At 62.8% G+C, this 54,768-nt stretch carries 59 protein-coding genes (1 of these 59 only partly in view); 22 read left to right on the plus strand and 37 right to left on the minus strand.

All coding sequences use genetic code 11. The annotated features are described in order from the left end of the window. Nucleotides 1–259: 259 nt before the first annotated feature. The 6 genes from C8K44_RS22585 to C8K44_RS22620 form a co-directional block, all read right to left on the minus strand. Complete coding sequence (locus tag C8K44_RS22585; protein WP_109578030.1) at nt 260–1,411, minus strand: DUF2333 family protein; 1,152 nt, start codon at nt 1,409–1,411, stop codon at nt 260–262. A gap of 13 nt (nt 1,412–1,424) precedes the next feature. Next, nucleotides 1,425–2,711 carry a DUF6638 family protein gene (locus C8K44_RS22590; protein ID WP_109578031.1) on the minus strand — a complete coding sequence of 429 codons (1,287 nt, stop codon included), beginning with the start codon at nt 2,709–2,711 and terminating at the stop codon, nt 1,425–1,427. 133 nt (nt 2,712–2,844) lie between these two features. After that, nucleotides 2,845–3,261 carry a DUF559 domain-containing protein gene (locus C8K44_RS22600; protein ID WP_109578032.1) on the minus strand — a complete coding sequence of 139 codons (417 nt, stop codon included), beginning with the start codon at nt 3,259–3,261 and terminating at the stop codon, nt 2,845–2,847. A 132-nt stretch (nt 3,262–3,393) separates the two neighbouring features. Further along, on the minus strand, nt 3,394–5,304 hold the full coding sequence (locus C8K44_RS22605) for an AAA family ATPase (protein ID WP_109578033.1): 1,911 nt from the start codon (nt 5,302–5,304) through the stop codon (nt 3,394–3,396). Between the two features lie 174 nt (nt 5,305–5,478). Then, a complete protein-coding gene (locus C8K44_RS22610) occupies nt 5,479–6,627 on the minus strand; it encodes a hypothetical protein (RefSeq protein ID WP_109578034.1) in 1,149 nt (382 codons plus the stop codon). Nucleotides 6,628–6,850: 223 nt separating this feature from the next. Next, nucleotides 6,851–7,939 (minus strand): hypothetical protein, encoded by a 1,089-nt coding sequence (locus C8K44_RS22620; protein ID WP_109578035.1) that lies wholly within the window; start codon nt 7,937–7,939, stop codon nt 6,851–6,853. Between the two features lie 202 nt (nt 7,940–8,141). On the opposite strand from C8K44_RS22620, the gene C8K44_RS22625 reads away from it, so the two are divergent. Next, a complete protein-coding gene (locus tag C8K44_RS22625; protein WP_109578100.1) occupies nt 8,142–9,374 on the plus strand; it encodes a GGDEF domain-containing protein in 1,233 nt (410 codons plus the stop codon). Here C8K44_RS22625 and C8K44_RS22630 read toward each other — a convergent pair. Continuing rightward, nucleotides 9,361–9,972: a thymidine kinase gene (locus C8K44_RS22630; RefSeq protein ID WP_109578036.1), complete on the minus strand. Its 612-nt coding sequence runs from the start codon at nt 9,970–9,972 to the stop codon at nt 9,361–9,363. The genes C8K44_RS22625 and C8K44_RS22630 overlap by 14 nt on opposite strands. 214 nt (nt 9,973–10,186) lie before the next feature. On the opposite strand from C8K44_RS22630, the gene choX reads away from it, so the two are divergent. The 3 genes from choX to choV all read left to right on the plus strand — a co-directional run bounded on the left by choX (nt 10,187) and on the right by choV (nt 13,346). Continuing rightward, nucleotides 10,187–11,122, plus strand: coding sequence for a choline ABC transporter substrate-binding protein (choX, locus tag C8K44_RS22635; protein ID WP_109578037.1), 936 nt, complete (start codon nt 10,187–10,189; stop codon nt 11,120–11,122). Between the two features lie 191 nt (nt 11,123–11,313). Further along, entirely contained in the window at nt 11,314–12,168 is an 855-nt protein-coding gene (gene choW / locus C8K44_RS22640) for a choline ABC transporter permease subunit (protein WP_109578038.1), read from the plus strand. After that, the gene (choV, locus tag C8K44_RS22645; RefSeq protein ID WP_109578039.1) at nt 12,165–13,346 is read left to right on the plus strand and encodes a choline ABC transporter ATP-binding protein; all 1,182 of its coding nucleotides are present in this window, start codon (nt 12,165–12,167) and stop codon (nt 13,344–13,346) included. The genes choW and choV overlap by 4 nt, the downstream gene beginning before the upstream one ends. A 57-nt stretch (nt 13,347–13,403) precedes the next feature. On the opposite strand, the gene C8K44_RS22650 is transcribed toward choV, so the two are convergent. Both C8K44_RS22650 and C8K44_RS22655 read right to left on the minus strand, forming a co-directional pair. Continuing rightward, nucleotides 13,404–13,640 (minus strand): YdcH family protein, encoded by a 237-nt coding sequence (locus C8K44_RS22650; RefSeq protein WP_109578040.1) that lies wholly within the window; start codon nt 13,638–13,640, stop codon nt 13,404–13,406. 95 nt (nt 13,641–13,735) lie between these two features. Further along, entirely contained in the window at nt 13,736–14,089 is a 354-nt protein-coding gene (locus tag C8K44_RS22655) for a DUF1428 family protein (protein WP_109578041.1), read from the minus strand. Nucleotides 14,090–14,292: 203 nt separating this feature from the next. Here C8K44_RS22655 and clpS point away from each other — a divergent pair, with 203 nt between their 5' ends. Beyond that, nucleotides 14,293–14,598, plus strand: coding sequence for an ATP-dependent Clp protease adapter ClpS (gene clpS / locus C8K44_RS22660; RefSeq protein WP_109578042.1), 306 nt, complete (start codon nt 14,293–14,295; stop codon nt 14,596–14,598). A 379-nt stretch (nt 14,599–14,977) separates the two neighbouring features. On the opposite strand, the gene C8K44_RS27780 is transcribed toward clpS, so the two are convergent. The 4 genes from C8K44_RS27780 to C8K44_RS22675 form a co-directional block, all read right to left on the minus strand. Continuing rightward, complete coding sequence (locus C8K44_RS27780) at nt 14,978–15,118, minus strand: hypothetical protein (protein WP_199227184.1); 141 nt, start codon at nt 15,116–15,118, stop codon at nt 14,978–14,980. Between the two features lie 30 nt (nt 15,119–15,148). Beyond that, on the minus strand, nt 15,149–15,403 hold the full coding sequence (locus tag C8K44_RS22665) for a hypothetical protein (protein WP_109578043.1): 255 nt from the start codon (nt 15,401–15,403) through the stop codon (nt 15,149–15,151). Next, the gene (locus tag C8K44_RS22670; RefSeq protein ID WP_109578044.1) at nt 15,400–15,666 is read right to left on the minus strand and encodes a hypothetical protein; all 267 of its coding nucleotides are present in this window, start codon (nt 15,664–15,666) and stop codon (nt 15,400–15,402) included. The genes C8K44_RS22665 and C8K44_RS22670 overlap by 4 nt, the downstream gene beginning before the upstream one ends. Before the next feature lie 127 nt (nt 15,667–15,793). Then, nucleotides 15,794–16,000 carry a cold-shock protein gene (locus C8K44_RS22675; protein ID WP_067959320.1) on the minus strand — a complete coding sequence of 69 codons (207 nt, stop codon included), beginning with the start codon at nt 15,998–16,000 and terminating at the stop codon, nt 15,794–15,796. Between the two features lie 344 nt (nt 16,001–16,344). On the opposite strand from C8K44_RS22675, the gene C8K44_RS27585 reads away from it, so the two are divergent. After that, nucleotides 16,345–16,515, plus strand: a complete 171-nt coding sequence (locus C8K44_RS27585; RefSeq protein WP_158282778.1) for a hypothetical protein — start codon at nt 16,345–16,347, stop codon at nt 16,513–16,515. Between the two features lie 61 nt (nt 16,516–16,576). On the opposite strand, the gene C8K44_RS22680 is transcribed toward C8K44_RS27585, so the two are convergent. Genes C8K44_RS22680 through C8K44_RS22695 form a run of 4 tightly spaced genes read right to left on the minus strand, consistent with a single transcriptional unit; the run spans nt 16,577 to nt 23,394 of the window. Beyond that, the gene (locus C8K44_RS22680; RefSeq protein WP_109578045.1) at nt 16,577–18,658 is read right to left on the minus strand and encodes a hypothetical protein; all 2,082 of its coding nucleotides are present in this window, start codon (nt 18,656–18,658) and stop codon (nt 16,577–16,579) included. A 1-nt stretch (nt 18,659) separates the two neighbouring features. After that, a complete protein-coding gene (locus C8K44_RS22685) occupies nt 18,660–21,479 on the minus strand; it encodes a DUF4159 domain-containing protein (RefSeq protein ID WP_109578046.1) in 2,820 nt (939 codons plus the stop codon). After that, on the minus strand, nt 21,476–22,390 hold the full coding sequence (locus tag C8K44_RS22690; RefSeq protein ID WP_109578047.1) for a DUF58 domain-containing protein: 915 nt from the start codon (nt 22,388–22,390) through the stop codon (nt 21,476–21,478). The genes C8K44_RS22685 and C8K44_RS22690 overlap by 4 nt, the downstream gene beginning before the upstream one ends. Further along, nucleotides 22,390–23,394, minus strand: coding sequence for a MoxR family ATPase (locus C8K44_RS22695; RefSeq protein ID WP_109578101.1), 1,005 nt, complete (start codon nt 23,392–23,394; stop codon nt 22,390–22,392). The genes C8K44_RS22690 and C8K44_RS22695 overlap by 1 nt, the downstream gene beginning before the upstream one ends. 319 nt (nt 23,395–23,713) lie before the next feature. On the opposite strand from C8K44_RS22695, the gene C8K44_RS22700 reads away from it, so the two are divergent. The 3 genes from C8K44_RS22700 to C8K44_RS22710 are packed head-to-tail and all read left to right on the plus strand — an operon-like array spanning nt 23,714 to nt 26,246. Next, nucleotides 23,714–24,358: a DUF1285 domain-containing protein gene (locus tag C8K44_RS22700; RefSeq protein ID WP_109578048.1), complete on the plus strand. Its 645-nt coding sequence runs from the start codon at nt 23,714–23,716 to the stop codon at nt 24,356–24,358. Next, nucleotides 24,358–24,990 carry a CoA pyrophosphatase gene (locus C8K44_RS22705; RefSeq protein WP_109578049.1) on the plus strand — a complete coding sequence of 211 codons (633 nt, stop codon included), beginning with the start codon at nt 24,358–24,360 and terminating at the stop codon, nt 24,988–24,990. The genes C8K44_RS22700 and C8K44_RS22705 overlap by 1 nt, the downstream gene beginning before the upstream one ends. Beyond that, nucleotides 24,987–26,246, plus strand: coding sequence for a CCA tRNA nucleotidyltransferase (locus C8K44_RS22710; protein WP_109578050.1), 1,260 nt, complete (start codon nt 24,987–24,989; stop codon nt 26,244–26,246). The genes C8K44_RS22705 and C8K44_RS22710 overlap by 4 nt, the downstream gene beginning before the upstream one ends. Nucleotides 26,247–26,260: 14 nt before the next feature. Here the strand turns inward: C8K44_RS22710 and C8K44_RS22715 are convergent, their stop codons facing one another. The 6 genes from C8K44_RS22715 to hemF all read right to left on the minus strand — a co-directional run bounded on the left by C8K44_RS22715 (nt 26,261) and on the right by hemF (nt 30,675). After that, entirely contained in the window at nt 26,261–26,446 is a 186-nt protein-coding gene (locus C8K44_RS22715; protein WP_109578051.1) for a DUF1059 domain-containing protein, read from the minus strand. 249 nt (nt 26,447–26,695) lie between these two features. Continuing rightward, entirely contained in the window at nt 26,696–26,956 is a 261-nt protein-coding gene (locus C8K44_RS22720; RefSeq protein WP_109578052.1) for a DUF1344 domain-containing protein, read from the minus strand. A 272-nt stretch (nt 26,957–27,228) separates the two neighbouring features. Next, nucleotides 27,229–29,064, minus strand: a complete 1,836-nt coding sequence (locus C8K44_RS22725) for a DEAD/DEAH box helicase (protein ID WP_109578053.1) — start codon at nt 29,062–29,064, stop codon at nt 27,229–27,231. Nucleotides 29,065–29,175: 111 nt separating this feature from the next. Further along, a complete protein-coding gene (locus C8K44_RS22730) occupies nt 29,176–29,448 on the minus strand; it encodes a helix-turn-helix domain-containing protein (protein WP_109578054.1) in 273 nt (90 codons plus the stop codon). Next, entirely contained in the window at nt 29,438–29,701 is a 264-nt protein-coding gene (locus C8K44_RS22735; protein WP_109578055.1) for a BrnT family toxin, read from the minus strand. The genes C8K44_RS22730 and C8K44_RS22735 overlap by 11 nt, the downstream gene beginning before the upstream one ends. A gap of 59 nt (nt 29,702–29,760) precedes the next feature. Next, nucleotides 29,761–30,675, minus strand: a complete 915-nt coding sequence (hemF, locus tag C8K44_RS22740; protein ID WP_109578056.1) for an oxygen-dependent coproporphyrinogen oxidase — start codon at nt 30,673–30,675, stop codon at nt 29,761–29,763. Between the two features lie 78 nt (nt 30,676–30,753). Here hemF and C8K44_RS22745 point away from each other — a divergent pair, with 78 nt between their 5' ends. Beyond that, nucleotides 30,754–31,011, plus strand: coding sequence for a hypothetical protein (locus C8K44_RS22745; protein ID WP_109578057.1), 258 nt, complete (start codon nt 30,754–30,756; stop codon nt 31,009–31,011). A gap of 205 nt (nt 31,012–31,216) precedes the next feature. Further along, complete coding sequence (locus C8K44_RS22750) at nt 31,217–31,627, plus strand: hypothetical protein (protein ID WP_245417592.1); 411 nt, start codon at nt 31,217–31,219, stop codon at nt 31,625–31,627. A 12-nt stretch (nt 31,628–31,639) separates the two neighbouring features. On the opposite strand, the gene soxR is transcribed toward C8K44_RS22750, so the two are convergent. After that, nucleotides 31,640–32,089: a redox-sensitive transcriptional activator SoxR gene (soxR, locus tag C8K44_RS22755; protein ID WP_109578058.1), complete on the minus strand. Its 450-nt coding sequence runs from the start codon at nt 32,087–32,089 to the stop codon at nt 31,640–31,642. A gap of 157 nt (nt 32,090–32,246) precedes the next feature. Continuing rightward, nucleotides 32,247–32,705, minus strand: coding sequence for a tRNA (cytidine(34)-2'-O)-methyltransferase (locus tag C8K44_RS22760; protein WP_109578059.1), 459 nt, complete (start codon nt 32,703–32,705; stop codon nt 32,247–32,249). Between the two features lie 307 nt (nt 32,706–33,012). Here C8K44_RS22760 and C8K44_RS22765 point away from each other — a divergent pair, with 307 nt between their 5' ends. The 8 genes from C8K44_RS22765 (at nt 33,013) to C8K44_RS22800 (ending at nt 42,751) form a co-directional block, all read left to right on the plus strand. After that, on the plus strand, nt 33,013–33,330 hold the full coding sequence (locus C8K44_RS22765; protein ID WP_109578060.1) for a hypothetical protein: 318 nt from the start codon (nt 33,013–33,015) through the stop codon (nt 33,328–33,330). A 157-nt stretch (nt 33,331–33,487) separates the two neighbouring features. After that, on the plus strand, nt 33,488–35,350 hold the full coding sequence (locus C8K44_RS22770; RefSeq protein ID WP_109578061.1) for an ABC transporter ATP-binding protein: 1,863 nt from the start codon (nt 33,488–33,490) through the stop codon (nt 35,348–35,350). 230 nt (nt 35,351–35,580) lie between these two features. Beyond that, complete coding sequence (locus C8K44_RS22775; RefSeq protein ID WP_109578062.1) at nt 35,581–37,461, plus strand: ABC transporter ATP-binding protein; 1,881 nt, start codon at nt 35,581–35,583, stop codon at nt 37,459–37,461. Continuing rightward, nucleotides 37,461–39,329, plus strand: coding sequence for an ABC transporter ATP-binding protein (locus C8K44_RS22780; RefSeq protein WP_109578063.1), 1,869 nt, complete (start codon nt 37,461–37,463; stop codon nt 39,327–39,329). Before C8K44_RS22775 ends, C8K44_RS22780 begins: the two co-directional genes overlap by 1 nt. 9 nt (nt 39,330–39,338) lie before the next feature. After that, a complete protein-coding gene (locus tag C8K44_RS22785) occupies nt 39,339–39,650 on the plus strand; it encodes a DUF6665 family protein (RefSeq protein WP_109578064.1) in 312 nt (103 codons plus the stop codon). Between the two features lie 323 nt (nt 39,651–39,973). Then, nucleotides 39,974–40,537, plus strand: coding sequence for a ubiquinol-cytochrome c reductase iron-sulfur subunit (petA, locus tag C8K44_RS22790; RefSeq protein WP_109578065.1), 564 nt, complete (start codon nt 39,974–39,976; stop codon nt 40,535–40,537). A 19-nt stretch (nt 40,538–40,556) separates the two neighbouring features. After that, the gene (locus C8K44_RS22795; RefSeq protein ID WP_109578066.1) at nt 40,557–41,858 is read left to right on the plus strand and encodes a cytochrome b/b6; all 1,302 of its coding nucleotides are present in this window, start codon (nt 40,557–40,559) and stop codon (nt 41,856–41,858) included. A gap of 29 nt (nt 41,859–41,887) precedes the next feature. Next, a complete protein-coding gene (locus tag C8K44_RS22800) occupies nt 41,888–42,751 on the plus strand; it encodes a cytochrome c1 (RefSeq protein ID WP_109578067.1) in 864 nt (287 codons plus the stop codon). A 50-nt stretch (nt 42,752–42,801) separates the two neighbouring features. Here C8K44_RS22800 and C8K44_RS22805 read toward each other — a convergent pair whose 3' ends face one another. After that, nucleotides 42,802–43,137 (minus strand): type II toxin-antitoxin system PemK/MazF family toxin, encoded by a 336-nt coding sequence (locus C8K44_RS22805; RefSeq protein WP_109578068.1) that lies wholly within the window; start codon nt 43,135–43,137, stop codon nt 42,802–42,804. Then, entirely contained in the window at nt 43,118–43,477 is a 360-nt protein-coding gene (locus tag C8K44_RS22810) for a hypothetical protein (protein ID WP_109578069.1), read from the minus strand. Before C8K44_RS22810 ends, C8K44_RS22805 begins: the two co-directional genes overlap by 20 nt. Before the next feature lie 137 nt (nt 43,478–43,614). Here C8K44_RS22810 and C8K44_RS22815 point away from each other — a divergent pair, with 137 nt between their 5' ends. Then, a complete protein-coding gene (locus C8K44_RS22815) occupies nt 43,615–44,160 on the plus strand; it encodes an adenine phosphoribosyltransferase (RefSeq protein ID WP_109578102.1) in 546 nt (181 codons plus the stop codon). 82 nt (nt 44,161–44,242) lie between these two features. On the opposite strand, the gene C8K44_RS22820 is transcribed toward C8K44_RS22815, so the two are convergent. From C8K44_RS22820 to C8K44_RS22860, 9 genes are all read right to left on the minus strand, one after another. Further along, nucleotides 44,243–44,845, minus strand: coding sequence for a dihydrofolate reductase family protein (locus C8K44_RS22820; protein ID WP_245417593.1), 603 nt, complete (start codon nt 44,843–44,845; stop codon nt 44,243–44,245). 634 nt (nt 44,846–45,479) lie between these two features. Beyond that, a complete protein-coding gene (locus tag C8K44_RS22825) occupies nt 45,480–45,938 on the minus strand; it encodes a MaoC family dehydratase (protein ID WP_109578071.1) in 459 nt (152 codons plus the stop codon). Then, nucleotides 45,935–46,414, minus strand: a complete 480-nt coding sequence (locus C8K44_RS22830) for a MaoC family dehydratase (protein ID WP_109578072.1) — start codon at nt 46,412–46,414, stop codon at nt 45,935–45,937. The genes C8K44_RS22825 and C8K44_RS22830 overlap by 4 nt, the downstream gene beginning before the upstream one ends. An 83-nt stretch (nt 46,415–46,497) precedes the next feature. Beyond that, entirely contained in the window at nt 46,498–47,472 is a 975-nt protein-coding gene (gene corA / locus C8K44_RS22835) for a magnesium/cobalt transporter CorA (protein WP_109578103.1), read from the minus strand. Between the two features lie 188 nt (nt 47,473–47,660). After that, nucleotides 47,661–48,455, minus strand: coding sequence for an APH(3')-II family aminoglycoside O-phosphotransferase (locus tag C8K44_RS22840; RefSeq protein ID WP_109578104.1), 795 nt, complete (start codon nt 48,453–48,455; stop codon nt 47,661–47,663). A gap of 347 nt (nt 48,456–48,802) precedes the next feature. After that, a complete protein-coding gene (gene ychF, locus C8K44_RS22845; protein WP_109578073.1) occupies nt 48,803–49,906 on the minus strand; it encodes a redox-regulated ATPase YchF in 1,104 nt (367 codons plus the stop codon). A gap of 73 nt (nt 49,907–49,979) precedes the next feature. Beyond that, nucleotides 49,980–50,522: a dihydrofolate reductase family protein gene (locus C8K44_RS22850; protein WP_109578074.1), complete on the minus strand. Its 543-nt coding sequence runs from the start codon at nt 50,520–50,522 to the stop codon at nt 49,980–49,982. Nucleotides 50,523–50,634: 112 nt separating this feature from the next. Beyond that, a complete protein-coding gene (gene pth, locus C8K44_RS22855) occupies nt 50,635–51,375 on the minus strand; it encodes an aminoacyl-tRNA hydrolase (protein ID WP_109578075.1) in 741 nt (246 codons plus the stop codon). A 25-nt stretch (nt 51,376–51,400) separates the two neighbouring features. Further along, nucleotides 51,401–52,018 carry a 50S ribosomal protein L25/general stress protein Ctc gene (locus C8K44_RS22860; protein WP_109578076.1) on the minus strand — a complete coding sequence of 206 codons (618 nt, stop codon included), beginning with the start codon at nt 52,016–52,018 and terminating at the stop codon, nt 51,401–51,403. A 267-nt stretch (nt 52,019–52,285) separates the two neighbouring features. Here C8K44_RS22860 and C8K44_RS22865 point away from each other — a divergent pair, with 267 nt between their 5' ends. Next, nucleotides 52,286–53,050 carry a sulfite exporter TauE/SafE family protein gene (locus C8K44_RS22865; RefSeq protein ID WP_109578077.1) on the plus strand — a complete coding sequence of 255 codons (765 nt, stop codon included), beginning with the start codon at nt 52,286–52,288 and terminating at the stop codon, nt 53,048–53,050. 140 nt (nt 53,051–53,190) lie between these two features. Next, entirely contained in the window at nt 53,191–54,417 is a 1,227-nt protein-coding gene (gene chrA, locus C8K44_RS22870) for a chromate efflux transporter (protein ID WP_348626352.1), read from the plus strand. A gap of 182 nt (nt 54,418–54,599) precedes the next feature. Here chrA and C8K44_RS22875 read toward each other — a convergent pair whose 3' ends face one another. After that, on the minus strand, nt 54,600–54,768 hold the end of the coding sequence (locus C8K44_RS22875) for a ribose-phosphate pyrophosphokinase (RefSeq protein ID WP_109578078.1). Its footprint extends 767 nt past the window's final position; the window shows 169 of its 936 coding nt (coding positions 768–936); its start codon lies off the right edge, out of view; it ends in the stop codon at nt 54,600–54,602.

A 54,768-nucleotide genomic window follows, 5' to 3' on the forward strand; every position in this document is an offset into this window, starting at 1 on the left:
TCGCTCGGAATGCCGATCTTGGCGCCGATCTCCTGGATCTGCTTCTTCTTCGCCGCACGGGCGATCTCGATGTCGGTCTTGAATTCGGCCATGACGGCTCCTCCGGAAATGATTGGCTGGATGGCGCCATGGCCACCATGTCGGCGCCATACAAGCGCGACATCGCTGTTGCCCGCCGTCTCAAAACAGCCGCCCAATGCACGGATTGCGACAGGGCGTGGTCGGCGAGGCTTGCGCGCCCGGATGGGCGCGCAGCGCCCTATCGGTCGAGTACGCCGCGGATTTCGACGATCTGCGAACGCGCCCGCAGCAGGTTGAAGCCCATCGTCGCCAGATGCGAGGGGAAGAGCGAGCTCGACTCGTTGCCGTTGGAGATGATCCAGGGCTGCATGTTGAGCGCGTCGCGCATCTGGGTCTGCATCGTATCCCACAACGTGGTCAGGTTGCGCTCGCGGATCACCGCCGAGAAGTCTTCGCGGGTCGCGCTCAGCATGCCGTAATAGGCATAGAGTTGGCCGTAGGCGAACCAGAAGCGGTCATCGGCGCGCGGATCGAACCAGCCGGCGTCGGACGCCTCGATCTGGCTACGCAGGATGTCCGACGTCGAGCCCATGTCGCCGGCGATGCGGTCGAGGAACTGGAGCAGGTTGTCGGCGCGGGCATCGAAGGTCGCCTGGCATTTTTCGAGGCTGGCGTTGAAGGCGTTCAGCTTCTGGATCGCCTCGCGGTAGACGCTTGGCGTCGGGCGCGTCGGGCCGCGCAGACCGATGTACCAGGCGTCTTCATCCCAGGCCAGCGCCGTGCGCGCATCCTGCAGGTTCTGGTCGATACGCGAGGTGCCGCGGGCGCGGCCCAGCGCATCGACAAGCTCGGTGGTGGTGCGGCGCAGCACCTGGTTGATGCCAAGCTGGAACGCGGCCTTGTTGTCCATGAAGGGCGTATTGCGCCACGGCACGCCGAAGAAGCCGATTTTCGACGCCAGCATGGAAGAAATCCAGGCGTTGCGGTTGACGTTGAAGTCGACGAGGTCGGCCGAGACGGCAGCGATTTCGGAGCGCTTGCAGCTTTGCGGCGCAGGTGCCGCCGCAGTGCCTGTCGCTGCGGCCGGCGCACCGATCGGATCACCCGCAAGTGCGTTCGCTGCCTGGGCGGTTTTCGAACCCGCCGCCACGCGAGCAGGGTAATCCGGGTCGAAATCCTTCCAGAACTGCGTGACGTAGAAGAAGTAGGCATAGAGGCCGACGATGGTGGCAACGATCAGCCCGACAACGGCCTTCAGAATCAGGCCGCGCTGGCCGTACCAGCGCCCCACCCACATGAACGGCCACAAGATGATGCCAATGACGAAGCCGATGCCACGCCCGATCAACTGGAATATCCGGGTGAAGAAATTCACGATCGGATCAAGCATTGGATGAATCCCCTCAGTCGGTCAGGCCGTAGAGCTGTGCGCGGAACGCTGCCTTGTCATTCAGATATGAGTTTTTCAGCGTGTCCACAACATTGGATCGCCAGGTCTCGTTGAGCTCTTGGTAGTCCTTGTAGAAACCTTGCTTGTTGAAGACGTAGCGCGACACCAAATCAGACGGCACGAATTCCGAAATCAGGCGGTTTGTCAGCCAGGCATCGGGATGGTCGGGCTTGGCGCGCACCACGAGGAAGCGGTGCAACGGGGCGACGTCCTCGAGCCGCAACTGGCCGAACTGCGCGATCTCGCGCTTAGCCGCATTGAGGAAGGGGAAAGTGCCGTCGCGGTTGATCGCATCGGCATGGCCATGGATCCATGTCTGCAGCCAGACCTTGTCGACTTCGCCGATGTTGCGCTTGGGTTCGGCCTGACGGATCAGTGCGCGCACCGCCATCTCGGCGCGATGTTCGAGATAGCCCGAACTTTCGATCCAGGAGGCGCGGGGCAGGTCTAGCCGGCCGGTCGAGGCAAGGAACTTGAACACCTTGTCGGCGTCCTTGATCGAGAGGTAGCTCACCTGCCAGGGCCGCGAGCGGCGGAAGCCTGGCGCTGCCGGATCGGAGATGACTGTCGTCACATCGGGATCGACGAAGACGTAGACGCCGCCGAAATGGCTGGTCCAGAACGCGTTGTGGCGGAAGATCACCTGGTCCGGCACGAGCGCGTTTTCGCGGATATCGCCGCAGACCTTGGCGAGATCGACCATGCGTTGAAGCATGGCGTCGTCGCGCCAGGCCTCGGGTTCCTGCTTCAGCTTGTCGACGAGCTTGCCGAGTTCGGCTGCCTTGCCGAGCACGTCCTCGGCCGACAGCACGCGGAATTCGACCTGGCTGATCGACAGAAGGTCCTCGATGTCCTCGACCTTGGACACGGAGTCCTCGATCTCGCCGTAGATCACGTCCTTGATCGTCAGCGCATCGATCGCGCGCTGGTTCTTGGACATGAATTCGTAGAGCAGCTGCGAGGTGTTGGAAAACGCGGTGTGCACCACCGGCAGGTCGATCTGCGACGGCGTCAGGATGATGAAGCGGCGGTTGACCTCGTTTGGGTCGAGATACTGGTAATCGCCGAGCTCTTCGGCAATCTCGGGCGAAAAGCCGGTGCGGTCGATCTGGAAACTCTTGAGTTTCGTCGGCTCCAGCCCGAACGCCCTCAGCGCCTTGTTGTAGCGCTCGATGAGATGCGGCTCGTCGATCGGCAGAAGCCGGCCGTAGATCAGTTCGTTGTCGCGAAGGAGGTCCATCAGAGTTGCCCCTCACCCTCACCCTCTCCCCGTGAAGGACGGGGAGAGGGGGGCGTCAGCGTTGCGGCCATCCTCCTTCTCCCCGTTGTTACGGGGAGAAGGTCCGGCAGGGGATGAGGGGCGGCGCGGACGCTCAATGTCGTTGTTCTCCATACCCGGCGGCAGCAAGGAAACGCAGATCAACTGCATCGACTTGTTTCTCAAGTCGACCTTCGAGGGCCGCCAGGATTGTGTCCATAACGCTCTCTCGTTCCTTCAGTGCATCGACGTTCCACAGCCGCAGAATCGACCAGTCCTCCGCGAGCATGTACTGGTCTCGAAATGGATCATGTTCGCTGCCAGCATGGTGGCTGCCGTCGAGCTCAACAACAAGCTTGGCTTCACGGCAGGCAAAGTCCGCATAATACGGGCCGATAGGAAGCTGCCTGTTGAACTTGTATCCGTTCAGCCTCCGGTCGCGAAGTTCTGTCCAAAGTGCCTGTTCAGCATCGTTGTCCGCTTTGCGCAGCGATCGCGCTCTGTTGGTCTTGGCAAGTTGTGGACCACGCATCAGGTTGCCCCTCACCCTTACCCTCTCCCCGTGAATGACGGAGAGAGGGGGGCTTCAACGTTGCCGCTTCGTCCTTCTCCGCGTCCTTCGCGGGGAGAAAGTGCCGGCAGGCGGATGAGGGGCAGCCGGAAGCTACGCATTCCACAACCCCTTCGCCTTCAGCTCTTCCATCTCCTTTTGCGCGCGTTCGCGCAGCCTTGCATCGCGCAGCAGCTTCGACACGGCAGCGTCGTCCGACTTGTCCGAATAGCGGAACTCGCTGTCGGCGTAGCGGTTGATTTCCTGCATCACCATGTCCATCGAGAACGGGCCGCGCAGTTCCTCGATCATCGCCTTCTTCTCGTCGTAGCCCTTGTGCATGAAGGTTTCCGGCTTCTCGAACCACTCGTCGGGCAGTTCGATGTCCATGGCGCGCATCTTGATGGCGTCGGTGACGTTCTTGATGGCGCGGCCGGTGAAGCGCGGCTCGGCTTCCTTGATCATGTGCAAATAGGTGCCGACGTCGGCCAACGTCTTGGGCGCGCCATTGTCCTTCATGAAACGCTCGAAGACCTTTTCCAGGCCTTCTTCCTGCGGCTTGGCATGCTCTTCATAAGCCTCGGTCACGGCGCGCTGGATTTCCTGCGCGGCGTAAAGCTGATGCTCTCCCAGCGGGATCTTGTGGTTCTTGCCGGCAAGCAGGACAAAGATGTCAATGTAGTCGTCGCGGGTCTGGGGGCCGTCGACCAGCCAGCGCGCGCCTGCGCGCTGGCGCAGCGCATCATCGACGTTTTCGGGATAGTTGGAAAACATGCCGAAGGAGCAGTTGCCGCGCACCACTGTGCCGGCACCGGCGAAGGCGTCCATCAGCACGCCGGTGATTTCCTGCTGGCCGGCGGAAGCCCGGTCGTCGGAGCGCTTGGCCGCCACCTGGTCGATGTCGTCGATGGTGCCGAAGCCGATGGCGCGGGGGTTGAGCACATTGTTGATGAACTGGCGGCAGTTCTGCCCCGACTTGCCCTGGTAGGAGGAGATCTGGTCGACGCCGAAATTCTCATAGGCGAAGGGATAGCCGGCGACCTGGCAGTAGTTGTTGACGAGGCCGGCGATCATCTGGATCAGCGTCGTCTTGCCGGTGCCCGGCGCGCCGTCGCCGATGAAGGTGAATAAAAAGCCGCCGAGTTCGACGAAGGGATTCATCTCGCGCTCGAAGTCGTAGGCCATGAGCATCTTGGCGAGCCTGACCGACTGGAACTTGGCGATGTGGTTGCCGACGACCTCCTCGGGCTTCTTGAAGGTCATCACCAGCGGCTTCGACTTCTTGCCAGGCGCTACGTCAAAACCGTCGAGCGTGAAGTCGTCGGCGTCGATGCGGATATGGGCATTCTCAAAGGCGCCGAGCCCGTCGAATCGGCCCTTGCGCTGGAGCAGGCCCTCGATCGTCACGCGGGCAAATGCGCGGGCGCGGGTCAAAAGGCCGGCGTCATCCTTCGCGCCAGCCAATGCCCGGTCGAGGCCAGAAACGATCGACTTCACCGCATCTTGCGGCGTGTCGAACAGGAAGTCGGGCTCGGCGACATCGTTGGGTGCTTCGCCGTCGCTGTCGATCAGCTGGGCGAGATAGGAGGCAAGCGAGAAAGCGGCGACATAGGCTGATGCTGAAAGCAGCTTCTTGAAATGCGAGGCCTCGTCGCCTTCCAGTGGTGCGCGCGCATTCTTCGCCTGCAGCGCCTCGAGATCGGTCGAGCGTGAAAAGACGTCGGAAACGGCAAGTGCCACAGCGATGCCGCGTCGGGCGCGGAACAAAAGCGTATGCTGGGGGATCGACATCAGCTGGTCGTCGGGGCGGACAGCGGTGACGGTCTTTTGCAGCTCGACCTCGCGCGTCTTGCGGATCGAACCGGTCGACACCGTCGATACGAAGCGGCGATTGGTGCCGGCAAGGGCCGTGCCCGACTGGCCGGACGAATCCTCCAGCACAACGATGCGGGTGATGAAGCTTTGCGCGGTTGCGCGGTGCTTTTCGATGTCGGCTTCGGAAATCGTGGTCAGGCCGGTGTCCATTGAACCCTCGCTCGTTCAGGGGAGCGTCGGCGCTGCCCCTCATCCCCTGCCGGACCTTCTCCCCGTGAAGACGGGGAGAAGGAGGCCGGCCGCAACGTCGACGTCTCCCTCTCCCCGTTGTTCACGGGGAGAGGGTAAGGGTGAGGGGCTGAGCAGCCCCAGGCAGATCGTGCGCTAAACATCCGAAATCACCTGTCCCTTCGACAGGATATGCACCTTGTAGCCGGCGAAAATCTTTTCGGCTTCGCCCGCCGCATACAGTGCCTGATAGGCTTCGTGCGGAATGAGCGCGTGCTTTTCGTAGTTCGACACGCCCTGGCGCGCGGCTTCGAGATCGTCGGTGTTGATGAAGAATTCCTCGCTCGCCGGTTCGCTCGACCACAGGCCCTTGCGTCCCGGCTTTTCGGCCTTCGAGTAAACCTCCTGGATGGTCCAGGTCAGCAGCCAGGCGTTGTCCGCCTTGCGCACCTTGGACAATACCTCGCTCACCGTCGAATTGTGGTCGGTGATGCCGGCCGAATAGAACGGCCCGAGCACCATGCGCCTCAGCTGCTTGGGGTGCAGTTCGGGAAAATCCTTGTCGAGATTGGTCGCAACCGTCAGCGGAGAGAGCGAATAGGCCGAGTTTTTCTCTGTAAAGTCATCGAAGCGATGGGCGAGGTCAGGGTTGAGCAACCCTTCGACAGGAAGCGGAATGTCGATCTTTTCGTTAAGCTTTCCGGTCTTGGTATCGACCAACTGGTCGACCATCGCCTCGGATGAATCCTCCACCGTCGCCATATAGATCAGCGGCAGGTTGGCCGTGCCGTCGAAGCTGCCCCAGTGGACGAGATAATAAGGCCGCATCGACTTCGGGTTGACCGACACCTTGGCTGTCTGCGCCAGGATGAAGGGGGAAAAGGTCACGCCATCCTTGACGTCTTCGAGGTAAAGCCGCTCGGCCATCGAGCGCTGCAGCGCCTCGGGGAATTCCTTGTGGCGCAGGATGAAGTCGGCCATCTCCTCGCGCAATTCGCCTGCAGGCGGGATGCTGGCAAGGCGCTGCGCGGCGCTGCGGCGGTCGTTTTCAAGCTCCAGCACGTTTTGGAAGACAGGAAAGCCGCTTTCGGCGCGGGAAATCTTGAAGGTCTCCAGGAAGCCGAGCCGGTTGCGCCAGCAGGCGAACGAACGTTCCAGCCGCGCGATGTACTCAGCCGCGACCTTGGCGACGATGCCGTGCCGGTAGAGCGGCGAGCGGTCGTCGCGCATGAAGATTTCAAGCCCGCTCAGCGCCGCCGCAATCGCGTCGAAATAGCGGACGGCTGGGTCGTCGGTGGGGGTCATAGGCGAAACCTTGAATGCATGGGCTCGACGTTGCCCCCCTCTGGCCTGCCGGCCATCTCCCCCACAGGTGGGGAGATTAGCTGTCGTGTTCGCTGCGGCCCGCTTTTCATCGCCGAAAATTGGCGAAGTCCAAGCCGCCGCCTGATCTCCCCCTTTGAGGGGGAGATGGCCGGCAGGCCAGAGGGGGGCGCGACAGGGCGCAACATTAACCTGGCTGGCCTAGTTACGACTGCACATAATCCGAAGCGTTGTGCTTCTTCAGCACGTCGTCGAAGCGGCGGGCGAAGGCGTCGTCGGCGAGCTTCTTGCGGCGCTGGATGTCGGCGGTCGCCACCATGTTTTTCTCGTGCAGTTCGAGCAGGTCGCCGATGTGTTTCTGGGCGGCTGCACCGATGCCGGCCATGGTCTCTTCGGCGGTGTTGTCGACCTTCGAGCCCAGCGTGTTGATCTTGTGGGCAACGTCCTGCTGGGCCGCCGTCTTCAGCGAATCCTCGAGCGCCTTGTAGAGCACGATGCGCTGCTCGGTATCGATGGTCAGCTTGTTGATCAGCGTGTTCTGCGCCGCGATCTGGTTGTTCAGCGAATCGACGAAGGTCTGGAACATCGAGGTGTAGCGTTCGAGCGTCTGGCTCTCGGCCAGAAGCTCCTGCTCCTTGGCCTGCTTCTCGTTGTATTCGGTCGCGAGCTTGGAGCGCTCGGATTCGAGATCGGTGCGCTCCTTCTGGCTGGTCGAGGCGGCGATCTTGTTTTCGATGTCGAGCAGAAGCGGGTTCAGCTCCTCGATGCGCTTTTGCGTCGCTTCGAGATTGGCCATGGTGGTCTTGCGGCGTTCTATGACCTGGGAAAGGCTCGTTTCCGAGGTCTTGTAACGCTCGTCGAGCACCTGCTTCTGCGCCTTGAGGATGCCAACGATGGTGTCGGACTTGACGAGCAGCTCCTGCAGATTGCCGGCCAGCGACATGTTGCGCACGCGGTCGGTGCGCATGCGCTGCTTGCTCGCCGGCGAGAAGATGCCGATGAAGGTTTCCCAGCCGGTGAAGCTCTTCATGCTTTCGAATTCGGAGCCGAACACGTTGGTTGCGTCCTCAAGCCCGATGATCAGGTCGGCGATGTTGCCTTCCATCACCTTCTGCTGCTTGAGCACGTCCTGGATGCGCGCATTCTCGATGTCGAAGTCGGCCGCGCCGATCTTGGCGTCTGTCGTGGCGATCTTGTCGAGCACGGTTCCCGATTGCTCGATCTTGGTGCGCATGTCCTGAACGACCTGCTTGGTCTTGGCGATTTCGGCATCGAAATTCTGCAGCGTTGCCATACGTTCCTCCGGTGTCGAATGCGCGATATTGGAGGCGAATATATGTGGCGCATCTTTCGATTGAAAGACGCAACGCATATTTCACATTTCGCAGACGAGACCTTGCGATCTTAACCAACTGCTTCGCGATTTGTTGTATCTGTTGGCTACCAAAGGCGTTTCTGGGGGGGCGCACGGCGGGCCGTTCGAACCCAGGCAGATCATGAAGCTCGACTTCCCGACCCTCTACATCGTCATCCTGCTCAACTCGCTCACCCTGACGGTCATCTGGGGAGCGATTGCCCATGTCCACCGCAATATTGCCGCGGCCAGGCATTGGCTGGGCGCCTGCATCCTCACCACGGTAGGCGGCGGATTGCTCGCCATGCAGGGCGACGGCTTCAGTCTCGCCCTTGCGATTTCCGGCAACGCCCTGGTCATCTTCGGATTCGGTCTGGTCTGGATCGGCGTCAGGAGTTTCTACGGCAGGTCCGGAGGCTGGTGGACCAGCGCCCTGGTCACGCTGGTTGGCGTCGCGGTCCTCACCATCGTCCGCGACAGTTCGGAGGCGCGCAACGTCGTCTATGCCTCGGGCCAGATCGTTCTGGTATCTCTCGCCAGCTTCCACCTGCTGTTTCGCGAGGAGCGCAGCCTCGGCGCCTGGGTCGCGGCCCTGGCCATGATCGTTGGGATCCTCGGGCAGGGCGCGGAAGCGGTCATGAACCTGATGCGGATCGCGGGGGTCCTTTCGGATGTGGCCTATTACGACTTTGCCGCCTTCTGCCTGCTGACCATCATCTTCGGTGCCGTAGTGTGGAATTTCGGCTTCGTGCTTTTGGCAATCGACCGGCTGCGCAGCGAACTGGCCGCGCTGGCCGTCGCCGACGAGCTTACCGGGCTCCCCAATCGACGCCGCTTCGTGGAGATCGCGACAGCGGAGGCATTGCGTGCCGTGCGAAGCGAAAAGCCGTATTCGGTACTCATGATCGACCTCGACGACTTCAAGGCGATCAACGACATATGCGGTCACGCTGCCGGAGATGCGGCACTTCGGCACTTTGCAGGGTCCGCTGGCGCATTGCTGCCGGCACAGGCCACGCTGGCGCGTCTGGGCGGTGACGAATTCTGCGTGCTCCTGCCCGAGACGGCAGCACGCGAAGCAGCAGCGGTAGCGGACCAACTGGTTCGCGGGTTCCACTCAGCGGATTTCGACTGGAAGGGCGAAAAGGTTGCCCTGACCGCGAGCATAGGCGTCGCCGAATGGCTCCCTGCATATGGTGCCGATCCGGCAACGGTCATCGAAAAGGCCGACGCAGCGCTGTACGAAACTAAGAGGAGCGGGCGAAACGGATACTCGATCTTCTGCTCAAAGGCGGTGAAGGTTGCTTCCAACAGCAATCAGGCGGCCGGTTCGCTTGCTTCCGGGACAGAGACGCGGCGCCTCATCTGCCAATGAAGCCGACGAGGTCGTCGGGCTGGGCACGGCCCATCTCTTCTTCCCAGTGGCGGCGGCACAGCGAGACATAGACGTCCTTGCCGATCGCCACCTGCTCGCCTTGGCGGGCGACCTTGCCGTCTTCGCCGAGCCGAACCACCATCGTTGCCTTGCGCCCGCAACGGCAGATGGTGCGCACTTCGCGCAGTTCGTCGGCGATGGCCAGAAGCGCCTGCGAGCCGCTGAACAGGTTGCCCTGGAAGTCGGTGCGCAAACCATAGCACATGACGGGAATGTTGAGCCGGTCGGTGACTCGCGCCAGTTGCCAGACCTGCTCGTCTTCCAGGAACTGCGCTTCGTCGACGAAGACGCAGTGAATGTTGGTATGCTGGTGGTGTTCGGCGATGCGGGCGAAGAGATCGTCGCCGCCGCGGAATATCTCGGCCTCGGCCTCAAGCCCGATGCGGGATGAGATGTAGCCCTTGTCGCCCTTGCGATAGTGGCCGGCGATGAACAGCATCGTGGTCATGCCGCGCTCGCGGTAGTTGTAGGACGCCTGCAACAGCATGGTCGTCTTGCCGGCGTTCATCGTGGCGTAGTGGAAATAGAGCTTGGCCATGACGCCCTTCTATTCCGAAGCTGCCCCAACTGGGGAGGTGCCTGTGTCGCCATCCACCGCAAAAAACCGGTGCCATGTCGCTGATGGATCAGCCTGCGGCGTCTGTCGTTGGGTCATGTCACTTGAATCCAAAGGAAAATGGTGTTTGGCTCGCGACAAAGACGAACAACAACACTAACGCGTTGCCATCAAATATCGAATGGGAGAAATCTATATGTCGCGCATGAAATCACTCGCCGTCGCGATCGGCGTGTCGACGTTTCTTTCGACCGGCGCTGCCTTCGCCGCCGAACCGGAAAGCTGCAAGGTGGTACGGCTCTCCGACGTCGGCTGGACCGACATCCAGGCGACCACCGGCGTTGCCTCGGTGCTGCTCACCGCGCTCGGCTACGAGCCGCAGGTCATCCAGCTGTCGGTTCCGGTCACCTATGCATCGCTGAAGAACAACGACCTCGACGTCTTCCTCGGCAACTGGATGCCGTCGATGACCAACGACATCAAGGACTATACCGCCGACGGCTCGGTTGAGACCATCGGCGTGAACCTGTCCGGCGCGGGCTACGGCATTGTCGTGCCGACCTATGTCGCGGAAGCCGGCGTCAAGACGCTGACCGATCTCGGCAAGTTCAAGGACAAGTTCAACGGCAAGATCTACGGTATCGAAGCCGGCAATGACGGCAACCGGATCATCCTCGACATGATCAAGAACCCGGCCGACAACCTCGAGGGCTTCGAACTTGTCGAATCGTCCGAGGCCGGCATGTTGACCCAGGCCGAGCAGTCGATGAAGGCCAATGAATGGATCGCCTTCCTCGGCTGGACGCCGCATCCGGTCATGGGCGCGATGAAGATCACCTATCTCGATGGCATGGGCGATTCCGGCTTCGGTGAAGCCACCGTCAGCACCAATGTGCGCAAGGGTTATGTCCAGGAGTGCCCGAATGTCGGCAAGCTCCTCGGCAACCTGAAGTTCAACCTCGCCATGGAAGGCGAGATGATGGACGCCATCCTCAAGGGCGGCAACGCCAACGACGCCGCGACCGCATGGCTCAAGGCCAATCCCGATGCGGTGACGCCCTGGCTCGCCGGCGTGACGACTTTCGACGGCGGCGATGCCGCCGCTGCCGTGAAGGCGGCTCTCGGTAGCTAAAAGCAAACGGTCGGCGTCGCGTAGCCCCTCATCCGACCCTGAGTCTATCGAAGGGCCGGCACCTTCTCCCCGTCAAGGACGGGGAGAAGGGGGCTGTCGCGACGCAGACGACTCCCTCGCCCGTTCTTACGGGGAGAGGGTAAGGGTGAGGGGCGGCGCAATCGCCTTTCCAGATAGCGCGAGGGGACGACATGGATCCGATTTCGAAATTCCTGGCTGCCTGGAAAATCCCCATCGGCGCCTGGGGCAAGGCGTTCTTCACCTTCCTGACCGACAACTTCAACACCTTCTTCCGCGGCTTTTCCAACGGGCTCAACTTCCTGCTCAACGGGCTGGTCGATGGGCTGCTGTTTCTGCCTCCCGTCGTCGTCGTGGCGCTGGTCGCGCTGCTTGCCTGGTATCTGCAGCGCTCGCGGGCACTCGCTATCGGCGTTGCGCTCGGCCTCTTGTTCATCATCAACCAGGGCCTGTGGAAGCAGACCGTCGAAACGCTGGTTCTGGTCGTCGCCGCCGCCGCCGCCTCGATGCTGATCGGCGTGCCGCTTGGCATCTGGGCCGCGCACAAGCCCAAGGTCTACCGCTTCATGCTGCCGGTGCTAGACCTGATGCAGACGCTGCCCACCTTCGTCTACCTGATCCCGGTGCTCACCCTGTTCGGCCTCGGCAACGCGCCCGGCCTCATCGTCACCATCATCTTCGTCATCCCGACCGCCGTTCGCCTGACCCATCTCGGCGTCGTGTCGGTGCCGACGGCGATCATCGAGGCCGGCCAGGCCTTCGGTGCCACCAAGCGCCAGCTGTTGTGGAAGGTCGAGCTGCCGGCCGCCTTGCCCACCATCATGGCGGGGCTCACCCAGTGCATCATGCTGTCGCTGTCGATGGTGGTCTTCGCCGCCCTCATCGGTGCCGGCGGCCTCGGCACCGAAATCAACCGGGCGCTCGGGTCGCGCAAGATCGATCTCGGACTTGAGGCGGGCCTGGCGATCGTCGTGCTGGCCATCGTGCTCGACCGGATGACGCGCATCGGCGTGGGAGGCAAGAAATGAACGTCGCCGTCGATTTCAAGAATGTCGACATCGTCTTCGGCGCCGAGACCGGCGCATCGCTCGCCATGCTCGACAAGGGCGCTACCCGCGCCGAGATACTCGAAAAAACCGGCAATGTGCTGGGCTGCGCGGGCGCCAACCTTACCGTCAACGAGGGCGAAATCTCGGTCCTCATGGGCCTGTCCGGCTCAGGCAAGTCAACGCTGCTGCGCGCCGTCAACCGTCTCAACATCGTCTCGCGCGGCTCGGTCATGGTCAAGGACGGCGACAAGATGGTCGACGTCGTTTCTTGTGACGAAGCCACGCTGCGTCGCCTGCGCCAGCATCAGGTCGCCATGGTGTTCCAGCAGTTCGGGCTCTTGCCTTGGCGCACCGTCGAGGAAAATGTCGGCCTTGGCCTCGAACTCGCCGGCATGCCGGAAGCCGAGCGCAAGCAGAAGGTCGGCAAGCAGCTCGATCTCGTCAATCTGACGCCTTGGGCCAAGAAATACGCCCATGAACTGTCGGGCGGCATGCAGCAGCGCGTCGGCCTGGCGCGCGCTTTCGCCACGGAGGCGCCTATCCTGTTGATGGACGAGCCGTTTTCCGCCCTGGATCCGCTGATCAGGACAAAGCTCCAGGACGAACTTCTGCAGCTGCAAAAGACGCTGAAGAAGACCATCATCTTCGTCAGCCACGACCTCGAGGAAGCGCTCAAGATCGGCAACACCATCACGATCATGGAGGGCGGGCGCATCGTCCAGTCCGGGCCGCCCGAGGACATCGTCCTTCGACCCGCCAATGACTATGTCCGCGATTTCATCGCCAATGTGAATCCGCTGTCGGTGCTGACGGCATGGAACGTCATGCGCGACCGCCGCGATCTCGAAGATGCGGGCGAGGGCTGGCTCTGGCTCGACCGGCGCAAGACGACAAGATTCAAGATCGACGGGCAAGGTCTGGTCGCGGCCGCCGAACGCAACGGCAAGCCGGCCGTCTGGGTGTCGGTCGACGAGATCGAAAAGTCGTCCGATGAGTCCTCGCACGTCTTCTGGGCCAAGCCAGGCACGTCGCTCAAGCTGGTGATGCTCGCCATGCACCGGTCGCAGACGTCGCCGGTCGCCCTGTTCGACGACCAGTCACGCTTCGTCGGCGCCATCGGCATCCGCGACGTGCTGTCAGCGGTGCTGCGGCGATGACTGCTTCCACCCGCGAGCCGGCGGATAGCCATGCTCGCGGGGCCTGCGGGGATCACGTCAAGCTGCGATCGCGCCGGCAATTGCGTCCTTCAAGGCGAGCCTGCGCTTTCGCAACGTTGCCTCGTGCTCCTGGCTGACCGGCTCGATCTTGGTCTCGGCCTTGTGGATCTGGTCGTTCACTTCGTCATATTCTTCGAGAACACGAGCAAAATGGGCATCCTGCGCCTTCAGGGCGTGGATCGCTTCGAGCTTGCCGGGGAATTCTTCACCCAGGGTGTGAGGCGTGTTCGACATCGTCTGCTCCTTGTGTTGTCTCAGAGCAGGCTACCCCGCCCAGGCAGTACGGGGTTTGATCCTGGTCAAACCGATGTCGATTGCGCGGTGCGCCGCTAAATATCCAGGAACACGTCGAAGCCGCCATAGATCAGGCGCTTGCCGTCGAATGGCCACTGCGCCGGATCGCTCTTCATGCGCGGGTCTTCCATGACCTTTTTCGAGATGGCGTCGCGCTGGTCACGCGACCGGTAAACCACCCATGCAAAGATCACGATCTCGTCCTCCTTGGCCTGAACCGCGCGCGGGAACGAGGTGACTTCGCCCTTGGGCACGTCGTCGCCCATGCATTCGACATAGGCCAGTGCGCCATGATCCTTCCAGACCTGGCCAGCGTTTCGCGCCATCTCCTTGTAGGCTTCGATGTTCTTCTTCGGCACTGCGAGTACGAATCCGTCGACGTAAGACATGAAGGGTCTCCTCTCGTTGCAACTGCCCCCAGGACGATTGGCGTAACCTTGATCCGACTCCCTGTCGTATGAAAGCATTGCGCTGGCGACGGGCCTTTCACCTTAAACGGGCAACTGCGGGGATGGTTTCGATCGGCGCGGCAACAGTTGCTTGTGCAGAGGGGCGCCCCATATTTTCGGGGTATTTCGATTGGTTGGCCGCAATGCCCGAAACCGTGACAGTCCCCCGCACCAGGCTGCGCCCCAAGACCGAGCGGCCGAAGCTGCACAAGGTCATCCTTGTCAATGACGACTACACGCCGCGCGAGTTCGTCGTCACGGTGCTCAAGGGCGAGTTTCACATGTCCGAGGATCAGGCCCAACGGGTAATGATCACCGCGCATCGGCGCGGGGTGTGCGTGGTCGCGGTGTTTACCAAGGATGTCGCCGAGACCAAGGCGACGCGCGCGTCGGACGCAGGACGCGCCAAGGGCTATCCGCTGCAGTTCACGACGGAACCGGAGGAGTGAGGGTGAGACGGAGCCATAGCGGAGTGCAGGGTGTCCGAAAATGAGCTGGCGATGCGCTACGCTGGCACTTCGCCTGTGGCCGGGCCGGCGTAACGTTCGCGTCCGGCCCAGTCGCAGACACGAACCTGATCCGGGATTTACGGCGTGGCGAGTGTGTGGAAAAGCGAGCCGGCGATCTCGACGGCCGCCTTGAGATCGGGGCCACGACCGAAACCCGGTCGAGCAAGGCGTGCGCGCCGTCTTGTTGGCGCAGGCGATAGAATTCAATGACGAAATTCAAATCAGCCTCCAGCAGTTCGCGCGGGGATCAGAACGCTGCGCGACCTTTCGGACGCGCAGCCTGGCAGAAAATCGATTCCGATTTTGGGGGGGGCACGCACTAGCCTTTGGGCTTGCCCTTGTAGGTGGCCGTCTCGGCCTGCTTGACCTGAGAGCCGAAGGTGTTGGTGGCCTGGATCACAACCTTCTCCTTCTTGGGTTTTCTGGTCTCGCGGTTGCTGCGTTGTTGGCCTTTAGCCATGGTCTTATCTTTCCTATTGCGAAGCGGGGCCTATTCGGCCGTCGTTTCGACCGCCTGGAGATTGTCTTCCGTGGTGACCCGTTCGTGGTTTTCGCGGTCACTGCGGATGCGGTATTGCGGCGAGCCGTCCTTGGCCGGCAGCGTCGCATTGACGTGGAACGTCTCGGCATCCTTCACCGCCATGCCGATCCGGCTCCTGATCAGCACCATCTGGCCGACCGCGAAACGGTGCGAGGGCTTTTCCACGCGCGGGGCTGAAGCCGCACCTTTAGTGAACCTGATCATGCGGGCAGTTCCTTGTCCTGACGCAGCGCGGCTTCGAGTTCGGCGTAGTCGATGGCCAGGACCTGGCTGGTCAGGAGGTTGGAGGACCGGGCGGGCAGGTGGATGTAGGTGGCGACGCGCCGGTAGGCGATCCACGATATGCCGTCGATCATTTCTTCGTCGTGATCGATGTCATAGTCGCCCGCCGGCTGGGTTTCTTCCAAGCCGCGCAAGACAAACGGCCTTTCGAAATGGACAGTCGAGTGTTTGGTGCGCCCGGTCATGACAGCAACTCCGTATATGGACGAAAAGCGGAGCAATGCCCCGCTTTCCTCACTTCAATCGTGCTCGAGAATGACCGGTAGAAGCTGCCAGTACATCCGTGGTCAGCGTCCTTTCGGTCAAATCTAATCAGAGCAGCTGAAGGTTCGTGGCCGACTCGCGGCCCTTGTTGTCGCGCTCGAGTTCGAAATTCAGCTTCTGGCCTTCTGCGAGGCCGGAGAAGCCGGCGCGTTCAAGCGCGCTGACATGGACGAATACGTCCTTGCCGCCGCCAGCCTGTTCGATGAAGCCAAAGCCCTTCTGGCCGTTGTAGAACTTTACGGTACCAGTGTTCATGTGAGTGTCTTTCGAAAGAGAAAAGTCGTAGCGCAGCAAGTAAAGCCGCGCATTCGTACATCGACGATTTGGAATGAGTTTGGCGGGTCGAGAACCTCTGACGCCGCGATAGCCAAGCTTGGCCCAAAAAACGATAGGTTACTTATAGCCGTTAATTACGGTTTATGTAAGGGATTTTTTCAATGACTGTTTTTATTGCGAATTTATTTCAGATCGCAACCTCCTATCATGGGCTGAGGAATGCTGATAAGCTGCCGGTACTAGCAGAAAATCAGCAGTTGCATTCCTGTAGGGTCACTTGAACCTCGGCAGCAGACTGCATTTCCCCCATGCGAGGACAAGCCATGATTTTCACAAAACGGCCAACGGCGCCCGCGCCCAAATTGCCTGTGCAGACCATCAAGCCGGCCAAGCTGACTGCCCGCAAGGATGAGACCGCACGCTTGCGGCTCGCCGACAGCGACGGATCCCGGCGCCGCGTGCTGCAAATGATGGAAGACAACCGTCTGCGTTGAAGGACGCGAGGGAAGGGGCGTTACCGCCCCTTCCAGACGACGTACGGAAGGGCCAAAGGCGTTATCGTCCCTCGCGATACCACATCGCGCCAAGCGCCAGCAGCAACAGGCCAAGCCCGAGGAACCCCCCGAACAACGGCACGCGCGACACCGACTTCAGCACGCTGTCGTTGGTGGTGCGGAAGCCGATCCAGTCCCGGCCGGAGGCTTCGGCGCTGCCGCGCACCGGCACCACGCTAGGCAGAGAGATGCCACCGGCAATGCTTGATATGCCGGTCGCTGCAAGCCTGCGAACGTCGCCGCCGGTTGCCTCAGTCGCTGGACGCAACACGTTTTCGGTCGATACGACATCGGCGAATTCCGGCGCGTTGATCGGGCCGACATGGGCCAGTGCCGTCAGGTCGCCGTTACCGACCTGGTACAGCCCGATTTCACTAGTCTCGACGCTGCCGGTGAAAATGCCTGGCTCGCTCTTGTTCAACTGCACGTCGAGCGTCTTGCCCGAAGGTGTGATGATGCGCGCCGGGCCGGCTTCGTCGCGCATGGTCTGGCGGCGGATGTCCAGCATCATGCCGCGACCTTCCGCGGTCAGGCGTTCCTCTTCGAGTTCCGGCTCCTTCATCAGCCAATGGGCGATGCGGCGATAGAGCGAGACATGCGGGCCGCCGCCCTCGTATCCGCGTGCCCACAGCCAGCCCTGATCGGACAGGAACATGCCGACGCGGCCTTCGCCCTTGCGGTCCAGCAACAGCAGCGGCTTGTCGTCCGCGCCCTTCATCACGACTTCGCCTTCAGGCTGTTCGATGCCGATCTGGCGGAACCAGCGGCTCCAGCGCGGCGGCTCCTGGGCCGAGCCTTCGAGGCCGCGCGTCACCGGGTGGCGCTGGCCGAGCTCGGTCAGGCGCGGATAAAATGGCTTTTCCATCACGTCGCCATTGGGCATGGCGGGCAGGGCGGAAATCAGCGGCGTGTTGGCGATCGACTGGTCGCCTGCATATTCGGGGCCAGCCGCAATCAAAAGCGCTCCGCCCTTTTCTACATACTCGGCTATGTAGTCATAATAGAGCAGCGGCAGCACATCGCGGTGCTGGTAGCGATCGAAGATGATCAGGTCGAAGTCGTGGATGCGCTCGACAAACAGTTCGCGCGTCGGAAAGGCAATCAGCGACAGCTCGTTGATGGGGGTGCCATCCTGCTTTTCCGGCGGACGCAGGATGGTGAAATGCACGAGGTCGACCGAGGCGTCCGACTTCAGCAGGTTGCGCCAGGTGCGCTCGCCTGCGTGTGGTTCGCCCGAGACCAGCAGAACGCGCAGGTTTTCGCGAATGCCGTCGACAAGTGCGATGGCGCGGTTGTTGGTGTCGGTCAGTTCGCCCGGAACGCGGTCGATCGACAGCTCGACGATATTGCGTCCGGCGCTCGGAACGGTGATCTGCAGCGGCATTTCCTGGCCGATGAAGGCGCGCTGGACCGAAACCTGATTGCCGTTGATCGACACCCGGACATCGACTGCGCCGGCCTCGCCGCCGGTGTCGATCACTCGGTAGGTCATGTCGAGCGGCTTGCCGACGATGCCGAAGCGCGGCGCGCTTTCGAAGCGGATACGGCGGTCGCGTTCACCGTCTTCACCGGTAATCAGGGCATGCAGTGGGCCGTTGATCGCCGGTGCCCCCGGCACGTCATGCACCTGGCCGTCGGTGACCATCACCGCGCCGCCGATACGCGAAGGCGGCACGTCGCGGAACGCACTTTCGAGCGCTGCAAACAGGCGTGTTTCGGTGCGGTCGTCGGCGGCGTCGGCGCGACCCGCCTCGACTACGCGCACCTCGAACTGGCGGAAGCGCGCCAGCCGCTCCTTCAGCCCTTCGAGCGCTGCATTGGTCTGGGACGTGCGGTCGCCGATGTCCTGGCTCTGGCTGCGATCGACGACGATGGCGACCACGCTCTTCAGCGGCTCGCGCTCCTCGTCGAGGATCACGGGGTTGGCCAGTGCCAGTCCCAGCGCTGCAAGCGCGAGCAGCCGCAGCCACCCGCCACGCTGGCGGAACCACACGCCAACGAGCGCGAGCAGAGCGAGCGGCACAAGCAGCATTGCCAGAAGCGGCCACGACAACAAGGGTTCGAAGGCGACTGACCAGTTCATGCTACTGCCCCAGCCGTTCGAGCAGCACAGGCACGTGCACCTGGTCGGATTTGTAGTTGCCGGTCAGCATGTACATCATGATGTTGACGCCGGCGCGCAACGCGTAGACGCGCTGCATCGGATCGGACGGCACTGTCGGCAGCATTGGGTCGCCGTTCTCGTCGACGGCCCAGGCGCCGGCTAAGTCGTTGGCGGTGATCATGATCGGGGTGACGCCGTCGCCGGTGCGGACCGGGCGGCCCTCGGCATTCGACGCTTCGAGCGAGGCCTCGACCCAGAGCGGGCTGCCATTGAAGCGGCCGGGAAATTCGGGAAGGATGAAGAACGCCTTGGTCAGCACGTGATCGGCCGGCACCGGCTCCAGCGGCGGCACGTTGAGATTGGAAAGGATATCGCGCAGCCGCTCGGTGGCGGGGCTGGTCGAATCCTCGCCGATGCCGTTGGCGAACTGGTCGCGCGTATCGAACAGCACCGTGCCGCCCTGCTTCATGTAGGCATCCACGCGGGCAATCGCCGCCTCGCTGGGCATGGGTGCGGCCGGATCGATCGGCCAGTAGATCAGCGGGTAGAAGGCGAGTTCGTCCTTGGCGATGTCGACGCCTGCCGGCTCGCCGGGTTCGAGGGCCGTCTTTTCGATCAGGTACTGGGTCAGCCCGGCAATGCCGGCCCGGCTGATCGCATCGACGGAGGCTTCTCCGGTCAACACATAGGCGATGCGGGTGCGTGAGATCGCCTCGACCGCTTCGAGGTCGCCGGGCTTGGAATCGTCGGCGCGGGCGAGGTCGGGCTGCGCAAGCAGAGCGCCGAGGCACAGCAGGACTGCCGCCGTGGTGCCGGCCGTCCGCGCCCGCCTGCTGCGCGAGAACATGCCGCCCATCCACAGAACGGCGAGCGTGTCGAGCGCCATCAATGCCAGTGCTGCTGCCATGAGCGGGCCTTTCAGATCGCGCGATTCGTCGAAAGCGTAGCGTATTTCGGTCACCGGTGCCGAAACCTGCGGGCGCACCAGGGGTGCAAGCGCGCTGTCGGCCTTGAGAAGATTATGCGCAAGCACCCCTTCTTCGCTGCCATAGAGGCCGGGCGGGTTTTCCAGCGTGACGGGCAGGGCGGCTGCGCTGGCCAGAAGCGGGCGGGCATCGGGCGTCGGCGGCACGATCCTCGCGTCGGCGGATATCATCCGGTAGGGCGCCAGCGATGAAGGTTTGCCCTCGGCACCGGCTGTCGCCGTGCCCTGGTTGCGCGACAGCTGCACGATGCGGCGCAGCATCTCGACGAAGCTGCCCGAGATCGGCAGGTTCGACCATGTCGCTTGTGGCGCGATGTGGAACAGAACCAGCGTGCCCTTGCCGCGCTTCGCACCGGTCACCAGCGGCGTGCCGTCGGCGAGGTTGGCCCAGGTGCTGGCAGCAAGATCGGGCGTCGGCTCGGCGAGAACCTGGCGGCTGACCGTCACTTCGTTGGGCGGCGACAGGTCCGCGAACGGGCCAGTGCCCGGGAAGTCCGAGACGGGTTGCGGTGCTGTCCACGACAGGGCGCCGCCAAGCGAGCGTTCGCCGAGCCTCAGCCTCACCGGCAACAGGTCCTCGTCATTGCCGGCGGCAGCGAGGCGGGAGCCAGCGAAACGCACAAGCGTGCCGCCGTCGTTCAGCCATTTCAGCAGCTTCTCGCGTGCCTGTGGCGGAATGGTGCCGACATCGGCCATGACGATCATCGCCGGCTTCAGGTCGATCAGCTGCGGGATCGCCTCGGCGAGATCGGAACTCGTGGGTTCACTCAGGTCGGCGAAGGGTTCGAGCGCGCGGCGGATGTAGTAGAGCGGCGCCAGAAGCGGCTGTGACTCGTCGGCGTCGGACTGCGACAGCAGCCCAACGCGACGACGCTTCGAGCTGTCGTCGAGGACGCGCACCGCGCCCGCCTGGGCCTGGCCGTCGAGCGCGATCGAGGCGAAATCGTTGCGCAGTTCGAACGGCACCGTCATCGTTCCCTTTGCGACCGTCTCGCCGGGCGCGAAGGTCAGGGTAGCGTCGGCGATGCGGCGGCCCTTGTCGTCGAAGGCGCCGGCTGTCACCGCACTCGGTGCGGGGTCGCCCGGCGCGCGTATGGCGGTGAGGGCAAAGCCGTCCATTTCATTTTCCGCGGACGTCAGGCCCTTGACGTCGAGCCGGTCGGGCGAAGCCCACAGCACATTGGCCGGGTTCTGGCCGAGAAGTGTCGAAAACGCCTGCTCGTCGCCAGGATTGGCCAGCCCGTCATCGAGGACGGCGACGCTCGTGCCGGGCAGCGTCGCGAGCACGGACGCAACACGGGCATAGACCGCACCCCGGTCGGTTGGCACCGGGCGGGGCTCGGCGGCGCGCAACCTGTCGAGCGCTCGCTGCGCATCGAAGGGGCCAATCTCGGCATTCGGCTTTTCGGCGGTGAAGGCCAAGACCACCGGTTGGGCGGCGGCTCCGGCGTCCGCGATCAGCCGCTCGGCGGTTGCCGTGCGGCGCTTCCAGTCCGGCGCGCTCGCCCAGCCATTGTCGACCACCAACGCAAGGGCAGCACCACCCGTCGGCAGCTTCTCACGCGGGTTGAAGATTGGCTCGGCCAGCGCAAGAACCACGAGTGCCGCCATCAGCAGGCGCAGCAGCGTCAGCCACCACGGGCTTTGGTGCGGCGTCTCTTCCTTCCTGAACACCCGCGCAAGGATCTTCAGCGGCGGGAAAATTTCCGCCTGGGGCTTGGGCGGGGTCAGCCTCAGCAGCCACCAGATGACGGGCAGCGCCAACAGGCCCCACAGCACCGCCGGAAGTCCGAACGAAAGTGGCAGCCAGGTCATCGGCGCCCTCCCGGTCCGTGGCCTTCGGCTGTCAGGGCCAGATGCACATGCACCAGCGCTTCGGAGGCGAGACGGTCGGTGTGGTTGACCGTATAGCTCCAGCCGAGCCGCTTGCACCAGGCGGCGAGTTCTTCGCGCCGCGCCGAATACAGATTGCGGTAGTCGTCGGCCAACTGCTCGGCGCGCCCGGCGGTCAGCTTGTCGCCGGTCTCGGGATCGGTGAACTCGGTGCGGCCCGAATAGGGGAAGCTCTCTTCGGCCGGGTCGGCCACCTCGATCAGGTGGGCGCGCGCACCGTGCCGTGCCAGCGTGTCGAGCCAGGCCATCGTCTCTTCGACCGGGTCGAGGAAGTCACCGATGATGACGATGTCGGAAAAGCGGCGCACGCTCGAAAGATCGGGCCGCCCCGGCAGCGATACCGCCTGGGCGAGATGCGAGCCGAGCCGCTCGGCGCCGTTGCGGGCGCTGAACGGGTCGGTCAGGCCGGGCCAGGCGATGCGCTCGCCGCTGCGCGACAAAAGCTCGGCCAGCGCGAAAACCAGCACCAGCGCGCGCGATTCCTTCGAAACGGTCGCGGTCTTCGACTTGTAGAGCATCGACGGCGACAGGTCCGCCCACAGCCACACGGTGTGGGCTGCTTCCCATTCGCGGTCGCGGACATAGGTATGGTCGTCCCGGGCCGAGCGGCGCCAGTCGATGCGGGCCATCGTTTCGCCCTGCACATAGGGCCGGAACTGCCAGAAATTCTCGCCGATGCCGCGCTTCTTGCGGCCGTGCCAGCCGGCGATGACCGTGTTGACTATGCGGCGGGCCTCTACCAACAGGTCAGGCACCAGCGAGGCGCGCAGCCTGCCGCGGGCAAGCGCATCGCTGGTCGCAACCGGTGCCGAGGCCTCGCCGATGCGCGCCATCAGATTTCCTTGGCTAGTCTGGCCACTACGTCGCGGACCGTCATGCCCTCGGCGCGAGCGGCGAAGCTCAGCGCCATGCGGTGCTGCAGCACCGGTTCGGCCAGTGCGCGGATGTCGTCGATCGACGGTGCAAGCCGTCCGTCATAAAGCGCGCGCGCCCTGGCGCACAGGGTCAGCGCCTGGCTTGCGCGTGGGCCGGGTCCCCACGAGACATGCTTGTCGGTTTCGGCATTGCCCTGGCCCGGACGCGCCGAACGCACCAGCTTGAGGATCGCTTCGACCACGCTTTCCGGTACAGGCATGCGCCGGATCAGCTGCTGGATATCCTTCAGCCGCTCGGGGTCGAGTACGTTTTGCGCCTTGGCGTCCTCGAGGCCGGTGGTTTCCAAAAGGATGCGCCGCTCGGCGTCGACGTCGGGGTAAAGGATATCGATCTGCATCAGGAAGCGGTCGAGCTGGGCTTCTGGCAGGGGATAGGTGCCTTCCTGCTCCAGCGGGTTCTGGGTCGCCAGCACATGGAACGGGGCGGGCAGGTCGTAGCGCTCGCCGGCAACAGTGATGTGATACTCCTGCATCGACTGCAAAAGCGCCGATTGCGTGCGCGGGCTGGCGCGGTTGATCTCGTCGGCCATCAACAGCTGGGCGAAGATCGGGCCCGGAATGAAGCGGAACGAGCGTTTGCCCTGTTCGTCCTGCTCCATCACCTCCGAGCCCAGGATGTCGGACGGCATCAGGTCGGGCGTGAACTGGATGCGGCGTGAGTCGAGGCCCAGGACGATGCCGAGCGTTTCCACCAGCTTGGTCTTGGCGAGGCCCGGTACGCCGACAAGCAGCGCATGGCCACCGGCAAGCAGCGCCACCAGCGTACGTTCAATCACGCTTTCCTGGCCGAAGATGACGCGGCCGACCCCGGTGCGGACCTTGGCGATGTCGGCAAGCGCGCGTTCGGCCGCGGCGATCATCTCGGCCTCGGTCATTGCGGTTTCCTTGATCATCACGCTCATAGGGGCCGGATCCTTCTTCTGGGCATGGGCCTTGAAATCGAAAGCGATTCTCTGGCCACCATGCATAAACTCAAGATGCTACAGCATGTCTCTCGCGTCCATCCGGACACGCCGCCAGCTCACCCAAATCTACCCTGGACGTTTGCCTCGCGGTCCAGCCCGTCGTCCATTTGGACGTGGTGGCTTCCGCCCAATCCCCTGAGGTCAAACCATCCTGGGCGTCGCGAATTCCCTGCCTGCACCTTGGCGAGGTCTTCGCGTTGAACTTAAATCACCCGCCTATGCTGACAAGCGCAACAACAGTGACTATTTCGTGACCATGACCAGCGATCTGGACCACCAAGGCGAGGCGACATCGGAGCATGGGCTCGCCCGTGCCGGCGACACGGTAGGCCTGGAAGCGTTGATCTCGCGGGCCGCCCGCGCCGGCAAGGGCCTGCCTCCGGTTGAACGCTGGAATCCCGATTTCTGCGGCGACCTGGACATGGAAATCAGGCCCGACGGCACCTGGTTCTACCTGGGTACGCCGATCGGTCGCATGCCGCTTGTACAGCTGTTCTCGACGGTTCTGCGGAAAGATGAAGACGGCAGGACCTACCTCGTCACTCCTGTGGAAAAGGTCGGCATCCGCGTCGTCGACGCCCATTTCGTCGCCGTCGAGATGAATGTCTTGGGCGAGGGCGCCGAGCAGGTCCTGACTTTCCGCACCAATGTCGGCGATGTCGTCGAGGCCGGGCCTGAGCATCCGCTGCGCTTTGTCGACGAAGAAGAGACTGGCGGCCTCAAGCCGTATCTTCTGGTGCGCGGTCGGCTCGAGGCGTTGGTGGCGCGGCCAGTGATGTATGAGCTCATCGAGTACGGCGAATGCATCGAAATATCAGGCAAGGCGATGTTTTCGGTTCGCTCCAAGGGCCAGGTCTATCCGATCATGCCCTGGGACAGGCTGGAGCGGCTGAGCAAGTGATGGTTCATTCCCGGGCAGCGCATTACTCGGCGCAGGATTTCCGCCAGCGCGCGGCGCAGGAGCATCTCAACGATGCCGTCGCCGAGTATGGCGACCACATGCTCAATCCCGATCTGCGCAAGATGATTGTCGAACAGCGGCTGCGCGATGCCGCCGTGCTCATCCCCGTCGTCGACCACGGCGATGCCTCGACCGTCATCCTCACCAAGCGCGCCGAAAAGCTTAAAAGCCACTCTGGCCAGATCGCCTTTCCCGGTGGCCGCATCGACCCGACCGACCTGTCGCCAGAAGCGGCCGCACTGCGCGAGACATCAGAGGAAATCGGGCTAACCTCCGACCATATCGAGATTATCGGGCGCTTGCCGGACTATGTCACCGGCAGCGGCTACCGCATTGCCCCGGTGCTTGGCATCGTTCGGCCCGGCTTTCATCTCAGTCTCAACGCGGACGAGGTCGATGACATTTTCGAGGTGCCGCTCGGCTTCCTGATGGACCCGGCCAACCATGACCGCGCCAGCCGTACCTGGCAGGACCAGGAACGCTTCTTCTACGCCATGCCCTATGAAGAGCGATACATCTGGGGTGTCACCGCCGGCATCATCCGCGCGCTCTATGAAAGGCTCTACACATGAGCACCTCGATCGCCGGACAGGCTCAATGGTTTAGCGCTCCGTTGTTGCAGAAGCTGCTCGCGGCCCTCAACGCCGATGGCGAGGAGGCGCGTGTCGCCGGAGGTGCCGTGCGCAACGCATTGCTGGGCGCTCCGGTGGCCGATGTCGACATTGCCACCACCAATCTTCCCGAAGAGACTGTCCGCCGCGCCGAGGCTGCAGGCTTCAAGACCGTGCCCACCGGCGCCGAGCACGGCACCATCACCGTCATCGCTGGAGGCAAGCCGTTCGAGGTCACCACCTTGCGTGCCGATGTCGAAACCGACGGACGCCGCGCCAAGGTCGCCTTCGGACGCGACTGGAAGGCGGACGCCGAGCGGCGCGACTTCACCATCAACGCCCTCTACGCCAAGGCCGACGGCACCGTCGTCGATCTGGTTGGCGGGCTTGCCGATCTCGAAAGCCGAACGCTGCGTTTCATCGGCGATGCCGAAACCCGCATCCGCGAGGACTATCTGCGCATTCTGCGCTTTTTCCGTTTCTTTGCCTGGTACGGCAAGGGTCGTCCCGATGCCGAAGGGCTCAAGGCGTGCGCGCGGCTGAAGGACGGACTTTCCCGCCTGTCGGCCGAGCGCGTCTGGTCGGAACTCAAGAAGCTGCTCTCGGCCCCCGATCCGTCGCGCGCGCTGTTGTGGATGCGTCAGGCCGGCGTGCTAACCGCAGCGCTGCCCGAAAGCGAGAAATGGGGCATAGACGCCATACATGCGCTCGTTCGCGCCGAGGGTGACCTCGGCTGGCCGGCCGATCCGCTGTTGCGGCTCCAAGCGATCGTGCCGCCGGATGCCGCGCGCATGAAGACGCTCGGCGACAGGCTCAGGCTATCCAACGCAGAGACCGACAGGCTGGTCCAGTGGGCGGCAACCGCCAAGATCGAACCGGTGGTTACCGAAGGCGAGCTTGCCAAGCGGCTTTACCGCGGCAGCCTCGAAGGCATCAAGGACCGGTTGCGCCTAGATCTCGCTTCGGCGCGGGGCAGAGCCGAGCAGGACGACAAGGCGCTGATCGAAGCGGGCGGTTACTTTCGCCTGCTGGGTTTCGCCGAAAAATGGCAAAAGCCCGAGTTTCCGCTGCGCGGCGGCGATCTTGCGCAACTCGGCGTCGAGGGGGCGACGCTTGGAGCGCTGCTCAAGGGGCTGGAGGCCGAGTGGGTCGGCAGCGGTTTTTCGCTGGATCGCGACGCGCTGCTCAAGCGCGCCGCCGACAGGCTGAAAGCCTGATTCAGGCTACGTTTTCAGGCTACGTTGCGAACCTTTTCGATGCGCGAGCGGATCGCTTCGATCATCGTCTCGCGAATGATGGTTTCGCCATGCGTCTCGCGCATGTGCTCGGCGACCCGGCGGATGATTTCAGCTTCATCCTCGTGGCGGGTGTGCCATTGGCATCCGGGGACCAGCGTCCCGCATTGAAATTCCTTCATCGGATGTCTCCTTTCCTCCCTCCGGTGTGAGGTGAACTATAACACGCAATATGGCGATTGGTTGCGGCTGGGGTTACCGCGATGCGCAATTAGGCGCGGGCTTGCGCTTTAACGCGAAAAAATACTTTTGATATCAGTATGTTAGATAGAATTTCTGCGAAACTGATTCCGTTTGGACCAGCTCTTTTCCGAATGAAAAGGGCGGAACCTCGTGTTCCGCCCTTTTGGAAAATGGCCGCGAAGGGTCCCCTATTTCATCATCTTTACCGATTCCGCGACCTTGTGCGTTCCGCTCATGTCCCACATGACGGAGACCTTCTCGCCGGCCTTCAGGCCGGGATCCTTGAACGTCTTGGGAAGCATGAAGGTGGTGCCGTCGGCCATCGTCAGGCTCATCGCCTTCATGTCGACGGACTTGATCGTGCCGTCCGTATGCTGGGCGGCGGCGAAGGCCAGGCCGGAGGTTGCGAGAACGGCAACGGCTGCCGCAGGGACAAGGAGTTTGCGCATGGCATGTTCTCCGATGAATGCGAGTGCCGCAAGCGGTACCCGCCTGATGCAAGGCCGTCCGGTTACGTCGAGTCGCGGCGCGCCACGGCAGCCGCCGGCGTTTCCCGGCCCCGGCGATAGAAATAGCCGTGCCGTCCCCTTCGCATATTGGACGAAAAACATATTCCCAAACGGAGGCCTAGCCACAATCGGCGCCAAAATGTCGGTTTGTGGCGTCGATTGTGGCGAGGCTGAACCTTACGAAAAAGTAACAACCAGTCAGCTGTTCGCGGCTACTCGCCGAACTTCTTCTTCGGCTTGTATTTCTTCGCCGCGCCAGCGCCCGCCGGCTTGTCATAGGCAGGCTTGTCGCCGGAACGGCTTTCGTACGGCTTCTTCTCGGAGGGTTTCTTTTCGAAGGGCTTCTTCTCGAAGGCCTTTTTCTTGAACGGCGGCTTGTCCGAGGGATCATACTGGCCCTTGCGGTGCTGCTTCTTGGGCTTGCCGCCGGTGTCGCCGCCGCCAGGCGCGCCTGCGAGCCGCTTGATGTCGACGCCCTTTTCGCCGGTGCCGTTTTGTTCGACGGTTCTGGCGTAGTTGTCGGCGCGGTTGGACACCACTTCGAAATGCGACTCGGTGTCGAAGATGCGGATCGAGCCGATCTCATGCTTGGTGACATGGCCCGCCTTGCACAAAAGCGGCAGCAGCCAGCGCGGTTCGGCGCGCTGCTTGCGGCCGACCGAGACGGAGAACCACACGCCATCGGTGAAGCGGTTGTCGGGGCGCTCGGCCTTGGCGGCGTCGAAAGCCGGGATCGGACGATCCGACAGCTCTTCGGCTGCCGGACGCGACGCCATCTGCTGGCGCAGCCAGGCAAGCGCGATGGTTTCGGGCGAGTGCGCGGCCAGGATTTCGGCGACCTGCACTGCCTCGTCCTCGGCTGGTGCCTCGGCATTGGCAAGCTCTGCCAGCATGCGCTCGCGGTTGCGGGCATCGATCTCGGCGGGGCCGGGCGCGGGCTGGGTCGTTGCCTCGAGCTTCGCCAGCTTGAGCAGGCGGGTAGCGCTGCCGCGACGGTGGAACGGCACCACCAGCACGCAGACACCCTTGCGGCCGGCGCGTCCGGTGCGGCCCGAGCGGTGCAGCAGCGTGTCTGGATTGGTCGGCAGGTCGGCGTGGATGACCAGGTCGAGATTGGGCAGGTCGATGCCACGGGCGGCAACGTCGGTCGCAACGCAGACGCGGGCGCGGCCGTCGCGCATGGCCTGCAGCGCGTTGTTGCGCTCGGCTTGGCTCAGTTCGCCCGACAGGGCCACCACGGCAAAACCGCGATTGGCAAGGCGTGCCGAGAAGTGCTTCACCGCCTCGCGCGTCGCGCAGAACACCATGGTGCTCTGGGCGTCGAAATAAAGCAGCGTGTTGATGATGGCGTTCTCGCGCTCGGACGGCGCGACAAGAACCATGCGGTATTCGATGTCGTCGTGCTGGCGGCTTTCGCCGGCCGCGGTGATGCGCAGTGCGTTGCGCTGGAAGCGCTTGGCCATCTGGGCGATCTGCGGCGGCACGGTTGCCGAAAACAGCAGCGTGCGACGTTCCTGCGGCGCTGCGGCCAGGATGAATTCGAGATCTTCGCGGAAGCCGAGATCGAGCATCTCGTCGGCCTCGTCGAGCACCACGGCGCGCAGGCCAGAAATGTCGAGCGAGCCACGGGTGATGTGGTCGCGCAGACGGCCCGGCGTACCGACGACGATGTCGGCGCCTTCATCAAGCGCGCGGCGTTCCTTGCGCATGTCCATGCCGCCGACGCAGGACGCGATGCGGGCACCGGTCGCGGCATAGAGCCATTCAAACTCGCGGCGCACCTGTATGGCCAACTCGCGGGTTGGGGCGATAATGACGGCACTTGGCGCGCCCGCGCGGTCAAAGCGCTCGCGTCCGTCAAGCAGCGTCGGAGCGATCGCGATGCCGAAGGCCACCGTCTTGCCCGAGCCGGTCTGGGCCGAGACCAGAAGGTCCACGCCGTCAGCCTCCGGGGCCAGCACTGAGGTCTGCACCGGGGTCAGCGTTTCGTAGCCACGCGCGGCGAGCGCTCCGGCCAGCGCCGGAACCATGTTGTCGAAAATCGTCACGAAAGTCTTCCAATGAGAGCAAGGCCCGTCACATTTGGACGAGGGCCAAGGAAAGCGCGCTCTCTAAAGCTTTGCTGCCCGCGCGTCAATGCGACAGCGGCGCAACGACCCTTATGCCGCATTGCGACGCAGCAAGCGCGCGCGCATTTCCTTGGGGTCGTCATGGATCAAATCGATCAGCGCCCTTGCGACGGCATCGGGCTCGGTGCGTCGCTGTTCCCAGTTCTGGAGCGTGGCGACAGGGATACCGAGCAGGACGGCGAAATCGACCTGACTCGTATCGAGCGTCCCGCGAATGAGCTTGAGCTTGGCGCTGGCATCCAGCGTACGCGACTTTGCCCGAGTCCAATCTGGGCTGTCGGCGTCGTCAAATTCATCGGCCATATTTTTTGAGCTCCCGATCGTTCGCCTTGCGCACCGAAACGGTTTGAAAGGTCGTATCCTGCACGGTGAACGCACAGACGAAAAGCCCGCCCTCGACACAGCCGAAGCTCACGAATCGATCCTCGCCATAGTCGCAGCGATCATCCAGGAAAGTTGGGACCTGGTTCGCGATCACCTCGGCGCCGATGGCCAACGAAACCCCTCGTTCCATCCGGGTCTTTTCGTCCTTGCCCGGATCGAACGATATCTTCATGCGGCATCCGTCAGATGCCGCATTTATACGCTGTTAGCGTAGATGCCCCAAGGATTGCTTTACGGCCACCTGACCTCGGGCGGCATGCTCGACAGGATCGAGGCGATGTTGCCGCCGGTCTTCAGCCCGAAAATCGTGCCGCGATCGTAGAGCAGGTTGAATTCGACATAGCGGCCGCGGCGCACGAGCTGTTCGTCGCGGTCGCCGTCGGTCCAGTTGGTGTTGAAGTTCTGCCGCACCAGATGCTGGTAGGTGACAAGGAAGGCGCGGCCGACGTCCTGGACGAATCGGAAGTCGGCGTCCCAGCCGCCCTTTTCTTCCGGCGAGTGCTGCCAGTCGAAGAAGATGCCGCCGGTGCCGCGCGGCTCGTTGCGGTGCGGCAGGAAGAAATACTCGTCGCACCAGTCCTTGTATTTCCGATGGTCGGCGACATTGGCGTGCTTGGAGCAGGCAAACTGCATCGCCTTGTGGAAGGCGACGGTATCGGGGTCGTCCTGCATCCGCTTGCGGTCGAGCACCGGCGTGAGGTCTGCGCCGCCACCGAACCACCAGCGCGAGGTCGTCACCATGCGCGTGTTCATGTGCACGGCCGGCACGTTGGGGTTTTGCGGATGAGCGATCAGCGAAATGCCGGAAGCCCAGAAACGCGGGTCTTCCTCGGCGCCGGGCATCTGCTTGCGGAACTCGGGCGAAAACTCGCCATGCACGGTCGACGTGTGCACGCCCACCTTTTCGAACACCCGGCCATGCATCATCGACATTGTGCCGCCACCGCCGCGTCCTTCGTCGCGGTGCCATGGCGTGCGCTCGAAGCGGCCCGGTGCCCACGAGGCGAGCGGTCCCTCGACCTGGTCTTCCAGCGCCTCGAAGGCGAGGCAGATGCGATCGCGCAATTCCTCGAACCAGGCGCGGGCGCGAATCTTCTTGTCTTCGATGTCGGCCGGCAGTCCGGTCGGAATTTCAGGACGCTGCAATTTTGGCTCCGCACAAATGACTCGTAATTGTCCGGCGCGATCCCTAATCTCCTTCTCGTAAGGGTCAAGGAGTTCTTTATGGGCACTCCGACCAGACCGCCGCTGAATGACCTCGCAAAGAGGATTCAGCGCAGCCGGGCCGAACGTGAAAGCAGACCGCGCGACGGATTCTTGCGCGAGACCTTCGTATTGCCGCGCAATGATGCGCGGCTGAAGGCGCAGGAATGGTTCTCACGCTGGCCCAAGCAGGCCTATTGGACCGAGATCGAAAGCTGGTTCGAGCGCCCCGGCGACGTCATCGAATTCACCATCCGACGCCTGCCGACGTCCGACTAGACTTTCCTTTGTCGTATCGCTTGGGGTGAGATGTACCTGAAGACGATCGCCGAGGATGAGGCCGAGGGCCGAATCGCCGAAATCTACGACAAGGCTCGCGCGCAGCTGGGCTTCGTCATGGAAGCTACCAGATGCTTCACCGCACGGCCTGATCTCTTGTCCATCTACACCGACTTCAACGACCAGATTCGTGCCGGCTTTTCGCTTGGCATGCGCGAAATGGCGGCTGATCACATTCATTGCCGCCAAGCGGATTGCGTCGACCTACTGCTCTCATGTCTACGCCAAGCAACTGGTCGCCGACCTCGGCTCGAAAGAGGCGGTGGTCGCGCTCCGGCAGGATTTCCACGATGCCGGCCTTTCGGCGCGCGACGTCGAGATGCTGGCCTATGCCGAGCAGATCGCCATCGATGCCTCGCAGGTGACTGAGGCCAATATCGATCGGCTGCGTGCGGTCGGCTTCAGCGATCAGCAAATCTGCGATATCGCGCTATGTGCGGCCTTCCGGTGTTTCGTCAGCCGCTTCTTCGACGCTGTCGGCGCTGGCACGGAGCCAGCTTTCATCGACAGCGACGAGGCGTTTCGGGCGGCGATGACTGTCGGCCGCAGTTACTGACCCCGTCGCCGATCATTCCGCCGGAACCAGCAACCGTCGTGGCCCGGGGCCCTGGCGCGACAGGCGATCCTCGCGGTTGCGCAGCGGGCATTTGTCGATCGACATGCAGCCGCAGCCGATGCAGTCGGTCAGCCCGTCGCGCAGCTTCTTCAACTGCTCGATGCGGTGGTCGAGGTCGTGGCGCCAAGCCGTTGAAAGCAGACTCCAATCCTCGCGCGTCGGCGTGCGCCCGTCGGGCAGGGTGGCAAGCGCTGCCGCGATGTCGGCAAGCGATATGCCGACATCCTGCGCGATCCTGATCACTGCCACCCGGCGCAAGACGTCGCGTGAGTAGCGCCGCTGGTTCCCTGCCGTTCGATGGCTGTGGATCAGCCCGCGCGTCTCATAGAAATGCAGTGCCGAAACAGCGACGCCGCTGCGCTTGGCCACCTCGCCGACAGTCAATTCACCTGGCATGGCAATTCCCGCTTGACCTCAAGATAAGTTGAGGTTGTACGAAGATATCCTTCACGATGCAAGGAAGGATCAGGACATGGCGAGAAACCCCGGGACGCACCGAAGCACCAGCGCTCAAGCACGCAGCTTCGCGGCCATCGTCATGGAACTGATAGATGGCCGGTCAGCCGATCTGGCGCAGTGCTTCGCCGGCAACCATCGCCGCGCTCAGCGCGACGTTGAGGCTTCGCCCGCCGCCCGGCATGGGGATGACCAGCCGCTCGAAGGCGAGATCGTGGACGTGGTCAGGCACTCCGGCCGATTCGCGGCCGACCATGATGATGTCGCCCGTGTGGAAGCGGAAATCCGTATAGGGCAGGGCGGCCTTGGTCGACATCAATACCAGCCGGCGGCTTTCGCTACGCCGCCACTGCTCGAAGCGGTCGAAGTCGACGTGCCGGGTCAGGGTCGCCATTTCGAGATAGTCCATGCCGGCGCGTGTGAGCGCCCGATCGGAGATGTCGAAGCCGGCCGGTTCGATGAGGTCGACGGCGACGCCCAGGCACGCGGCCATGCGCAGGATGGTGCCGGTGTTGCCGGCGATGTCCGGTTGGTAGAGCGCGATGCGGAATTTGCCGTTCATGTCGATGTCCTAATCTGTGGCGGCAAGGCCACAGCAAGTCGCGCCAAAGCAAAAAGTGAAGATGAGGCTGTGGCGTTGTGCCGCGAATGGGAGTATATGGCCGGCATTGTCAACTCGAACCGATGGAGGGGTACATGGGACACATGATGGCCATAGACATTCACCGACCCCTTTGTGGGCACCGACCCCTTTGTGGGCGACGTACTGCCTGAGGGCGGACCGGTTCGACGACTTTTCCTGACAGTTCCAGGCATTTTCGCATCGCGGTCCGCTGAAGCCCTTATCCGGTTTTCGAAGGACAATTCCGATGTTTGCCAACATCCCCAACGGGCACAACGCCCGTAACGAGCACGACTCTGCATTTTTTGTTCACAGCAACGACATGGCCGACGCCCGGCACCATGCCATGATGCTGGCCCTCGGTGCACATCAACCCGCGGCCGACCCTCCGGTTCGCCAGCGTCCGCATCGCGGCATGCTGCCCGACGTCGACATGAGCAATGTCGCGGTCGACCCGAACTACCGGCCGCTGTTCGGCCGCATCGTTGCCCTGATCGGCCGGCTTGCCGGCCGCTCGGGTGCGGCCCGGCCTGCTGCCAGGACGATGTCAGGAGGACGCCGCTAGGGATTCGCCGAATCCCTGGCGGTCGCCTACATTGCGAGGGCCCCCGCCGCATCCTCGCCGCGAAGATGTCAGGCGCCACAAGGCCGTACCAGCGGCCCCCGACAACACATTCCACGCGGAATCTGCTGCGTGTCACATACCGAATTGAGAGACTGATATGTTCCGCTGGTTTGAAAACAGACTGAATCCGTTCCCCTCGGAGGAACCGGTCGAGCCACCCAAGACGCTTGTCGCGTTTTGCTTGCACTACACCAGGGGCGCGTGGGCTTACATCGTCGTGGCCGCTGTGCTGACCTCGCTGATCGCCCTGGCCGAAGTGTGGATGTTCGGCTTTCTCGGCAATATCGTCGACTGGCTGTCGGCGCAGAACCGCGACACCTTCCTGCAGAACGAAGGCTGGAAGCTCGCCGGCATGGCATTCATCGTCATGGTGGTGCTGCCGGCCATGGTGGTTCTGCAGTCGCTGGTCAACCAGCAGACGCTGATGGGCAACTACCCCATGCGCATCCGCTGGCAGGTGCACCGCTACCTGCTCAAGCAATCGATGAGCTTCTATCAGGACGAGTTCGCCGGCCGCATCGCCACCAAGCTGATGCAGACCGCGCTCGCCGTGCGCGAATGCGTGGTCAAGCTCATCGACGTGCTCAACTACGTCATCGTCTATTTCCTCGGCGTGCTGTTCATCGTCGGCTCCGCCGACATCAGGCTGGCAGCGCCGCTGGTCGTCTGGCTCGTCTGCTACGTCCTGTTGCTGCGCTATTTCGTGCCGCGCCTTGGCAAGCTCGCCGAAGAGCAGGCCGATGCGCGCTCGACAATGACCGGCCGGGTCGTCGACAGCTACACCAACATCCAGACGGTCAAGCTGTTTTCGCATTCGCGCCGCGAGGCTTCCTTTGCGCGCGAAGGCATGTCGCTGTTCATGGACACGGTCTATCGTTCGATGCGGCTGGTGACCTCGCTTTACGGCGCGCTCTATTTGCTCAACTCGACGCTGTTGCTGTCGGTCGGCATCCTGTCGATCTCGCTGTGGCTCAACGGTGCGGTTTCAATCGGCGCGGTCGCTGTCGTGCTCGGCCTGGTGCTGCGTCTTTGGGGCATGTCGCAGTGGATCATGTGGGAAGTCTCGGGCCTGTTCGAGAGCATCGGCACCGTCCAGGACGGCATCACCTCGATCTCCATGCCGCGCCTCGTCGAAGACAAGCCCAATGCCAAGGAGATCGTCGTCGACAAGGGCGAGATCACCTTCGACAACGTGCGCTTCCACTACGGCAAGAAGAAAGGCGTCATCGAAGACCTCACGCTCAATGTTCGTCCCGGCGAAAAGGTCGGCATTGTCGGCCGTTCGGGCGCAGGCAAGTCGACGCTGGTCAACCTGTTGCTGCGCTTCTACGACATCGAGGGCGGTCGCATCGTCATTGACGGGCAGGACATCTCCACTGTCCAGCAAGACAGCCTGCGCGCCCATATCGGCATGGTCACGCAAGACACCTCGCTGCTGCACCGGTCGGTCGCCGACAACATCCTCTATGGCCGTCCAGACGCGTCGGAAGCGATGATGATCGAGGCTGCGCGCCGGGCCGAAGCGCTCGACTTCATCGCCACGCTTGCCGACCCCAAGGGCCGCAAGGGCTTTGAGGCGCATGTCGGCGAGCGCGGCGTCAAGCTGTCCGGCGGACAGCGCCAGCGCATCGCCATTGCCCGCGTCATGCTCAAGGATGCACCGATCCTCATCCTCGACGAGGCGACCTCCGCGCTCGACTCGGAAGTCGAGGCCGCGATCCAGGAAAACCTGTACCGGCTGATGGAAGGCAAGACCGTCATTGCTATCGCGCACAGGCTCTCCACCATCGCGGCCATGGACCGGCTGGTGGTCATGGACAAGGGCCGCATCGTCGAACAAGGCAGCCATGACGAACTGGTCGCCAAGGGCGGTATCTACGCTTCGCTATGGCAGCGCCAGTCGGGCGGCTTCCTGCTCGAGGAACCAGCCGATGCCGTCGAGGCCCAGGCGGCGGAGTAGGGCACGCCAGGTAGAGCGTTGTTCGCAGGATCGAGGCCTCCCGAGTGGGGGCCTCGGTCATTTCGGACGGGCAGTTGGGGGGCGGACCGCCGCTGGCCTCATCCAAACGTGAATGGCGCGCCCGAAATTCGCCAGGGTTGGCGGCACGTTTCTCCTGACAGGCGGCAGTTGCCTCCTGGGCAGGTTTGGGCCGAAAATAGTGAGTCGTTGCCGTTGGATAGCCCAGAGAGCTGATGAACAGAATCTACAAGTGGTTCGAAAGCTGGGTCTATCCCTTCCGCGAGCCCGGGAACCTTCGGCCACCGGCCACCGTCTGGGGGTTTCTCTGGCATTATGTCGGCCAGGCAAAGTTTGCTTTCTTCGCCATGCTGGTCATCGGCGGCATCGCCCCGCTGGTCGAAGCGGGGCTTTTCTATTTCGTTGGCCGCCTCGTCGACATCCTTGACGGCCTGCCCACCGACCGCAGCTGGCAGGCTTTGTGGGACGTTGCCGGGCCCGAAGTGTTATTCATGGCGGTCGTGGTGCTGGTGATCCGGACCGTCGTCGTCGGCCTGTCGGCGCTGGTCGACGAACAGACCATCACGCCTGGCTTCTACAACCTGGTGCGCTGGCAGGCCCATCGCCATGTCTCGCGCCAGTCCTATTCCTTCTTCCAGAACGACTTCGCCGGCCGCATCGCGACCAAAGTCTGGCAGGCGGGGCAGGCGACCGGCGACCTGATGGAAAGCTTCATCGAGGTCGTGTGGTTCATGCTGGTCTATACCGTCACCACGCTTGCCGTGGTTGCCGGCCTCGACTGGCGGCTCGCCGCGCTCGTCGTCGTCTGGATCGTCGCCTTCGGCTTCCTCGCCAATTATTACCTGCCGTCGATCCGCAAGCATGCCGAAGCAACCGCCGAGGCCGGCTCCATGATCAACGGGCGCATCGTCGATTCCTATTCCAACGTGCAGACGCTGAAGCTCTTCGCCGCCGACGGCGACGACCGCTACATCCGCTCGGGCTTCGACATCTACCTCAGTGCGCTACGCCCGTTTACCCGCCGGCTGACGGGGGTGCGCCTGGCGCTGACGGCGCTATCCGGCGTCATGATCACCGCCATTGCCTGGTTCTCGATCCATCTGTGGATCGAAGGCGCGATCACGGTGGGGGCCGTGGCCTTCACGCTCAGCCTCGTTTTGCGCCTCAACATGCTCCTTGGCCGGCTGATGATGCAACTCAACGGCATCCTCAGAAATCTTGGCGTGCTGGAAAACTCCAAGGCGCTGATCTCGCAGCCGCTCGGCCTGACCGACAAGCCTGGTGCCACCGAACTGGTGGTCAAGGGCGGCGAGATCCGCGCCGACCATGTCGTGTTCCACTATGGTAAGGGTGGCGGCGTGCTCAACGGCATTGAGCTTGTGGTCAAGCCGGGCGAAAAGGTCGGCATCGTCGGCCCCTCGGGTGCCGGCAAGACCACGCTCGCCAACCTGATCCTTCGCCTCTACGACCTCGAGGGCGGGCGCATCCTGATCGACGGCCAGGACATCTCTAGCGTTACCCAGAACTCGTTGCGCGGCTCGATCGGCGTGGTCAGCCAAGACACGGCCCTGTTCCACCGTTCGCTGCGCGACAACATCAGGCTCGGCAAGCCCGATGCCACCGATGCCGAGGTGATTGCGGCAGCTCGCAAGGCCGAGGCGCATGAATTCATCGGCACGCTCGAGGACAACCGTGGCCGCACGGGCTACGACGCCTTCGTCGGCGAGCGCGGCGTCAAGCTGTCGGGTGGCCAGCGCCAGCGGGTGGCGATCGCGCGCGTCTTCCTCAAGGACGCGCCGATCCTGATCCTCGACGAAGCGACCTCGGCACTTGATTCCGACATCGAGGCCGCGATCCAGGAAAACCTGCATGCGCTGATGGCCGACAAGACCGTGCTGGCGATCGCGCACCGCTTGTCCACCATCGCGGCCCTCGACCGGCTGATCGTGCTCGACCAGGGACGCATCGCCGAGCAGGGCACCCATGACGAACTCCTTGCGCTCGACGGGCTTTACGCCCGGCTGTGGAAGCGCCAGTCCGGCGGCTTCCTGTTCCATGAAGACAGCGTGCTCGACGAATCGAGGCCAGCCTGATGAGCGACGATCCCTTCCAGCAAAAATTCTGGCGCCGCTTCGAGGGCGCGATCGACCCGTTCCAGGACACCGACCGCGAGGTGTTGCCGGAAAACGCCTGGGCTTTCATCCTCTACTTCGCCAGGCAGGCGAAGGGGCCGTTCATCCTTTTGCTCATCACCGGCTTTCTCGCCGGTGCGGTCGATGCGGCACTCTACTGGTCCGTTGGCTGGCTCATCGACCTGCTCGATTCCACCAGCCCGCAGCGGCTGTTCACGGACCATTGGCCAGCGCTTGCCGGGCTGCTCCTGCTGTTGCTGGTCGTCCGCACCGCCGTGCTTGTCGGCTCGGCCATCGTCGAGCAGCAGATCGTCGTGCCCGGCTTCTTTTCGATGGTGCGCTGGCAGTCGTTCCGGCGTGTCATCGAGCAGCCCTACGATTTCTACCAGAATGATTTCGCCGGCCGCATCGCCACCAAGATCATGCAGGGCGGCGAGGCCGTCGGCGACTTCATCGTCAACATGCTGCAGACCATGTGGGGTTTCCTCACCTTCGTCGTGCTGTCGGTGACGATCCTCGTTTCGCTCGACCCGCTGCTTGGCGCTGTCGTCGCACTCTGGTTCGTCGGTTATGCCTGCATCATCTATTTCCTGTTGCCCGAGATGCGCCGTGCCGGCCGCGCCACCGCCGACCAGCGCTCGATCTTCAACGGCCGCCTGGTCGATGCCTTCACCAACATCATGGCGGTCAAGCTGTTCGACAGCGGCCGGCGCGAGCACGCCTATGTCCGCGACGGGCTCGAAAGTTTTCTTGCCTCGGTCATCAGGCTGACGCGCACCATAACCACGGTGCGCTCGGCGGTCGCCTTGCTCAACGGCATTATGATGGCTGCGGTCGCCGCCATCTGCCTCGTCAACTGGGCGCAGGGTTCGATCTCCACCGGCGCCATTGCGGCAGCACTGGGTCTCGTCTTTCGGCTCAACCAGATGTCGGGCTGGATGATGTTCAACATCAACGGCCTGGTCCGCAACTACGCCACCGTGCAGGATGCCACCCGCACCATTTCGGTGCGCCCGGCGATCCGCGATGCCGCCGATGCGGCCGTCCTGCCGCGTGCCGAGGGCGACATTGTCTTCGAAAACGTCTCCTTCCACTATGGCAAGGGCGACGGGGTCATCGACAATCTCAACCTGCACATCCGACCCGGCGAGCGTGTCGCGCTCGTTGGCCCGTCGGGTGCCGGCAAGACCACCATCGTCAACCTTGCGCTGCGCCTGTTCGACGTCGAAAAGGGCCGCATCCTGATCGATGGGCATGATGTGCGCGAGATCACCCAGTCGTCGCTGCGTGCACAGTTTGGTGTCGTCAGCCAGGATGCGATGCTGATGCACCGTTCGATCTCCGACAATATCGGCTACGGCCGGGCAGGGGCCACGCAAGCCGAGATCGTCGATGCCGCCAGGCGTGCCGCTGCCCACGACTTCATCACGGCTGTCGCCGATCCGCGTGGGCGCCAGGGCTACGACGCCCATGTCGGCGAGCGCGGCGTCAAGCTGTCGGGCGGCCAGCGCCAGCGCGTGGCGATTGCGCGCATGATGCTGAAGGACGCGCCGATCCTGATCCTCGACGAGGCGACGTCGGCGCTCGATTCCGAGGTCGAGGCGGCGATCCAGGACAATCTCTACAAGCTGATGGAGGGCAAGACCGTCATTGCCATCGCACACCGGCTGTCGACCATCGCGGCACTCGACAGGCTGATCGTCATCGACGAGGGCCGCATCGTAGAGGAGGGCAGCCACGATGCGCTGATCGCCAAGGGCGGCCTCTACGCGCAATTGTGGAAGCGTCAGTCCGGCGGCTTTCTGGCCGACCGGCTGGCGGCGGAGTAAGATCACCCCATGTCCTCCGTCCGCCCGCCCTCGATCCTGTCCAACCGCTCCGAGCAGACGCTCAACGTGCTCGAATACGAATTCCTTGCCGAAAAGGCTGCAGCGCTCGGCCGCGCCGGCGAGCGGGTCGGCGAAGCCCTTGCCAGGCTCAATGCGCATGATGGTGACGCCGACCAGCGCCGCGTCCTTCTCAAGGCGGCGGCCGATGCCGTCTACGCCTACTTCATCCAGCGCGAGCTATGCGGCCTGCGCCGCCATGACGACGCCATTCGCGACTATGCCATCCCGCGCGAGGTGCTGGTGCGACTCGGCGCGGCCTGACGGTCAAGCTGTACTTTTCCGGCGTAAGAGCCAACAACGCATGTCAGCGCGAAAGCGCCGGCTTGGCAGTGGCCCCCAGGATGGCCGAAAACCCGCGGGAACCCGCAGTTTCCGGAAGGTTTTCCACTGCTCCACGACATCCCCGCGACAATCTGCCCATGTGCCTTGTCGCGTCTGGACAAAAAGAGCCTTCACGCATAAACCGAAGTCCAAATGCCGGAGGAATTCGCTAGCCTGGTTGCCATGCGCTGTCGGGCGTGCATCGTTGAGCGGGGACAATTGCTCAGCCTCCGGTTGGAATTGAGGCAAAAGGATCAGGTCCCGTGAGCGCAACCGATACGAGCGAGCCCAATCGCCGCGATTTTCTCTATGTCGCTACCGCCATGGCCGGAGCCGTTGGCGCCGGCGCTGTGGCCTGGCCCTTCATCGATCAGATGCGCCCGGACGCCTCGACGCTTGCAGCTTCCTCGATCGAGGTTGATGTCTCGTCGCTCACGCCCGGCATGTCGTTGACGGTGAAATGGCGCGGCAAGCCGGTGTTTATCCGCAACCGTACCCCCGAAGAGATCAAGGCCGCACAGGAAGTGCCGCTTGCCGAGCTCAAGGATCCGGTCGCGCGCAACGCCAACATCGCTGCCGACGCCCAGGCGACCGACATCGACCGTACGGCCGGCAAGGACAAGGAAAACTGGCTGGTCATGGTCGGTGTCTGCACCCATCTGGGTTGCGTGCCGCTCGGCCAGCAGGGTGATTTCGGTGGCTGGTTCTGCCCGTGCCACGGCTCCCACTACGACACGGCCGGCCGTATCCGCAAAGGACCGGCGCCGGAAAACCTTCATATTCCGACATTCCAGTTTATTTCCGACTCGACCATCCGGGTAGGCTGAGGCAGGGGGACTTAATTCCATGAGCGGTGGACACTCGACCTATTCGCCCAAAACCGGCATTGGCCGCTGGATCGACGCGCGTATGCCGCTGCCGCGGCTGGTGCACGATTCATTCGTCTCCTACCCGGTTCCGCGTAATCTGAACTACGCCTACACCTTCGGCGGCATCCTTTCGATCATGCTGGTGGCGCAGATCCTCACCGGCGTGGTTCTGGCGATGCACTACGCCAACGACACGACGCTTGCGTTCCAGTCGGTCGAAAAGATCATGCGTGACGTCAATTCCGGTTGGCTGCTCCGCTACATGCACTCCAACGGTGCATCGTTCTTCTTCATCGCCGTCTACATCCACATCATGCGCGGTCTCTACTACGGCTCCTACAAGGCGCCCCGCGAACTCCTGTGGATCCTCGGCTGCATCATCTACCTGCTGATGATGGCGACCGGCTTCATGGGCTATGTTCTGCCCTGGGGTCAGATGTCCTTCTGGGGCGCGACCGTCATCACCGGCTTCTTCACCGCCATCCCGTTGGTCGGCGAGTGGGTCCAGCAGCTGCTGCTCGGTGGCTTCGCCGTCGACAACCCGACGCTGAACCGCTTCTTTGCGCTGCACTACCTCTTGCCGTTCATGATCGCCGGCGTTGTGGTCCTGCACGTCTGGGCGCTGCATGTCACCGGCCAGACCAACCCGACCGGCATCGAAGTGAAGTCGAAGACCGACACCGTCGCCTTCACGCCCTATGCGACCATCAAGGATGGTTTCGCCATGGTCGTGTTCCTGGCCGTGTTCGCCTACTTCATCTTCTACATCCCGAACTTCCTCGGCCACCCCGACAACTACATCATGGCCGACTCGCTGAAGACGCCGGCGCACATCGTCCCCGAGTGGTACTACCTGCCGTTCTACGCGATCCTGCGCGCCATCACCTTCAACATCGGGCCGATCGACTCCAAGCTCGGTGGCGTGCTCGCCATGTTCGGTTCCATCGCGGTGCTGTTCGTGGTTCCGTGGCTCGACACCTCGAAGGTCCGTTCGGCTGTCTACCGTCCCTGGTACAAGCTGTTCTTCTGGATCTTCGTCATCAACGCGATCTTCCTGGGCTGGCTGGGCTCGCGTCCCGCCGAAGGCGCCTACGTGATCATGTCGCAGATCGCTACGCTCTACTACTTCGCATTCTTCCTGGTCATCATGCCGGTTCTCGGCCTGATCGAGACGCCGCGCCGCTTGCCCAACTCGATCACCGAAGCGGTGCTCGAGAAGAACAAGGGCGGCTCCGCTCATCCGGCCGGTGCAACCGCTGCACCCGAAACCCGCGGCTGAACCAACGAGAATCTGAGAGGGATTTTGGAATGAAAAAGATTCTCTATGGTCTGGCTGCCATCGGCTTCGTGCTCGCCGGCACCGCCGGCGTGGCCATGGCCGCCGAGGAAGCGCACAGCGCGGCCGAGCCGACGCACTTCCCGATCCACAAGCCGAAGGAAATGGACTGGACCTTCGCCGGCCCGTTCGGCACCTACGACAAGGGCCAGCTCCAGCGCGGCCTGAAGATCTACAAGGAAGTGTGCTCGGCCTGTCACTCGATGAACCTGGTGGCGTTCCGCACGCTGTCCGACCTCGGCTACAGCGAAGCGCAGGTCAAGGCTTTCGCTGCCGAGTACGAAGTGCAGGACGGCCCGAACGCCGATGGCGAGATGTTCACCCGCAAGGCTCTGCCTGGCGACCATTTCCCGTCGCCGTTCCCCAACACCATCGCTGCGGCCGCCGCCAACAACGGTGCTGCTCCGCCCGACTTCTCGCTGATCGCCAAGGCGCGCGGCGTCGAGCGCGGGTTCCCGACCTTCGTGTTCGACATTTTCACCCAGTATGCGTCGAACGGCCCCGACTACATCCACGCGCTGCTGACCGGCTATGACGAGCAGCCGCCGGCTGGCATGGAAATCGCCGAAGGCACGCACTACAACCCGTTCTTCATCGCGGGCAAGTCGCTGGCCATGGCCAAGCCGCTGTCCGACGGCCAGGTGACCTACGAAGACGGCTCGCCCGAGACGGTCGAGCAGTACTCGCGCGACATCTCGGCGTTTCTGATGTGGGCTGCCGAGCCGCACCTTGAGGCGCGCAAGCAGACCGGCTTTGCCGTCATGATCTTCCTGGTGCTGTTTGCTGGCCTCGTCTACGCCACCAAGCGCAAGGTCTGGGCCAACGTCGCTCACTGATCCGGCTTAGCCGATACGAAATCGAAAGGGCGCTCACGAGGCGCCCTTTTTTATGGCGCGAACAATGATTGGATAGCCAAAGCCAAGCGAGCTTGGTCACTGGTCGACAGCGTTCCAATGCGACCGAGGATGAGATCGTCAGCAACCGTAAATAGCTTCATTCGGGTGACGCAAGGTGTTCGCAGTCCGGCATCGGCGAAGTCGGCAATGGATAGGTCGCTTTGCCAAATGGTGTTGCTGGCAGTAGTCACCATCGCGGTGACGGCGTGATTGTGCTCGGTGTTGAATGCGTAGTTGCTAAGCACGATTGCCGGCCGCCGCTTCTGGCCACGCTTTTCCGTGAAGGGGAAATTCACCAGGATGACGTCAAAGCGGCTGTAGGTCACCGAAGGCCTCTTCGTCTTCGGCCGAGTACCATTCCTCGAACGTCATGTCGGCGAGGCGCAGCCAGGCGTCGTCCTCATTGTCCGGCCAATGTACGTGAACTTTTTCGCCACGCCTTTCCTGCAGGCGCTGCCACACCGTGGCCATCGCGCCAACCGGCTTCAACCCCAACGTCGAACGGCCATCGGCGCCCGTCCGCATCTTTGCCCATTTGCCGAATATTCCGTCGACCGAAAGGTTGATCGTCTCTTCGGGCGCTAGGTTGAGAACGGTGTTGTACAAGGCCGGATTGGCCCTGAGGTGCTTCGCCCAGATCACATCGTCCCGGATCTCGATAAGCATGGCTCGCCTCCAATTTGCTTGGAACGTCAGGCTAAAAATAGGGGTGGGGTGGGGGTGGCGTCAACTATTCCTCATTGGCCCGACTTTTCAATGCCGTGGCAAGCCTTTACAAGGACGAGACTCTCACAAGGCGCGCCATGAACACCTCCCTTGAAAACACGCTGCTTGGCGCCATCAGGAACATCCCCGACTACCCCAAGTCTGGCGTGATGTTCCGCGACATCACCACGCTTCTGGGCAATGCGCGGGCCTTCCGCCGCACCATCGACGAACTCGTCCATCCCTATGCCGGCTCCAAGATCGACCAGATCGCAGGCATCGAGGCGCGTGGCTTCATCCTGGGTGGCGCCATAGCGCACCAGATGTCGGCGGGCTTCGTTCCGATCCGCAAGAAGGGCAAGCTGCCGCACGAGACCGTGCGCATCGCCTACAGCCTGGAATACGGGCTCGACGAGATGGAGATGCACAAGGACGCAATCGCGGCCGGCGAAAAGGTCATCCTCGTCGACGACCTGATTGCCACCGGCGGCACTGCCGAGGCAGCGGTCAAGCTGCTGCGCCAGATCGGTGCCGATATCGTCGCCGCCTGCTTCATCATCGACCTGCCCGACCTCGGCGGCCGCAAGAAGCTGGAAGCACTGGGCGTCGACGTACGCACGCTGATTTCTTTCGACGGCCACTGAAGAGTTTATGAGGCTGTTTCGGCGTGGAGAATTTCTCCACGCTTTGGCCTTTTGAGCGGTTCATCAGCGCTGCCGCTTGTGATCAGTCTTTTCCAAGCCCGTAGATCAGGCTCAAGCGTCCGCTTGCGAGCTGCTCGACCTTGCGCAGTGCGAGTCCGTGACGGCGCACTGTTGTCGCAAAAAGCGCCTTTCCTTCGCCGGCGATCAGCGGATAGACGATGAGCCTAAGTTCATCGACCAGCCCGGCATCGATGAGGCCGGCGGTCGTTGTAGCACCTCCGACGAGGTAGATGTCCTTGCCCGGCTGTTGCTTCAGGGCTGCGACGTCTTCGGGCGTCCGCACGAAGCTGGTGTTCGGCCACGCTGCGGACGTCAGTGTATTCGACAGCACATAATGCGGGGTCTTTCTGGTGAAGCGGGCCCATTCGAGTTCAGCAGGTGTCGGTGCGTTGCCCATGATCCAGACCGGCTTATCCGGTTCATTCTGTATCGCCGTCCAATAGGCTTCGTAGCCGGGGTACATGCCACCTCCGAGCAAGCAGGCATCAATTTGCGCCATGACGCCATAGTCGTCCGACCACGCGTCCACCCAATCCGCCATGCCCTCCGGCCCCTCCATCTTGCTATCGACAGAGATCTTCATTCCAGCAATCAGCTTGCGCATATCAATCTCCACATCGCTCATTCAGCCGGTTCTCGACTGTCGCGCCGAGAGCTCCTGACATTCATCCAGATGGTTGAATGTAGTCTGCGCTCAAATATAATCAACCGAATGGTTTAATGACTGCTGCCAAATGTCACCATTTGTCAGCAATGGCCGTGGATAGAGGCGCACGTTTTTCCACGCCCTCGAAACCCGCCGTATCATCATCTGGCGATCTTCCACGGGACTCCGGTGCGCACCGGGTGTCGGAGGGAAGCGCCGGTGCCGGGCTGGTGGGAGGTCGGTTCTCCCACTGGGTGATGAGCCCCCAAGTCCGGGCCTTGCGGCGGCTGGCGGTGAAAGCCGAGGCGACTGAGCGGGGCAAGAACACCGAGCGGGGCACGAACGTCGCGCCACATATTATCAATCGGAAGGCACGGCCTCGCGCCCCGCTTCCCGAACTACCTCCCAAGACGGGAGTGCTCTTTGATAATAGCCAGGCGCGAAAGCGAGCGTGGCGATGAATAAGTGCGCTCCCTTCTCCCCGTCACTATACGGGGAGAAGGTGCCGGCAGGCGGATGAGGGGCGGCGCGAACTTGCGAATTTGGCCCTGCCCCTCACCCGGCCCTTCGGGCCACCCTCTCCCCGTAAACGGGGCGAGGGGAAGGTGCCGCGCTACGCTACCTTCACCAGCACGGCGCTGTTAAACTCGATGACCTTGTCGCCAGTCGAGTCAAAGCCCTCGGAGTGGAGGGTCATGATGCGCCAGCCGGGGCGCGAGGCAAGCGGGCGGTGATCGATGCCGGTGCGGGTGAAGGTCACCGTCTCGCCGGCATAGACCGGCTTCAGCCATTTCAGGTTCTTGAAGCCGGGCGAGGGGCCGAATTCGGGCTTGGGGCCGGGGCCATCCCACTCACGTCCGCGATGGGCTAGGTTGAGCTTCATCCAGGCGGCCGTTGTGTGCCAGCCAGATGCGCAAAGTCCGCCGAAGACGCTGTTCCTCGCCGCCTCCTCATCGGTGTGAAAGGGTTGAGGATCGTATTTGCGGGCAAATTCTTTGATTGCGTCAGCTTCGAAGCGATGGCTGCCCAGCGTGATCGTCGTGCCGATGCCGAGATACTCGTCGAGAGTCATTGCACGGCCTCGCGGGTCAGGAACATGCAGGTGTTCTGGAACTCGAAGACGACCTCGCCCTTCTGGTTCATCATCTCGGCGTGCCAGTTGACGAAACCGAGCGTCGGTTTCGAGCGCGACAGGCGCTTGGACAGGATGGTCAGCTTGCCGCTCAGCGTGTCGCCGGCAAGTACCGGCCGTTTCCATTTGGCATAGTCGACGCCGGGTGCACCTTGCGATGTCGAATCGAGCAGGAAGGCATCGCACAGCATGCGCATGAACATGGAACAGGTATGCCAGCCTGATGCCGAAAGACCGCCCAGGATGCTCGCCTTGCCGGCCTGCTCGTCGAGGTGAAACGGCTGGGCATCGAACTCCGAGGCGAATTCGATGATCTCTGCTCCGCTGACGAGCTTGGTGCCGAGGTCGAGCACGGCCCCCTCGCCAAAATCTTCATAGGCCCATGTCTTTGCGCTCTTGGGAGTCTTGGCGCTCATCGGATATCCTGTTCAAGATTGTACGATCACCATGAACCGGCCTTGGCCCATGCGCAAGGCACGCCCCCGGATCACCCATTGGCTCACAGCCAGCCGCGTCGGCGGAAAAACCAGTAGGGCAGGATCGCCGAGACAACCATCATGCCAAGCGCGAAGGGATAGCCGAACAGCCATTTCAGCTCAGGCATCAATTCAAAGTTCATGCCGTAGATCGAGGCCACCAGCGTCGGCGGCAGGAACACGACTGCTGCCACAGACACGATCTTGATGATGCCGTTCTGCTCGATGTTGATCATGCCGAGCGTGGCGTCTAGCAGGAAGGTGATCTTCTGCGACAGGAAGTTGGCGTGGTCGGTGAGTGAAAGCACGTCCCGCGACAGTGTCTTGACGTGGGCCTTGGCGTCCTTGCCGTTCTTGCCCTGGCCAACGGCATTGGCAAGAAAGCCCGACAGGCGCTGCAGCGAGGTCAGGGCGTCGCGGATGTCGGAGGTCAGCGTCTCCTTGCGTCCGATGTCCTTGAGCAGGCGCTGGAAGTCGCGGTCGCGCTTGGAGGCCTTGGTAGCGGTTGGGTTGAAGATGTCCTTGGAGATCGCCTCGACCCCGCGTGAGGCGCGCTCCAGAATGTCGGCCAGGCGGTCGACGATCGCTTCCAGCAGGCCAATGAGGATGGTCTCGGCCGTAGTGCAGCCTGTCGAGGCCTTCTCGGCCCGCATCGGAAAGGTCGTGAAGGCGCGCGGCTCGTGATAGCGGATGGTGACCAGAAGGTTGCGGCGCAAAACGAAGGTCACCGGCGACATGACAGGGTCGTCGCTGTCGGCCTGCGAAGGCAAGGTCGCGGTCATGAAGTAGGCGCCGTCCTCGACATAGAGGCGCGAGGAGATCTCGATCTCTTCCATCTCCTCGCGGGTGGGAACGCCGACGCCGAGCCACTGCTCGATCATCGCTTCTTCCTCGCGAGTCGGGTTGAACAGGTCGGCCCAGACGACCTTGTCCTTGTCGGCTTCGATGCTGTCTGTAAGCCGCAGGCGGTCATTCTCCACGACGAATGCCTTGATCATCGGCGGATCTCCCATGCTGGAGGCGAGATTGCCCAACCGGGCACGCGCTTCAAGACAACGTCAAAACCAGGTGCCGGCAGCCGGATCACCTGGGCGCGCGATAGACCCGGGTGCAACAGGCGTCAAGCAGCCAGTCCTTATGGTTGAGACATGACAGCACTATGGCGGCGCGGAAAGGCACCACCTGCTCAGAAGAACTCGTCGAGCAGTTGATAGTAGGAAAGCCTCGCCGCGTCGGCCTCAGGCAGGCCGTAGAGCGCGAGGAACGGCGCGATCCACTCCGGGCCGAGGTTGAGGTGGATGCTCCAGCAGGCGATGCCCAGGTCCTGGTGCCGGTCGGCAACGCCGAGCCGGCTGCAGTCGATAAACCCGGTGAAACGCTCGCCTTCGGCTATGAAGTTCGGCATCGACGCGTCGCCATGCGTCACCACCAGCTCTTCGCTGGTCGGCCTGCGCAGCAGAACCTGTTCGAACACGGTTTCGGCCGATTGCCCCAGCCACTCCTCGTCGAAATCGTCTTCATCGATGATGCCGGCCTCCATGCGGGTCTTTGCCAGCGCGATGCGCGCGGCAAGGCGATGGTCGAAGGGGCAGGTGGAGATATCGAGCGCGTGCAGCGTGCGCAGTGCCTCGGCCATGATGGCGATGGCCTTGTCGGGCGCTGTCTCCTGCGAAACGAGATCCCGGCCGCCAAGCGCGCTCATGAGCAGCCAGTTGTGGCCGCCATGGGTTTCGAAAACGATGACTTCGGGGCAGGGAATGCCCTGCGCGCCGAGCCAGCGCAGCCGCGCCACCTCGTCGGGCAGTTCGGCGAAAGGACCGCTCTCCTCGCACTTCAGGAACAACGCCGGCTTGCACGCTGCCTCGAGCCTGAAAACCCCGGCGCCCGAGGCCCCGATCGTCTGGCGCTGCCAGTCGTAGCCGGCCAGCGCGCCGCGCAATGATGCGGGAAGATCTGTCTCTAGGGCCGAATGCTGGGTCATCTGATCCTGGTGGGATGAAACAAGCGCCATCCTCGATGAGTGGCGCGGCGTCCTGCAAAAAATCGCTCTGCCGCAGAAAGCAAAAAAGGCCGGGGCAACCCGACCTTTCTCTAGCGTCTCAACATCCCGTGCCAGTACATCCGTGGTCAAAGGTGGAGACGATCTGCAAATTTCTGAGGCGACCGTAGCCATGGTTGGTTAACAAAAGGTTAACGCTGCGAGGGTGTGAGTATTGGCCCAAGCCTCGTACGCAAAGGCCCCCGCGATTGGCTTGCTCATTGCCTCGCGCCAAAAGAAAAGCCCCGCGATGCGGGGCTTTTCATGTTGGGCCAAATGGCGCCAGGCGATCAGGTGTTGAACTTGAACAGCATCACGTCGCCGTCCTGAACGACATATTCCTTGCCTTCGTCGCGCGCCTTGCCGGCTTCCTTGGCGGGAACTTCGCCGCCGAGCGTGACGAAGTCGTTGTAGGCGATGGTCTGGGCGCGGATGAAGCCGCGTTCGAAGTCGGTGTGGATCACGCCCGCCGCCTGCGGTGCCTTGGCACCCTTGTGGACGGTCCAGGCACGCGTCTCCTTGGGGCCGACGGTGAAGTAGGTGATCAGGTGCAAAAGCTCGTAGCCGGCACGGATGAGCTTATCCAGGCCCGGCTCTTCGAGGCCGAGATCGGCCAGGAATTCCTGCGCTTCTTCGTCGGGAAGCTGGGCGACTTCGGCTTCGATGGCAGCCGAGATGACGACGACGCCGGCGCCCTGTGCTGCTGCCATCTTTTCGACGGCGCGGGTGTGTTCGTTGCCGGTCGCCGCATCGCTTTCGGCGACGTTGCAGACGTAGAGAACCGGATGCGAGGTCAAAAGGTTGAGGCCCTGCAGGATCTCGAGGTCCTCGGCCGATATGCCCTTGAGCAGCAGGCGCGCCGGCTTGCCGTCCTGCAGCAGCGCGAGCGCCTGCTCCATCATCGGCAGGACGGTGGTCGCTTCCTTGTCCTTGCTTGCGGCGCGCTTGCGGAACTGCACGATGCGGCGCTCGAGGCTTTCGAGGTCGGCGAGCATCAGCTCGGTCTCGACGGTCTCGGCGTCGGCGACCGGATCGATGCGGCCTTCGACATGGGTGATGTCGTCATCTTCGAAGCAGCGCAGCACGTGCACGATGGCGTCGACCTCGCGGATGTTGGCGAGGAACTGGTTGCCCAGGCCTTCGCCCTTCGAGGCGCCGCGCACAAGGCCGGCGATGTCGACGAAGGAGATGCGCGTCGGGATGATCTCCTTGGACTTGGCCGTGGCGGCCAGAGCCTTCAGGCGCGGATCAGGAACCGCGACCTCGCCGGTGTTCGGCTCAATCGTGCAAAAGGGATAGTTCGCCGCCTGCGCGGCCGCCGTGCGCGTCAGCGCGTTGAAAAGCGTCGATTTGCCAACGTTGGGCAGGCCAACGATGCCGCATTTGAAACCCATGGTCTTGGTCCTATCGGGAAATCGGAATTTTGATCAGGGCTATGGGCGATCAGGCCTTGTATCGTCAAGTCTTTCAGCGTCGCACGCGGTATTGCGCATGCACCGCACCATTGGCCAACGGCTTGGCAAAAGCCAGATCGAGCCAGCGATCTCCCTGCTTGCCGCCGAAAGCGGGGATGCCGGAGCCCAGGATCTCCGGGATCGTGCCGATCTGGATCGTGTCGAGCAGGCCGGCGTCCATGAACTGACGGGCAAGGTCGCCACCGCCAAACAGCCAGATGCGGCCGGTAGCGCCGCGTGCACGAAGATTGTCCAGCAGCTCAGCCGGTGAACCCGCCAGCGCCTCGACGCTTTCAGGCGGGTTGTCGAGCGGACGCGACGTGGCGACCAGACAGGGATACCTCGCGTAAGCCCACTCGTCGTGACGGCGCACGACATCGTAGGTGGCCCGGCCCATGACGATGCCGCTCAGCGAATCCATGAACGCCGAAAAATCGTAGTCGTCGTCAGCCGGAAAATTGTCGAGCCAGTCGAACGTGCCGTCGTCGCGAGCGATGAAGCCGTCCAGCGACATTGCGAACATATCGATGACTTCGTCTGTGCCTGTTGTTGCCAATGGATTCGCCCCAGTTGCCGAAGGGTCTTTCTACCATGACGGCAGACGAACTTATGTCAGGAGCATTCGACTGGCAGCGCAGGCCGGCTGGCTGGAAGAAGCTTTCGGCAGCCTAATCCTTGTTGCCGAACAGCTTTTTCAGCATCGCGGCCATCGGGCCGCTTTCGGGAACCTTGACCGGAGCCTGCGCTGTTCGGGCCTGCCGGATGTGGCTTTGAGCCTTGGGTGCTTGCGGCTTGGGTGCCTTTGGCGGGGGGCGGTCGTCGTCGGAGGTCGGCGCGAGCTTTTCGCGCAGGCCGACGATCAGCTTGTTCATGAAGCCGTTGTCGTCGCCTTTGATCAGAAGATCAGAACTGTCGGCGAGCAGGTCGAGAAGAACGTCCAGCCATTCCTTGTCGGCCTTGGCGAAGTCGCCCAGCACGTGGCCGTGGACCATTTCCTTCACGCCGGGATGGCCGATGCCAATGCGGACGCGACGATAGTCCTTGGGAATGTGCTGGTCGATCGAGCGGATGCCGTTATGGCCGCCGGCACCGCCGCCAATCTTGACGCGCACCTTGCCCGCAGCGAGGTCGAGCTCGTCATAAAAGACGGTGAGATCGGAAGGGGCGAGCTTGTAGAAACGCAGCGCCTCGCCAACCGACTGGCCTGACAGGTTCATGAAGGTCTGAGGTTTGAGAAGGATGACCTTCTCGCCGCCGATGGTGCCTTCGGCGACCAGGCCCTTGAACTTTTTCGTCCAGGGCGAAAACGAATGGCGGCGGGCAATCGCGTCCGCCGCCATGTAACCGACATTGTGCCGGTTGTTCTGGTATTGCGCACCCGGATTGCCGAGACCTGCAAAGAGCAGCATGTTCGGGTCCTCCGGGCGCTGAGGCTTAGGCCTCGGCGGTCTCGCCGCCTTCGGCAGCGCCTTCTTCCGACTTCGAAGCCGAAGTACCGGCAATCGTCGCAATGGTGAAATCGCGATCGGAGATGACCGGCTTCACGCCCTTCGGCAGCTTGACGGCCGAGATGTGGATCGAATCGCCGATGTCGGTGCCGTCGAGATCGACGGTGATGAACTCGGGGATCGCATTGGCCGGGCAGTGGAACTCGACTTCGTGACGAACGATGTTGAGCGTGCCGCCGCGCTTGATGCCGGGCGACTTCTCTTCGTTGATGAAGTGCACCGGAACCTGGACGTTGACTTCGGTGTTTGCGCCGACGCGCAGGAAGTCGACATGCAGCGGGAAGTCACGGACCGGGTCAAGCTGATAGTCCTTCGGCAGGACCTGGATCTTCTTGCCGCCGACGTCGATCGTCGCCACGGTGGTCAGGAAGCCGCCGCCATGGATCTTGTAGAAGATGTCCTTGTAGGACAGGGCGATCGCCAGGGGAGGCTGCTTGTCGCCGTAAATAACTGCAGGCACTTTACCGTTGCGGCGAACTTCACGGGCGGACCCCTTACCGACCTGTTCGCGTGCTTCGGCCTTGAGCTCGTATGTTTCGCTCATGGCATTTCCTTTCGGTTGTATGGAGCGCCTACGACGGGCATGGAGCCCAATCCGTAAACGTCGAAAGCCGCCGGGTGGGCGGCCTTCCGCCGCGTTGCCTCCAAGGGTGTCTACGCGGGTGGCGGCTCTATATCCGAAGGTGGCCAAAAGTGCAACCGTCGGGGCTCTTTCGGCTGGCTCCCTCATGGTGCTGCCGTGGCTGCTCGCGAAATCGCCAACGTGCCTGTATCACGCCGGCTCGGAACGTTCACGGCGGCAATTTCATCTATGCAACAATACCTTTCGCTCGATCTGTCGACAGCCACGATCCTCGTCCTTGTCGTGGCCGCCTTTGTCGCCGGCTGCGCGCGGGGATTCTCCGGTTTCGGCGGCGCCTTGATCTTCGTGCCGGTGGCGAGCTCCCTGGTCGGCGCCAAGCTTGCCGTGCCGCTGCTGCTGATCGTCGATCTTGTGCTGACCCCGGGGCTCATCCCGAATGCCTGGCGCAACGCCGACCGTGCCAATGTCGGCGTCATGGCAATCGGGGCAGTGGTGGGCGTGCCAGCCGGCACCTACCTGCTCACCCATGTCGACGGCGTGATGATCCGCTGGGGCATCGTCGCCATCGTGGTTGTGCTGCTCGCCTTGCTCATGTCGGGCTGGCGTTATCACGGCCGCCCTCATTCGAGCCTGACCGCGGCCGTCGGGGCGACATCGGGACTGTTTTCGGGTGCTGCCCAGGTCGGCGGGCCGCCCGTCGTCGCCTACTGGCTCGGCGGTACCTTCCTGCCGCAGACCGTGCGTGCCAACATCGTGCTCTACTTCGCCATATCGAGCGTGCTGTCGATTGCGAGCTACCTTGTCGCCGGCCTTCTGACCTGGGAGACGGTGGGGCTGTCGCTGACGATTGGGCCCGCCTTCGCAATTGGGCTTTTCATCGGCTCGCGCCTGTTCAGCCGCGCCAACGAAGCCACTTTCCGCCGCATCTGCTACAGCCTGATCGCAACGGCGGCGATCATCGGCCTGCCCGTTTTGGACGGGGTGCTGCGATGACCGATGAAAGGACGGGCTGGAGAGGTGTCGAAACGAAGAGAGGTTCGCACTAACTCCACATCTCGGTGACCGTGATGCGCTATATGGATTCCCACGCAACCGACGAAACCCGCGTTTATCCAGCACAAGGGCGGTTTGACATGGACACGCCGCCGCCTGCAACGTCCCCGTCATTCGGGGAGGCGACGCAGATTTTCGCCAAGATCGGCCTGTTGTCATTCGGGGGACCGGCGGGACAGATCGCGTTGATGCACCGCATCCTCGTCGACGAGAAACGCTGGCTCGACCAGCCGCGATTCATGCATGCGCTCAACTATTGCATGCTGTTGCCGGGGCCGGAGGCGATGCAGCTTGCGACCTATGCCGGCTGGCTGCTGCACGGCGTCAGGGGCGGGCTGGTCGCTGGGCTGTTGTTCGTTCTGCCGGGTGCATTGGTCATCACCGCGCTGTCGGCGATCTATCTGACCGTTGGCCACGTCACTCTCGTGCAGGGGCTGTTGTTCGGCCTCAAGGCGGCGGTTCTGGCCGTCGTGCTCGAGGCGCTGATCAAGGTGTCCAAACGCGCGCTGAAGGATGGCTTGATGGTGGCAATGGCGATTGCCGCGTTCATCGCCATAGCGTTTCTCAAGCTGCCGTTCCCATCGATCATCGCAGCGGCGGCGGTCGTCGGGGCGGTACTTCACCTGGGTGGCGGCAGTTCCGCAAAGGCGTCGGCCGGTGCCGAGCTCGAAGCCGCCTATGACATGCCCGAATGGACGAGGCCGAGTTCAAGGCGTTTTTTCTCCACGCTCGCCGTCTGGCTGGCGATCTGGTTCCTGCCACTGATCGCGCTGTGGCAGGCGCTTGGTGCGGGGCACGTGTTCACGACCGAGGCCGTGTTCTTTTCCAAGATGGCGGCGGTGACGTTTGGCGGCGCCTACGCCGTACTTGCTTACGTCGCCCAGCAGGCGGTCGAGGTGCATGGCTGGCTCAAGCCGGACGAGATGTTGACCGGCCTAGGCCTCGCCGAGACAACGCCGGGGCCGCTCATCCTGGTGCTGGTGTTCGTTGGGTTCCTCGGCGGGGCGCGTCTATCGGCGCTGGCACCTTTGGCCGGTGGCGTCGGCGGAGCCGTGGTGACGCTATGGTTCACCTTCGTTCCGTGCTTCCTGTGGGTCTTCGTCGCAGCGCCCTATGTGGAAACGGTTCGTCACGTGCGCTGGCTGGCGAGCGCGCTGTCGGCGGTGACGGCAGCGGTGGTCGGCATCATCGCCAACCTTGCCGTTTGGTTTGGCCTGCATGTGCTGTTCGGCAATGTCGGTGAGACGGCTTTCGGGCCGTTTGCGGTGCCGGTGCCGGAATTCGGCAGTTTCGACTGGCCGCAGTGATGATCGCCATCTCGGCGGGTGTGGCGCTGATCCGCTTCAAGGCCAACATGATTGCCGTCCTGGCCGCTTCCGCGCTTGCCGGCATGGCCTTGCGGCTCGCCTGACCAAATTAAACGAAAGGCCCCGTCCCGGTCTTTCCGGAATGGGGCCTTGAAATGAGCAGGCCGGAAAGCCGTGCCGGATCAGTCGAACAGGCTCGACACCGACTCTTCGGTTGCCGTGCGCGAGATCGCTTCGCCGATAAGGTCGGCGATCGAAACGACTCGGATGTTGTGGGCGTCCATCACGGCCTGGGTCGGCTGGATCGAGTCGGTGATGACCAGCTCCTGCAGCTGCGAGCCGGTGATGCGG

This window comes from Aminobacter sp. AP02, assembly GCF_003148805.1.
GTDB lineage: Bacteria > Pseudomonadota > Alphaproteobacteria > Rhizobiales > Rhizobiaceae > Aminobacter.

Excerpts from the sequence above, each read along its gene's own strand:
- C8K44_RS22585 (WP_109578030.1), bottom strand. The coding sequence starts at position 1,411 with ATGCTTGATCCGATCGTGAATTTCTTCACCCGGATATTCCAGTTGATC.
- C8K44_RS22590 (WP_109578031.1), bottom strand. The coding sequence starts at position 2,711 with ATGGACCTCCTTCGCGACAACGAACTGATCTACGGCCGGCTTCTGCCG.
- C8K44_RS22600 (WP_109578032.1), bottom strand. The coding sequence starts at position 3,261 with ATGCGTGGTCCACAACTTGCCAAGACCAACAGAGCGCGATCGCTGCGC.
- C8K44_RS22605 (WP_109578033.1), bottom strand. The coding sequence starts at position 5,304 with ATGGACACCGGCCTGACCACGATTTCCGAAGCCGACATCGAAAAGCAC.
- C8K44_RS22610 (WP_109578034.1), bottom strand. The coding sequence starts at position 6,627 with ATGACCCCCACCGACGACCCAGCCGTCCGCTATTTCGACGCGATTGCG.
- C8K44_RS22620 (WP_109578035.1), bottom strand. The coding sequence starts at position 7,939 with ATGGCAACGCTGCAGAATTTCGATGCCGAAATCGCCAAGACCAAGCAG.
- C8K44_RS22625 (WP_109578100.1), top strand. The coding sequence starts at position 8,142 with ATGAAGCTCGACTTCCCGACCCTCTACATCGTCATCCTGCTCAACTCG.
- C8K44_RS22630 (WP_109578036.1), bottom strand. The coding sequence starts at position 9,972 with ATGGCCAAGCTCTATTTCCACTACGCCACGATGAACGCCGGCAAGACG.
- choX (WP_109578037.1), top strand. The coding sequence starts at position 10,187 with ATGTCGCGCATGAAATCACTCGCCGTCGCGATCGGCGTGTCGACGTTT.
- choW (WP_109578038.1), top strand. The coding sequence starts at position 11,314 with ATGGATCCGATTTCGAAATTCCTGGCTGCCTGGAAAATCCCCATCGGC.
- choV (WP_109578039.1), top strand. The coding sequence starts at position 12,165 with ATGAACGTCGCCGTCGATTTCAAGAATGTCGACATCGTCTTCGGCGCC.
- C8K44_RS22650 (WP_109578040.1), bottom strand. The coding sequence starts at position 13,640 with ATGTCGAACACGCCTCACACCCTGGGTGAAGAATTCCCCGGCAAGCTC.
- C8K44_RS22655 (WP_109578041.1), bottom strand. The coding sequence starts at position 14,089 with ATGTCTTACGTCGACGGATTCGTACTCGCAGTGCCGAAGAAGAACATC.
- clpS (WP_109578042.1), top strand. The coding sequence starts at position 14,293 with ATGCCCGAAACCGTGACAGTCCCCCGCACCAGGCTGCGCCCCAAGACC.
- C8K44_RS27780 (WP_199227184.1), bottom strand. The coding sequence starts at position 15,118 with ATGGCTAAAGGCCAACAACGCAGCAACCGCGAGACCAGAAAACCCAAG.
- C8K44_RS22665 (WP_109578043.1), bottom strand. The coding sequence starts at position 15,403 with ATGATCAGGTTCACTAAAGGTGCGGCTTCAGCCCCGCGCGTGGAAAAG.
- C8K44_RS22670 (WP_109578044.1), bottom strand. The coding sequence starts at position 15,666 with ATGACCGGGCGCACCAAACACTCGACTGTCCATTTCGAAAGGCCGTTT.
- C8K44_RS22675 (WP_067959320.1), bottom strand. The coding sequence starts at position 16,000 with ATGAACACTGGTACCGTAAAGTTCTACAACGGCCAGAAGGGCTTTGGC.
- C8K44_RS27585 (WP_158282778.1), top strand. The coding sequence starts at position 16,345 with ATGATTTTCACAAAACGGCCAACGGCGCCCGCGCCCAAATTGCCTGTG.
- C8K44_RS22680 (WP_109578045.1), bottom strand. The coding sequence starts at position 18,658 with ATGAACTGGTCAGTCGCCTTCGAACCCTTGTTGTCGTGGCCGCTTCTG.
- C8K44_RS22685 (WP_109578046.1), bottom strand. The coding sequence starts at position 21,479 with ATGACCTGGCTGCCACTTTCGTTCGGACTTCCGGCGGTGCTGTGGGGC.
- C8K44_RS22690 (WP_109578047.1), bottom strand. The coding sequence starts at position 22,390 with ATGGCGCGCATCGGCGAGGCCTCGGCACCGGTTGCGACCAGCGATGCG.
- C8K44_RS22695 (WP_109578101.1), bottom strand. The coding sequence starts at position 23,394 with ATGAGCGTGATGATCAAGGAAACCGCAATGACCGAGGCCGAGATGATC.
- C8K44_RS22700 (WP_109578048.1), top strand. The coding sequence starts at position 23,714 with ATGACCAGCGATCTGGACCACCAAGGCGAGGCGACATCGGAGCATGGG.
- C8K44_RS22705 (WP_109578049.1), top strand. The coding sequence starts at position 24,358 with ATGGTTCATTCCCGGGCAGCGCATTACTCGGCGCAGGATTTCCGCCAG.
- C8K44_RS22710 (WP_109578050.1), top strand. The coding sequence starts at position 24,987 with ATGAGCACCTCGATCGCCGGACAGGCTCAATGGTTTAGCGCTCCGTTG.
- C8K44_RS22715 (WP_109578051.1), bottom strand. The coding sequence starts at position 26,446 with ATGAAGGAATTTCAATGCGGGACGCTGGTCCCCGGATGCCAATGGCAC.
- C8K44_RS22720 (WP_109578052.1), bottom strand. The coding sequence starts at position 26,956 with ATGCGCAAACTCCTTGTCCCTGCGGCAGCCGTTGCCGTTCTCGCAACC.
- C8K44_RS22730 (WP_109578054.1), bottom strand. The coding sequence starts at position 29,448 with ATGGCCGATGAATTTGACGACGCCGACAGCCCAGATTGGACTCGGGCA.
- C8K44_RS22735 (WP_109578055.1), bottom strand. The coding sequence starts at position 29,701 with ATGAAGATATCGTTCGATCCGGGCAAGGACGAAAAGACCCGGATGGAA.
- C8K44_RS22745 (WP_109578057.1), top strand. The coding sequence starts at position 30,754 with ATGGGCACTCCGACCAGACCGCCGCTGAATGACCTCGCAAAGAGGATT.
- C8K44_RS22760 (WP_109578059.1), bottom strand. The coding sequence starts at position 32,705 with ATGAACGGCAAATTCCGCATCGCGCTCTACCAACCGGACATCGCCGGC.
- C8K44_RS22765 (WP_109578060.1), top strand. The coding sequence starts at position 33,013 with ATGTTTGCCAACATCCCCAACGGGCACAACGCCCGTAACGAGCACGAC.
- C8K44_RS22770 (WP_109578061.1), top strand. The coding sequence starts at position 33,488 with ATGTTCCGCTGGTTTGAAAACAGACTGAATCCGTTCCCCTCGGAGGAA.
- C8K44_RS22780 (WP_109578063.1), top strand. The coding sequence starts at position 37,461 with ATGAGCGACGATCCCTTCCAGCAAAAATTCTGGCGCCGCTTCGAGGGC.
- C8K44_RS22785 (WP_109578064.1), top strand. The coding sequence starts at position 39,339 with ATGTCCTCCGTCCGCCCGCCCTCGATCCTGTCCAACCGCTCCGAGCAG.
- C8K44_RS22795 (WP_109578066.1), top strand. The coding sequence starts at position 40,557 with ATGAGCGGTGGACACTCGACCTATTCGCCCAAAACCGGCATTGGCCGC.
- C8K44_RS22800 (WP_109578067.1), top strand. The coding sequence starts at position 41,888 with ATGAAAAAGATTCTCTATGGTCTGGCTGCCATCGGCTTCGTGCTCGCC.
- C8K44_RS22810 (WP_109578069.1), bottom strand. The coding sequence starts at position 43,477 with ATGCTTATCGAGATCCGGGACGATGTGATCTGGGCGAAGCACCTCAGG.
- C8K44_RS22815 (WP_109578102.1), top strand. The coding sequence starts at position 43,615 with ATGAACACCTCCCTTGAAAACACGCTGCTTGGCGCCATCAGGAACATC.
- C8K44_RS22820 (WP_245417593.1), bottom strand. The coding sequence starts at position 44,845 with ATGAGCGATGTGGAGATTGATATGCGCAAGCTGATTGCTGGAATGAAG.
- C8K44_RS22825 (WP_109578071.1), bottom strand. The coding sequence starts at position 45,938 with ATGACTCTCGACGAGTATCTCGGCATCGGCACGACGATCACGCTGGGC.
- C8K44_RS22830 (WP_109578072.1), bottom strand. The coding sequence starts at position 46,414 with ATGAGCGCCAAGACTCCCAAGAGCGCAAAGACATGGGCCTATGAAGAT.
- corA (WP_109578103.1), bottom strand. The coding sequence starts at position 47,472 with ATGATCAAGGCATTCGTCGTGGAGAATGACCGCCTGCGGCTTACAGAC.
- C8K44_RS22840 (WP_109578104.1), bottom strand. The coding sequence starts at position 48,455 with ATGACCCAGCATTCGGCCCTAGAGACAGATCTTCCCGCATCATTGCGC.
- ychF (WP_109578073.1), bottom strand. The coding sequence starts at position 49,906 with ATGGGTTTCAAATGCGGCATCGTTGGCCTGCCCAACGTTGGCAAATCG.
- pth (WP_109578075.1), bottom strand. The coding sequence starts at position 51,375 with ATGCTGCTCTTTGCAGGTCTCGGCAATCCGGGTGCGCAATACCAGAAC.
- C8K44_RS22860 (WP_109578076.1), bottom strand. The coding sequence starts at position 52,018 with ATGAGCGAAACATACGAGCTCAAGGCCGAAGCACGCGAACAGGTCGGT.
- C8K44_RS22865 (WP_109578077.1), top strand. The coding sequence starts at position 52,286 with ATGCAACAATACCTTTCGCTCGATCTGTCGACAGCCACGATCCTCGTC.
- chrA (WP_348626352.1), top strand. The coding sequence starts at position 53,191 with ATGGACACGCCGCCGCCTGCAACGTCCCCGTCATTCGGGGAGGCGACG.